Annotated in this window: 54 protein-coding genes and 1 pseudogene (1 of these 55 running past the window's edge); 13 read left to right on the top strand and 42 right to left on the bottom strand. The window is 42.6% G+C overall.

Translation table 11 applies throughout. From position 1 onward, the window contains the following. Both proB and ASC42_RS09995 read left to right on the top strand, forming a co-directional pair. Positions 1-743: the 3' portion of a glutamate 5-kinase gene (proB, locus tag ASC42_RS10000; protein ID WP_055441623.1), read on the top strand. 376 nt of this gene lie to the left of the window's left edge; the window shows 743 of its 1,119 coding nt (coding positions 377-1,119); the start codon falls outside the window, past its left edge; the stop codon is at positions 741-743. A 21-nt stretch (positions 744-764) separates the two neighbouring features. Next, a complete protein-coding gene (locus ASC42_RS09995; RefSeq protein ID WP_055441622.1) occupies positions 765-2,006 on the top strand; it encodes a glutamate-5-semialdehyde dehydrogenase in 1,242 nt (413 codons plus the stop codon). A gap of 36 nt (positions 2,007-2,042) precedes the next feature. On the opposite strand, the gene ASC42_RS09990 is transcribed toward ASC42_RS09995, so the two are convergent. The 12 genes from ASC42_RS09990 to gabT all read right to left on the bottom strand — a co-directional run bounded on the left by ASC42_RS09990 (position 2,043) and on the right by gabT (position 15,177). Beyond that, positions 2,043-2,876, bottom strand: a complete 834-nt coding sequence (locus ASC42_RS09990) for a 5'-3' exonuclease (protein ID WP_055441621.1) — start codon at positions 2,874-2,876, stop codon at positions 2,043-2,045. A 65-nt stretch (positions 2,877-2,941) separates the two neighbouring features. Further along, positions 2,942-3,142, bottom strand: coding sequence for a hypothetical protein (locus ASC42_RS09985; protein ID WP_055441620.1), 201 nt, complete (start codon positions 3,140-3,142; stop codon positions 2,942-2,944). Positions 3,143-3,147: 5 nt separating this feature from the next. Then, positions 3,148-3,435 (bottom strand): ferredoxin family protein, encoded by a 288-nt coding sequence (locus ASC42_RS09980; RefSeq protein WP_055441619.1) that lies wholly within the window; start codon positions 3,433-3,435, stop codon positions 3,148-3,150. After that, positions 3,432-4,727, bottom strand: a complete 1,296-nt coding sequence (locus ASC42_RS09975) for an FAD-dependent oxidoreductase (RefSeq protein ID WP_055441618.1) — start codon at positions 4,725-4,727, stop codon at positions 3,432-3,434. Before ASC42_RS09975 ends, ASC42_RS09980 begins: the two co-directional genes overlap by 4 nt. Beyond that, a complete protein-coding gene (locus ASC42_RS09970) occupies positions 4,720-5,769 on the bottom strand; it encodes an electron transfer flavoprotein subunit alpha/FixB family protein (protein ID WP_055441617.1) in 1,050 nt (349 codons plus the stop codon). Before ASC42_RS09970 ends, ASC42_RS09975 begins: the two co-directional genes overlap by 8 nt. Positions 5,770-5,780: 11 nt before the next feature. Further along, positions 5,781-6,593 (bottom strand): electron transfer flavoprotein subunit beta/FixA family protein, encoded by an 813-nt coding sequence (locus ASC42_RS09965; protein WP_055441616.1) that lies wholly within the window; start codon positions 6,591-6,593, stop codon positions 5,781-5,783. Between the two features lie 98 nt (positions 6,594-6,691). Beyond that, a complete protein-coding gene (locus tag ASC42_RS09960) occupies positions 6,692-7,840 on the bottom strand; it encodes a saccharopine dehydrogenase family protein (protein WP_055441615.1) in 1,149 nt (382 codons plus the stop codon). 12 nt (positions 7,841-7,852) lie between these two features. After that, positions 7,853-9,328 carry an aldehyde dehydrogenase family protein gene (locus ASC42_RS09955; protein WP_055441614.1) on the bottom strand — a complete coding sequence of 492 codons (1,476 nt, stop codon included), beginning with the start codon at positions 9,326-9,328 and terminating at the stop codon, positions 7,853-7,855. After that, positions 9,325-10,950, bottom strand: coding sequence for a thiamine pyrophosphate-binding protein (locus tag ASC42_RS09950; RefSeq protein ID WP_055441613.1), 1,626 nt, complete (start codon positions 10,948-10,950; stop codon positions 9,325-9,327). The genes ASC42_RS09955 and ASC42_RS09950 overlap by 4 nt, the downstream gene beginning before the upstream one ends. Positions 10,951-11,039: 89 nt before the next feature. After that, positions 11,040-12,419, bottom strand: coding sequence for an APC family permease (locus tag ASC42_RS09945; protein WP_055441612.1), 1,380 nt, complete (start codon positions 12,417-12,419; stop codon positions 11,040-11,042). Between the two features lie 14 nt (positions 12,420-12,433). Further along, positions 12,434-13,876 carry an aldehyde dehydrogenase family protein gene (locus ASC42_RS09940; protein WP_209424242.1) on the bottom strand — a complete coding sequence of 481 codons (1,443 nt, stop codon included), beginning with the start codon at positions 13,874-13,876 and terminating at the stop codon, positions 12,434-12,436. Further along, positions 13,876-15,177: a 4-aminobutyrate--2-oxoglutarate transaminase gene (gabT, locus tag ASC42_RS09935; RefSeq protein WP_055441610.1), complete on the bottom strand. Its 1,302-nt coding sequence runs from the start codon at positions 15,175-15,177 to the stop codon at positions 13,876-13,878. Before gabT ends, ASC42_RS09940 begins: the two co-directional genes overlap by 1 nt. A gap of 414 nt (positions 15,178-15,591) precedes the next feature. Between gabT and ASC42_RS09930 the strand changes: the two genes are divergently transcribed. Then, positions 15,592-16,749, top strand: a complete 1,158-nt coding sequence (locus tag ASC42_RS09930) for a CaiB/BaiF CoA transferase family protein (protein WP_055441609.1) — start codon at positions 15,592-15,594, stop codon at positions 16,747-16,749. Then, a complete protein-coding gene (locus ASC42_RS09925) occupies positions 16,736-17,929 on the top strand; it encodes an acyl-CoA dehydrogenase family protein (RefSeq protein ID WP_209424241.1) in 1,194 nt (397 codons plus the stop codon). Before ASC42_RS09930 ends, ASC42_RS09925 begins: the two co-directional genes overlap by 14 nt. A 19-nt stretch (positions 17,930-17,948) precedes the next feature. Here the strand turns inward: ASC42_RS09925 and ASC42_RS09920 are convergent, their stop codons facing one another. From ASC42_RS09920 to gltB, 5 genes are all read right to left on the bottom strand, one after another. Next, entirely contained in the window at positions 17,949-18,275 is a 327-nt protein-coding gene (locus ASC42_RS09920; protein ID WP_032101467.1) for a DUF3870 domain-containing protein, read from the bottom strand. 83 nt (positions 18,276-18,358) lie between these two features. Next, the gene (gene ilvD, locus ASC42_RS09915; protein WP_055441608.1) at positions 18,359-20,041 is read right to left on the bottom strand and encodes a dihydroxy-acid dehydratase; all 1,683 of its coding nucleotides are present in this window, start codon (positions 20,039-20,041) and stop codon (positions 18,359-18,361) included. 109 nt (positions 20,042-20,150) lie between these two features. Then, positions 20,151-20,510 carry an alpha-helical endospore appendage domain-containing protein gene (locus tag ASC42_RS09910; protein WP_055441607.1) on the bottom strand — a complete coding sequence of 120 codons (360 nt, stop codon included), beginning with the start codon at positions 20,508-20,510 and terminating at the stop codon, positions 20,151-20,153. A 66-nt stretch (positions 20,511-20,576) separates the two neighbouring features. Beyond that, positions 20,577-22,037, bottom strand: a complete 1,461-nt coding sequence (locus tag ASC42_RS09905) for a glutamate synthase subunit beta (protein WP_055441606.1) — start codon at positions 22,035-22,037, stop codon at positions 20,577-20,579. Between the two features lie 35 nt (positions 22,038-22,072). Further along, a complete protein-coding gene (gene gltB, locus ASC42_RS09900; protein ID WP_055441605.1) occupies positions 22,073-26,638 on the bottom strand; it encodes a glutamate synthase large subunit in 4,566 nt (1,521 codons plus the stop codon). Positions 26,639-26,740: 102 nt separating this feature from the next. On the opposite strand from gltB, the gene gltC reads away from it, so the two are divergent. Continuing rightward, positions 26,741-27,640, top strand: a complete 900-nt coding sequence (gltC, locus tag ASC42_RS09895; protein ID WP_055441604.1) for a glutamate biosynthesis transcriptional regulator GltC — start codon at positions 26,741-26,743, stop codon at positions 27,638-27,640. A gap of 32 nt (positions 27,641-27,672) precedes the next feature. On the opposite strand, the gene ASC42_RS09890 is transcribed toward gltC, so the two are convergent. Continuing rightward, positions 27,673-29,034 carry a methyl-accepting chemotaxis protein gene (locus ASC42_RS09890; protein ID WP_055441603.1) on the bottom strand — a complete coding sequence of 454 codons (1,362 nt, stop codon included), beginning with the start codon at positions 29,032-29,034 and terminating at the stop codon, positions 27,673-27,675. Between the two features lie 100 nt (positions 29,035-29,134). Beyond that, on the bottom strand, positions 29,135-29,521 hold the full coding sequence (locus ASC42_RS09885; RefSeq protein ID WP_055441602.1) for a GtrA family protein: 387 nt from the start codon (positions 29,519-29,521) through the stop codon (positions 29,135-29,137). A 114-nt stretch (positions 29,522-29,635) separates the two neighbouring features. On the opposite strand from ASC42_RS09885, the gene ASC42_RS09880 reads away from it, so the two are divergent. Next, the gene (locus tag ASC42_RS09880) at positions 29,636-30,100 is read left to right on the top strand and encodes a GyrI-like domain-containing protein (RefSeq protein ID WP_055441601.1); all 465 of its coding nucleotides are present in this window, start codon (positions 29,636-29,638) and stop codon (positions 30,098-30,100) included. 53 nt (positions 30,101-30,153) lie between these two features. Here ASC42_RS09880 and ASC42_RS09875 read toward each other — a convergent pair whose 3' ends face one another. The 3 genes from ASC42_RS09875 to ASC42_RS09865 all read right to left on the bottom strand — a co-directional run bounded on the left by ASC42_RS09875 (position 30,154) and on the right by ASC42_RS09865 (position 34,162). After that, positions 30,154-31,077, bottom strand: a complete 924-nt coding sequence (locus tag ASC42_RS09875; RefSeq protein WP_055441600.1) for an AEC family transporter — start codon at positions 31,075-31,077, stop codon at positions 30,154-30,156. Between the two features lie 58 nt (positions 31,078-31,135). Continuing rightward, on the bottom strand, positions 31,136-32,575 hold the full coding sequence (locus ASC42_RS09870; RefSeq protein WP_055441599.1) for an aldehyde dehydrogenase family protein: 1,440 nt from the start codon (positions 32,573-32,575) through the stop codon (positions 31,136-31,138). Positions 32,576-32,755: 180 nt separating this feature from the next. Then, on the bottom strand, positions 32,756-34,162 hold the full coding sequence (locus ASC42_RS09865; RefSeq protein WP_082435719.1) for a cryptochrome/photolyase family protein: 1,407 nt from the start codon (positions 34,160-34,162) through the stop codon (positions 32,756-32,758). A gap of 80 nt (positions 34,163-34,242) precedes the next feature. On the opposite strand from ASC42_RS09865, the gene ASC42_RS09860 reads away from it, so the two are divergent. Further along, on the top strand, positions 34,243-35,703 hold the full coding sequence (locus ASC42_RS09860) for a phytoene desaturase family protein (RefSeq protein WP_055441598.1): 1,461 nt from the start codon (positions 34,243-34,245) through the stop codon (positions 35,701-35,703). A 21-nt stretch (positions 35,704-35,724) separates the two neighbouring features. Here the strand turns inward: ASC42_RS09860 and ASC42_RS09855 are convergent, their stop codons facing one another. Continuing rightward, entirely contained in the window at positions 35,725-36,129 is a 405-nt protein-coding gene (locus tag ASC42_RS09855; protein ID WP_245191185.1) for a protease complex subunit PrcB family protein, read from the bottom strand. 127 nt (positions 36,130-36,256) lie between these two features. On the opposite strand from ASC42_RS09855, the gene ASC42_RS09850 reads away from it, so the two are divergent. Continuing rightward, on the top strand, positions 36,257-37,744 hold the full coding sequence (locus ASC42_RS09850) for a multicopper oxidase family protein (RefSeq protein WP_055441596.1): 1,488 nt from the start codon (positions 36,257-36,259) through the stop codon (positions 37,742-37,744). Positions 37,745-37,845: 101 nt separating this feature from the next. Here ASC42_RS09850 and ASC42_RS09845 read toward each other — a convergent pair whose 3' ends face one another. The 8 genes from ASC42_RS09845 to ASC42_RS09810 form a co-directional block, all read right to left on the bottom strand. Continuing rightward, a complete protein-coding gene (locus tag ASC42_RS09845) occupies positions 37,846-38,184 on the bottom strand; it encodes a HepT-like ribonuclease domain-containing protein (RefSeq protein ID WP_055441595.1) in 339 nt (112 codons plus the stop codon). After that, positions 38,168-38,443, bottom strand: a complete 276-nt coding sequence (locus ASC42_RS09840) for a nucleotidyltransferase family protein (protein ID WP_055441628.1) — start codon at positions 38,441-38,443, stop codon at positions 38,168-38,170. Before ASC42_RS09840 ends, ASC42_RS09845 begins: the two co-directional genes overlap by 17 nt. A gap of 213 nt (positions 38,444-38,656) precedes the next feature. Next, positions 38,657-38,860, bottom strand: coding sequence for a copper chaperone CopZ (gene copZ, locus ASC42_RS09835; protein WP_035019187.1), 204 nt, complete (start codon positions 38,858-38,860; stop codon positions 38,657-38,659). 21 nt (positions 38,861-38,881) lie between these two features. Beyond that, positions 38,882-41,263: a heavy metal translocating P-type ATPase gene (locus ASC42_RS09830; protein ID WP_055441594.1), complete on the bottom strand. Its 2,382-nt coding sequence runs from the start codon at positions 41,261-41,263 to the stop codon at positions 38,882-38,884. A gap of 14 nt (positions 41,264-41,277) precedes the next feature. After that, positions 41,278-41,583: a metal-sensing transcriptional repressor gene (locus ASC42_RS09825; protein WP_055441593.1), complete on the bottom strand. Its 306-nt coding sequence runs from the start codon at positions 41,581-41,583 to the stop codon at positions 41,278-41,280. Positions 41,584-41,631: 48 nt separating this feature from the next. Next, on the bottom strand, positions 41,632-42,180 hold the full coding sequence (locus tag ASC42_RS09820; protein WP_055441592.1) for a TVP38/TMEM64 family protein: 549 nt from the start codon (positions 42,178-42,180) through the stop codon (positions 41,632-41,634). Beyond that, positions 42,181-42,852, bottom strand: coding sequence for a response regulator transcription factor (locus tag ASC42_RS09815; protein WP_055441591.1), 672 nt, complete (start codon positions 42,850-42,852; stop codon positions 42,181-42,183). A gap of 5 nt (positions 42,853-42,857) precedes the next feature. Beyond that, positions 42,858-44,231 (bottom strand): sensor histidine kinase, encoded by a 1,374-nt coding sequence (locus tag ASC42_RS09810; protein ID WP_055441590.1) that lies wholly within the window; start codon positions 44,229-44,231, stop codon positions 42,858-42,860. Positions 44,232-44,607: 376 nt separating this feature from the next. On the opposite strand from ASC42_RS09810, the pseudogene ASC42_RS09805 reads away from it, so the two are divergent. After that, positions 44,608-44,927, top strand: a pseudogene (locus ASC42_RS09805) (IS701 family transposase); the annotation flags it as partial. A 137-nt stretch (positions 44,928-45,064) separates the two neighbouring features. On the opposite strand, the gene ASC42_RS09800 reads toward ASC42_RS09805, so the two are convergent. From ASC42_RS09800 to ASC42_RS09790, 3 genes are all read right to left on the bottom strand, one after another. After that, positions 45,065-45,331, bottom strand: a complete 267-nt coding sequence (locus ASC42_RS09800; protein WP_055441588.1) for a hypothetical protein — start codon at positions 45,329-45,331, stop codon at positions 45,065-45,067. 11 nt (positions 45,332-45,342) lie between these two features. Next, positions 45,343-45,573 (bottom strand): hypothetical protein, encoded by a 231-nt coding sequence (locus ASC42_RS09795; RefSeq protein ID WP_245191184.1) that lies wholly within the window; start codon positions 45,571-45,573, stop codon positions 45,343-45,345. Positions 45,574-45,795: 222 nt separating this feature from the next. After that, positions 45,796-46,362 carry a hypothetical protein gene (locus tag ASC42_RS09790; protein ID WP_245191183.1) on the bottom strand — a complete coding sequence of 189 codons (567 nt, stop codon included), beginning with the start codon at positions 46,360-46,362 and terminating at the stop codon, positions 45,796-45,798. 201 nt (positions 46,363-46,563) lie between these two features. Between ASC42_RS09790 and ASC42_RS09785 the strand changes: the two genes are divergently transcribed. Continuing rightward, positions 46,564-46,845, top strand: coding sequence for a hypothetical protein (locus ASC42_RS09785; protein WP_055441587.1), 282 nt, complete (start codon positions 46,564-46,566; stop codon positions 46,843-46,845). A 24-nt stretch (positions 46,846-46,869) separates the two neighbouring features. On the opposite strand, the gene ASC42_RS09780 is transcribed toward ASC42_RS09785, so the two are convergent. From ASC42_RS09780 to ASC42_RS09770, 4 genes are all read right to left on the bottom strand, one after another. Further along, positions 46,870-47,592: a TspO/MBR family protein gene (locus ASC42_RS09780; RefSeq protein ID WP_055441586.1), complete on the bottom strand. Its 723-nt coding sequence runs from the start codon at positions 47,590-47,592 to the stop codon at positions 46,870-46,872. A 100-nt stretch (positions 47,593-47,692) separates the two neighbouring features. Further along, positions 47,693-49,183, bottom strand: coding sequence for a glycoside hydrolase family 32 protein (locus ASC42_RS09775; RefSeq protein WP_055441585.1), 1,491 nt, complete (start codon positions 49,181-49,183; stop codon positions 47,693-47,695). A 63-nt stretch (positions 49,184-49,246) separates the two neighbouring features. Next, positions 49,247-49,423: a hypothetical protein gene (locus tag ASC42_RS13935; protein WP_245191182.1), complete on the bottom strand. Its 177-nt coding sequence runs from the start codon at positions 49,421-49,423 to the stop codon at positions 49,247-49,249. After that, positions 49,416-50,294 (bottom strand): hypothetical protein, encoded by an 879-nt coding sequence (locus tag ASC42_RS09770; RefSeq protein ID WP_055441584.1) that lies wholly within the window; start codon positions 50,292-50,294, stop codon positions 49,416-49,418. The genes ASC42_RS13935 and ASC42_RS09770 overlap by 8 nt, the downstream gene beginning before the upstream one ends. Positions 50,295-50,407: 113 nt before the next feature. Between ASC42_RS09770 and ASC42_RS09765 the strand changes: the two genes are divergently transcribed. Both ASC42_RS09765 and ASC42_RS09760 read left to right on the top strand, forming a co-directional pair. Further along, positions 50,408-51,112, top strand: coding sequence for a polysaccharide deacetylase family protein (locus ASC42_RS09765; protein ID WP_055441583.1), 705 nt, complete (start codon positions 50,408-50,410; stop codon positions 51,110-51,112). Positions 51,113-51,196: 84 nt separating this feature from the next. Further along, positions 51,197-52,027, top strand: coding sequence for an aldo/keto reductase (locus ASC42_RS09760; RefSeq protein WP_055441582.1), 831 nt, complete (start codon positions 51,197-51,199; stop codon positions 52,025-52,027). A 9-nt stretch (positions 52,028-52,036) separates the two neighbouring features. Here the strand turns inward: ASC42_RS09760 and ASC42_RS09755 are convergent, their stop codons facing one another. The 3 genes from ASC42_RS09755 to ASC42_RS09745 are packed head-to-tail and all read right to left on the bottom strand — an operon-like array spanning position 52,037 to position 55,943. After that, positions 52,037-53,143, bottom strand: a complete 1,107-nt coding sequence (locus ASC42_RS09755) for a GerAB/ArcD/ProY family transporter (RefSeq protein WP_055441581.1) — start codon at positions 53,141-53,143, stop codon at positions 52,037-52,039. A gap of 15 nt (positions 53,144-53,158) precedes the next feature. Further along, positions 53,159-54,355 carry a Ger(x)C family spore germination protein gene (locus ASC42_RS09750; RefSeq protein WP_055441627.1) on the bottom strand — a complete coding sequence of 399 codons (1,197 nt, stop codon included), beginning with the start codon at positions 54,353-54,355 and terminating at the stop codon, positions 53,159-53,161. Beyond that, positions 54,351-55,943: a spore germination protein gene (locus ASC42_RS09745; protein ID WP_082435717.1), complete on the bottom strand. Its 1,593-nt coding sequence runs from the start codon at positions 55,941-55,943 to the stop codon at positions 54,351-54,353. The genes ASC42_RS09750 and ASC42_RS09745 overlap by 5 nt, the downstream gene beginning before the upstream one ends. Before the next feature lie 128 nt (positions 55,944-56,071). On the opposite strand from ASC42_RS09745, the gene ASC42_RS09740 reads away from it, so the two are divergent. Then, a complete protein-coding gene (locus ASC42_RS09740) occupies positions 56,072-56,317 on the top strand; it encodes a YczF family membrane protein (protein WP_055441580.1) in 246 nt (81 codons plus the stop codon). On the opposite strand, the gene ASC42_RS09735 is transcribed toward ASC42_RS09740, so the two are convergent. Then, a complete protein-coding gene (locus ASC42_RS09735; RefSeq protein ID WP_055441579.1) occupies positions 56,314-57,456 on the bottom strand; it encodes a TIGR04053 family radical SAM/SPASM domain-containing protein in 1,143 nt (380 codons plus the stop codon). The two genes, ASC42_RS09740 and ASC42_RS09735, sit on opposite strands and share 4 nt — an antisense overlap. Positions 57,457-57,671: the final 215 nt, after the last annotated feature.

The following is a 57,671-nucleotide window of genomic DNA, read 5'->3' as shown; positions in this document are numbered from 1 at the left end:
GTGGCGTTCTTCCAATTATTAATGAAAACGACTCAATTTCAGTGGAAGAGTTGACGTTCGGAGATAACGATTTATTGTCCGCGCTTGTAGCCGGTTTTTTGCATGCTGATGCTCTTATTATTTTAACGGACATTAATGGGCTATATGACAAACATCCAAATCACCCTGAAGCAAAAAAATATCATTTTCTCTCGGAAATGACTGACGAGCTTATCGAACAAGCTGGCGGTAGCGGATCAGCGGTTGGAACGGGGGGAATGAAATCGAAGCTACTTGCCGCACAAAAAGCTCTTTCTTTTGGTGTCAGCGTCTTTATCGGGACAGGAACAGGAAAAGAAAAAATCAAACATATCTTAGAAGGAAAAGGCGACGGGACGTATATCGGCTCTCCTTTTCAAGAACAGATGCAAATGCGCAAACAATGGATTGCTTATCATTCAAAAGTGTCCGGAACAATTGAAATTGATGAAGGAGCAGAAAATGCCCTTTTACATAAAGGAAAAAGCTTGTTGCCTGCTGGCGTAATCAATGTATTCGGTTCATTTCAAGCGCTTGATGTTGTCAATATTGTGAATCAAAAAGGTGAGGTGATCGCCAGAGGGCAAGTATATTATGCTGCCGACGATTTAGCAAAAGTAAAAGGGCTTGCAAGTGAAGAAGCAAAACGATACTCCTTCCACCGCCGACCAGAAGTCGTTCATCGCGATAACTTAGTATGTTTTAAAAAAACAACAGTCCAATAAACACGAAAAGGAGCGAAAAAAATGAACGAATTACTTACAAAAGCAAAGAAACTAAAACAAGTTTCTAAACGTTTAGCATCATTATCAACGGAAGAAAAAAACAAGGCGCTTGCGATCATCGCGGAAACACTAATTGCGCGAAAATCGTACATTTTAGAAGAGAATGAAAAAGATATGGCAAGTGGAAAAGAAAACGGGCTCTCCCCTTCGTTGCTTGACCGACTACAACTGACGGAAGAACGTATTCACCAAATTGCTGACGGTGTTCGCCAAGTGATTCAGCTACCAGATCCAATCGGCGAAACGATCGAACAATGGACGCGACCAAACGGACTACGATTGAAACAAATTCGCGTACCGCTTGGTGTTGTCGGTATGGTATATGAAGCCCGTCCAAATGTAACAGTCGATGCAGCTAGTCTTTGTTTAAAAACGGGAAATGCCGTCTTGTTGCGCGGTAGCTCGTCCGCCATTCACTCGAATAAAGCGCTCGTATCCGTCATGCAAGAAGCGTTAAAACAATCGTCAGTTCCATCCGATGCGATTCAATTATTAGAAGATACGAGCCGTGAAACAGCACAACACATGTTTCGTTTAAAAGAATATGTGGATGTTCTCATTCCGCGGGGAGGTGCTGGACTTATCCAATCGGTCGTCGAACACGCCACAATTCCTGTGTTAGAAACAGGCGTCGGCAATTGTCATATTTTTATTGACGACTCCGCCGAAAAAGAAATGGCGCTCGATATCGTCATAAACGCTAAACTACAACGTCCGTCTGTCTGCAATGCGGTTGAAACGGTCATCGTTCACGACCAATGGCCATATATAAGTGCGTTGCTTGAAACGCTGCATGAAAAAGGGGTCGAGCTGCGCGGCGACAAGCGGCTCTCGTCTACATATCCGTTCGTCCGTGAAGCGACAGAGGCCGACTGGGCGACTGAATTTTTGGCCCCGATTTTAGCGGTGAAGCTCGTCGAAACGGTCGATGAAGCCATTGAACACATTGAACGCTATGGTACAAAACATTCCGAAGCGATTATTTCTGAAACCGATGAACATGTAGAGCAGTTTTTTGCTCATGTCGATGCCGCTGTATTGTACCATAACGCCTCCACTCGCTTCACCGACGGCGAACAGTTCGGATACGGTGCGGAAATCGGCATTAGCACGCAAAAACTGCACGCCCGCGGTCCAATGGGTTTGTGCGCCATCACGACAACAAAAACGCTCGTGTATGGAAATGGGCAAGTGCGAACATAAACACCAGCCTCTATGTGGGGCTGGTTTTCTCATCCCTTACCGAATCGCTTCTAACACTTCCCTAAATCGCCTAGGCTCGCCATCCCACTTTGCTTCTTCCAATCGCAAAGAAATTGGGATATCGCAATGGATAGTCGCAAGTTTTCGCGACAAATGAAGCAAGTCGAGATGTTCGGTTATTTTTTGTTGCTGTGCTTTCGTTAAATTCGCTACGTTTGCCAAAATTCCTTCAATCGAGCCGTATTGTTGAATGAGTTTAAACGCTTGCTTTTCCCCGATGCCGCGCACACCTGGGTAATTGTCGCTTGCATCACCCATAAGCGCCTTCACATCAATCAGCTGCTGTGGTTGAATCGCTTTTTCTTCGATAAAACGGTTGAATGTATACGCCTCATAGTTGCCGATGCCTTTTCTCAACAAATAGACGGTGACATGCTCGGAAAGCAACTGAAATAAATCACGGTCTCCGGTCATAATCGAAATGCGCATCTCATCACGATATTGCTTCACAAGCGAACCGATGCAATCGTCCGCCTCGGCACCGAGCACACCGATATTCGGAATGCCAAGCATCGCAACCACTTCTTTCGCTAAATCAAACTGCGGCATTAATTCATGCGGCGGCTCGCCACGATTCGCTTTATAGTCTGGAAACCATTCCGTGCGAAACGTCGTACTTCCCATATCCCAACAACAAACGACATGCGTTGGTTGAAGTACATTTGTCGCCGCTTCGATTTGTTTCACTACCCCATATACCGCATTCGTCGGCACCCCACGGCTATTCATCATCCAACGTGGTGCTGTCGCATAAAACGACCGAAACAATAACGCCATTCCATCAATTAATAACAAATGTCCTCGTTCCATCTTCGTTGTCCTTCCTCTATGTATGCACGAAACATAGTATAACATACCCTATAAACAAAACCACCCTATGATAAAGGGTGGCTCACATGAGAAGAAACACGAATCGTTTGTTTTTTTGTTAGCTCTTCATCAACGGTTAACAGCTCTTTTTTCTCCCAGCTGACGAAGTAGTCTTCCCATAAGACGTGGCAACGATCATCCGTCACCTCTAACACAACTCCTCTCGTTCCATCCGTATAGACGACGCAGTCTCCGATATGAAACATGGCGATCACCCTAAACGGAAGACGATGCCGTAGCCGCCGCGTGGATATTCCCATTGAATGTTTTCGTACGGGCAGCCGATGCGACAGCTTCCGCATTCGTGGCATCCTTCATAGCCGACGTGCATCCGAACTTCTTCCCATTTATAGACAGACGCCGGGCAAAAAATTGTACAAATTTTATCGGGGCATTTCGTTAAACAAATGTTGTCATCAAGCACGTGAAGATGCGATTTCGTATCCGCGTTAAAACGGACTAAATATTGCTTTTCTTCAATCGTTTGCGCCTTCATCATTTCATCACCTTCCACGCTTTCATCATATCGCGTGCCAGCTTAAACTTCTGTTTCGTCGAGCCGAGATCACGCCAAATTTTTTGCTGTTTTTCCCATTTTGATGAACCGTCGACCGTAAACATTTGGCTTGCTGCGCGGTTCATCATCGGAATATATTGCTCAAAATATTGCGGGAATCTCTCAAAATGATGCGTCGCGTCTTTATATTTTTTCAAATCTTGCCCGATAAAGCTTTCCATGAGCTTCATTCGGTATTGGTCAAGCATGCTTTCGGAAAAGTCGTCTTGCTCTTTTGCCATAATGATTGTTTCTGCCGCTAACCGACCGGACGTCATCGCCATATTCGACCCTTCGCGATGAATTGCGTTGACGAGTTGCGCCGCATCGCCAACAACGAGCACCCCATTGCCTGCAACTTTCGGAATCGAATGATAGCCTCCTTCTGGAATTAAATGCGCTAAATATTCCACCGGTTCACTACCTTGAATGTACGGGCGAATCATTGGGTGGTTTTTTACATATTCAAGCAGTTCATAAGGCTTGATTTTATGCTTAATTAATCCGGATAAAAGTGTACCAACGCCGATACTAAGCGTGTCTTTATTCGTATATAAAAATCCCGTTCCTAAAATCCCTTTTGTTGCATCGCCGAAAATTTCGATCGTACAGCCTTGATTCGCTTCAAGATTAAACCGATCTTCAATGATGTCTTTATCTAATTTTAAAATTTCCATCGTCGCTAAAGCGACTTCATCTGGCCGCCATTCGCGATGAAAGCCGAGCTGCTTCGCAAGCAACGAGTTGACGCCGTCCGCTAATACGACGACATCCGCATAAATGTCGCCATCTGGTCGATCCGTCCGGACGCCAACCACGCGGCCGTTTTCGACAATACATTCGACCGCTACTGTCTCACATACAAGAAGCGCTCCTTGTTCGACTGCTTTTTCCGCAAACCATTGGTCAAACTTCGCCCGCAATACGGTAAAATTATTGTACGGTTCACGCCCCCATTCTAACCCTTTATAGCTAAACGTGACAGCCGATTCTTTATCCATCATCATAAACCGTTGTTCAACAATCGGGCGTTCTAACGGCGCTTCTTTATAAAACTCTGGAATAATATCTTCCATCATTTTGCGGTACAATACGCCGCCCATAACGTTTTTCGCGCCTGGATATTCGCCGCGTTCTAGAAGCAGCACGTTTACTCCTGCTTTTGCTAGTTCATAGGCACAAGCCGTCCCGGCCGGACCTGCACCAACGACGATACAATCAAATTTTTCAGGCATGGCGGATCTCCTCCTTCACATCGGCAGCTGCTTTTAGCTTCGGAATTTCTTCTTTGAATCGTTCGATTAACAGCGGAACGATTTCAAACGCATCGCCAACAATGCCGTAATGACATGATTGGAAAATCGGTGCGTTCGGGTCTTTATTGATGGCGATAATGAGGTCGGAATTTTGCATACCGACGACGTGTTGAATGGCACCCGAAATGCCGATCGCAAAATAAATTTTCGGCGTCACTGTTACGCCGGTTTGCCCGACTTGGTGATGATGGTCAATCCACCCTGCCTCGACGACATCACGGCTCGCCCCAACTGCACCGCCAAGCACTTCGGCTAGTTGGTGAATGAGTTGGAATCCTTCTTTGCTGCCCATGCCTTTTCCGCCAGCAACAATAATATCCGCTTCATCAATTCTCGCTTTTTTCGTTGCCTCTCTTACAATCTCTAATACTTTCGTCCGCATCTCTTCTTCGCGTAATTCAATGTGTTCTTCCACTATTTTTCCTGTTCTCGACGGATCTTGTGGTAGCGCTTTCATTACTTTTGGACGAACGGTTGCCATTTGCGGACGATATTTTTTACATAAAATCGTCGCCATAATGTTTCCTCCAAATGCCGGACGGCTCGCCAATAATAGCCCGGTGTCTTCCTCAATATCGAGTATCGTTGTGTCGGCCGTTAAGCCCGTCGGTAAATCGGTAGCGATGGCGCTTGCTAAATCTTTTCCAGATGGTGTTGCCCCATATAAAATAACTTCAGGTTTATGTTTATGACAGCAATCTAGTAATGCGCGCATATATGGTTCTGTTCGGTAATGCTCAAAAATCGGATCGTCATATACGTATACAACATCCGCACCGTATTGAAAAAGCGTTGGTGCAATTGTTTTTACACCACTACCAATTAAAACACCAGCGAGTTCTGTTTTCCGTTTATCTGCAAGCGCACGTCCCGCCCCTAATAGTTCTAGCGATACAGGTGCAACGTGTCCATCTTTCACTTCAATGTATATCCATATCCCCCGATAATCATCAAAATTCATCGCTACTCCCCCTATGAAAAAAGCTCTTTTTTCTCAAGTACAATAGATAGAAGTTCGCTCACTTGTTGTTCTTTTGTTCCTGTTAATATTTTTCCACCTTCCGGTTTTGGCGGTGCCCATACTTTTGAAACAATCGTTGGAGACCCTTTTAGTCCTAGTTGTTTGCGGTCAACATTTTCTAAGTCGTCTGCTGTCCAAATCGTTGGTTGGTATCGTGCGGCTTTAATCATGTTTGGCAAAGGTGCAAAGGAGATGTCGTTGATGTCTTTTTCTACGGTAAACAAACAAGGTAACTGCGATTTCACCACTTCATATCCATCTTCTAGTTTGCGATGAACGATCGCATACCCTTTTTCTTTATTTACTTCAACAACTTTGTTTACGCCAGTGAGAGGAGGAATATTTAAACGACGTGCAATGCCTGGCCCGACTTGTCCTGTATCCCCGTCAATCGTCATTTTCCCGCAAATAATAAGGTCAATCGGGCGTTGTTTCGCAATTTTCTCAAGCGCTTTTGTCAATGCATAGCTTGTTGCAAGCGTATCAGCCCCAGCGAATGCTCGATCTGAAATCATATACCCTTCATCTGCCCCAAACTCAATACATTTTTTGATCGCTTTTACTGCTGGTGGAGGACCCATCGTTAAAACAGATACTATTCCACCATATTTCTTTTTTAAACGAACAGCCTCTTCTACCGCATGAGCATCATACGGATTTAAAATTGCAGGTGCGCTTGCACGGTCCATCGTGTTCGTTTTCGGATTCATTTTAATGATTTTCGTATCTGGCACTTGCTTAATACAAGCTACAATATGTAGCATATATTCACCTCCAAATCCATTTAATGTATAAATATTCTAACATAATCAACAAATTCCTCGTAACAACTATCAGAAAATTTACGATTTTGTTCACAAATTTATCGTACCGTTGCACGAATGACGACACCACGACGAACCATTTCTTCAATATAGCGATCGCCCGGAACAATTTGTTCAGGTGGGTATGCTCCGCGCTTTTGAATCGTTCCATCGCCAATCATTTGGGCAACGACAGAAATGGTATATGCAGTGGAACGTGCCATGGCCGTCACATGTTTTTGGCGATCTTTTTCTGTCACCATTTCGTACTCATACACCCTTTCTTTCCCGTCTTTTTCCCCTGCTACAACGACACGCAATAAAACAACATCGTCTTTTTCTTTTAACTCCAAAAGTGGTGTGAGCACTTTCAATAATACATCGCGTGGACGTACGACTATCCCGTCTACCTCCACTTCATAATCGCGACGTGTTAGTTGTAAATCAACAAGGAGTTGAAATTTTTCCGCATGACCTGGATAGCGAATGGTTTTATATTCTAAACATTTTACATTCGGGTAGGAACGCGGCAACGTTGATGTTCCTCCTGATGTATGAAACGCTTCAAGTGGTCCGAAACGTTCAAAATAAATCGTTTCGATTTCTGATAAAGACGGTACTTGTTGTTTTTGTCCATCACGAATAATTAAGGATGGATCGGTGTAATGATCGAGTAAACCTTCAAGCGAAAAGACGTGATTGTATCCAAGCGGTGGCTCTGGTCGAAGCGGAATGCCACCAACATATAATTTAATGGTATGAACGCGATCAAGTTTACTTGCTCCATATCCTGTTAAAATATTAATCATTCCTGGAGCAACGCCTAAATCGGGAATTAACGTGACTCCTGCTCGTTTTGCTTGCTCATGTAAAGCGAGAACCCGGTCGGTCACATGTCCGATATGGCCACCTAAGTCTACGGCGTGTACACCCGTTTTAATAGCTGCTTTCGCTACGTTTTCATTAAACGTATAAAAGAGCGCATTAATAGCTACATCATGTCCTTGCATAGCAGCTTGCAATTCTTGGTCATTTGCTGCGTTCACTCGCTTTACTTTTACTTTTGTTGATGACAACGAATGTTGGATCTCTTTTGCTTTTTCTTCATCGACATCAGCAAGCGTCACCGATGACACCGCTTGCTGTTCAATTAAATCGCGTACAGCTTCTTTCCCCATTAAACCTGCCCCAAGAACAATGACATTCATCTTTCAACCTCCTCACACATCAATTTGTGCACGTTGTAATTTACCACTATAGTCAACGTAAATGCTTTTCCACTCCGTAAACACATCAAGTGCAGCTACACCTGAATCACGATGCCCATTCCCTGTTCCTTTCGTTCCACCGAACGGCAAGTGGATTTCTGCCCCTGTCGTTCCCGCGTTAACGTACACAATTCCTGTATCGAAATCGCGCATCGCTGTAAAAGCTCGGTGAATATCACGTGTAAAAATGGCACTCGAAAGTCCATAATCAACGCTGTTATTGACTTCAATCGCTTCTTCTAAACTGCGAACACATATGATCGATGCGACTGGACCGAAAATTTCTTCACGTGCAATAGTCATTGTTGGTGTGACGTTTGTAAACAATGTTGGGGCATAATAAAACCCGCCTTTATACTGATCACCTTGCATGATATAGCCTCCTGCAAGCAACGTTGCTCCTTCGTTTTTCCCGATTTGAACGTAATGATGAATTTTTTGCAATGCCTCTTGATTAATAACTGGTCCAACTTTCACTCCTTCCTCTAGGCCGTTTCCAACCGTTAATGTGTTCATCGCCGCGAGTAAACGTTCTTCCAATTGTTGTTTCACACGTTCATGAACGATAATTCGACTGCATGCAGTACAGCGTTGCCCAGACGTACCAAAAGCGCTCCATATGATCGCCTCCACAGCAAGTGAGATATCAGCATCGTCCATGACGATAATGGCGTTTTTCCCACCCATTTCAAGCGATACTTTTTTCAACTGACGGCCGCACGTTTCGGCAATTCGTTTCCCGACTTCATTGGATCCTGTAAACGAAATCACTTTGACATTTGGATGTTTAACAACCGCTTCGCCAACAATAGAACCGCGTCCATGTACAACATTGAATACACCATTTGGTAATCCGGCCTGCTCGAATATTTGCGCAAGTTGCTGTGCCATCATTGGTGTTTCAAGCGCGGGTTTCCAAACGACTGCATTTCCGGTAACGATTGCAGGAAACGACTTCCACGTTGCGATCGCAATTGGAAAGTTCCACGGAGTAATTAAACCGACGACGCCAATCGGGGCGCGAACGCTCATCGCAAACTTATTCGGCAACTCTGACGGAGTTGTATCACCAAATAACCGTCTACCTTCTCCTGCCATGTAAAACGCCATATCAATCCCTTCCTGCACTTCACCACGCGCTTCTTCAATGACCTTTCCCATTTCCATCGTTAATAGGCGAGCAATTTGTTCTTTCCGTTCCTGTAGCAACATACCGACTTTATAAAGCACTTCAGCACGCTTCGGTGCAGGAACGAATGCCCATGTTTTCTGTGCCCGTTTCGCCGCCAACACCGCCTGTTCCACATCTTGCTCATTTGAGATCGTCACTTCTCCAATACTTTCACCGTTAGCTGGATTAATAATTGGAACAAACTGCTCACTTATAGACGGCATCCATCGTCCATCAATATAGTTTAATACTTTCATTGTTTTCCTCCTCTCACTTGTTCAACTGTTAAAAATGGAGATAATACGTGCCGATCTGTTATCACTTCGATGACAGTCGGCTTATTGCTTTGAAGTGCCTTGGTGAGCGCATGTGAAAATTGTTCTCCGCTTTCTACACGTATACCATCAGCTCCGAGGCTATGTGCTACGTTTGCGAACGATATATTGCTTAAGTCTGTTCCGATGACGCGGTTTGGATAACGGAGCTCTTGGTACATACGAATCGTTCCATACATTTGATTGTTAAATACGATACTAATGATAGGAATGTTGTATCGAACGGCCGTTTCTAGTTCTTGCATCGTCATCATAAACCCACCATCCCCACTCAACGAAATGACCGAACGATGCGGATGAGCTAATTTTGCACCAATGGCTGCGGGTAGTCCATAACCCATCGCTCCTGACGTTGGTCCAATATATGTATGTTGCTGAAATTGAAAAAATAAATGAAGCCAACTTGCGAAATTGCCAGCATCATTTGTAATAATCGAGTTTGAGGGGAGAAGGTGTTGGATGTCATCAATGACACTCTCATTTATGTTACGTTTAACGGGTGAAAGCGATGATGCTTGTTCATACGCTTTTCGTCGTTCTTTTGTCCACGCCGCCCAGGTTGGTTGAAGCTTAATGGTAAGCAATCGCTGTAAAACTTCTTTCGCATCAGAAACAATTCCAATGTGTGGGGAATATGTCACACCGATAACATCGTAATCAATGTCGATATGGATGAGTTGTTGCGTTGATAATAACTTATAATCTTGTGTCGTCACTTCTGACAACCGTGTACCGATTGCTAAAACAACATCGGCTTGTTCAACTGTTTCAATAATCACTCGATGCGTTCCTAAACCGAGATGACCAACATACAGCGAATGATCGTTTGGAAATACATCATGCCGACGAAAAGACGCCATAACTGGAAGCGACCATTTTTCAGCGAACAAACGAAGAACATCGGTAGCTTTTGAACGTATAACCCCTCCACCGGCAATGACAACTGGACGCTGTGCTGACTGTAGCAATTGCTCGATACGCCCAACGTCTTCTTCGTTTGGTGCTGGTTTTGGAACAAATGTTTTAGAAAATTTGACATCATGAATTTGTTCATGAAGAATATCTTCAGGAAGCGAAACGACAACTGGACCAGGTCTCCCTGTTTGTGCGATTCGAAACGCCCTTGTTAGCAATTCTGGTAATCTTTTTGCGTCGTCAATTTCTACCGCCCATTTTGCTAGCGGGCGAAAAAACGCTTCAACATCTACCTCTTGAAATCCTTCACGTCCCCGAAACGATCGTGCAACTTGTCCTAATAATACAACCATCGGCGTTGAATCTTGCTTCGCTGTATGAATACCGATGGCAGCATTCGTCGCCCCTACCGCTCTCGTTGCCATGACGACACCAACTTTTCCGCTTGCCTTCGCATATCCTTCTGCCATAAAGGCAGCTCCGCCTTCATGACGAGCAGAAATGAGCTCGATCATCTGTTCAGAAAAAAGGGCATCAAGAATCGGCAAATAACTTTCCCCTGGCACGCAAAAAACGTGAGAAATGTCCTCGCTTTTCAAACATTGAACGATCACCTCAGCTACATTCACCACAATCCCTCCTTTCTTTTTGTATCATGTATACACAAATGAATTTGTTTTATGACCTTGCAAACAAAAAGAGGCGCATATTCGCTCCTCTACATTCGATGTACATGTTCTGTTCGTTCCATCACTTTTTTCTTTATTCGTTCGATAAAAAATGCACCAATGACCCACCATCCAATAAATATGAGCCACTCATATGGCCAGACGAGCTGCGATGGCATACCTGGCATGTATAAAACAATAAATCCGATCGACAACACGAGTGCAATCCAACCAACAGCTGGCGATTTCCCCACTTGGAATGGCCGTGGCATATTTGGTTCTTTTTTACGCAATGCGATAAATGACCAAGCAACAAGGAAATAAGCGATGATGATCGAAAAACCTCCCGCATCTACAAGCCAAACGAGCATTGGTCTGCCAAGTAGAGGAGCAAACGTGGCGAGCGTTCCAATGAATAAAACAGCGTTTGATGGTGTTTTGTATATTGGGTGAATGTGGGCAAACCATTGTGGAAGAAATCCTTCTTTTGCTATTGCATAAAGCACGCGACTACCACCGATAATAAATGCGTTCCAACTTGTCAAAATACCAGCTAATCCACCAATAATAAGTACTTTTGAAAAAAACGAACTACCTAATGCAGCTGCCATTGCATCCGCTGTTGGAAGAGATGAATTTGTTAACACATCGTCTGGTAAAATGTAAGATACCGCAAACACAACGGCGACATAAAACAAAACAGCTAGAGCGACGGACAAAATAAGAAGTTTCCCAATAGACCGTTGTGGGATTTTCATTTCCTCCGCTGTTTGAGGAATAACGTCAAAGCCGACAAACATAAATGGTGTCATCACCAACACAGCGAGCAAGCCAGCGGAACCGTCTTTAAATAACGGCTGCAAATTTGCTGTTTCTCCGTTTACAAGCGAACCACCTAAAAGCGCCATGCCGACAAGAAAAATGACAAACGTTAATACAACTTGTAAGAAAGCGGCACTTTTTACGCCACGATAGTTGATCCACGTAATAATGACGGAACCGAGCATACCAACCATCACCCACGAGGCGTTTACCTCCCACCCCGCAATCGTCCAAAGGTAACCAAATTTAAATGTTGGAAATAAATATTCAATAACGGTTGGAAGCGCAACGGCTTCAAACGCTACAACCGATAAATAACCAAGGGCAATGGCCCAGGCAGCGATAAACGAAGCTTTAGGACCGAGAGCACGCAAAACGAAATAATGTTCCCCCCCTACTTTCGGCATAGCTGATGACAACTCCGCATACGTTAAACCGACAAAAATAACGAGAATTCCCCCAATTAAAAAGGCGATGATAGCCCCGAGTGCACCTGCACTCGTGATCCACGTACCTGAGAGTACAACCCATCCCCAACCGATCATCGCACCAAATGCCAATAACAACACATCGAGTTTCGTTAGTACTTTGTGAAACTGTTGATCCATCACATGTCCCCCTTTCACATTTTTGGATGCGGTCGAATAGAAATCGTTTGATACGCTGTAAAAAACTCCATGGCCGCTTGCCCTTGTTCACGCGTACCTGAGCTTGATTGCTTCATCCCGCCAAACGGGGCTTGCGGTTCTGCACCTCCTGTTTCACCGTTCACTTGCACCATGCCCGCTTCGATATGTTCAATAAAGTAAAGCGCTTTCGATAAGTTATTTGTAAATAATGAAGCGCTTAAACCGTAAATGCTGTCGTTTGCCATGTCAATTGCTTCATCAATAGATGCTGCTTCTACAATTGACAACACAGGCCCAAATATTTCTTCTCTCGCGATGGTAGCGTGATGAGAAACAGAGTCAAATACAGTTGGCTCAATATACCAACCTATATCATCGCTAGCACCTCCTCCAACAAGCAACCGCCCTTCTTGTTTTCCGATATGGATATAGCGCTGAACGGTTTCAAATTGTCCTTTCGAAACAACCGGTCCCATCGTCACTTGATCATTCATCCCATTGCCGACACGAATGCGTTTCACATGTTCAATCACACGTTCTCGAAATACGTCCATGACTTCTTTTTCAACAAATACCCGACTCGTTGCTGTACAACGTTGTCCAGTTTGTTTCATTGCTCCTTCCACGACAAGTCGAGCAGCAAAATCGACATCTGCATCACTTAAAACGATGGCTGGATTTTTTCCACCGAGCTCAAGTTGATATTTCGCCCCACGAGCTGCCGCTTTTTTCGCAATTTCACTACCAATCGCATTCGAACCAGTAAACGTAATCGCATCAACCCCATCATGCTCAACAATCGCATCGCCGATGGAACTACCGCGACCAACAACGAAGTTTAAAACACCTGGAGGTAGCCCTGCTTCTGCAAACAATTCAACAATGCGAGCGCCAGTCGCACTTGCTTCTAGCGCAGGCTTAAATACGACCGTATTACCGTAAACGAGAGCAGGAGCGATTTTCCAGACCGGAATGGCGAGCGGAAAATTCCACGGAGCAATGACTGCGACAACACCGACAGGAACACGCTTTGTAAAAAATAAGTTTTTAGCATCAAACGATGGTAGAACTTCACCAATTTTCCGCAATCCTTCCCCGGCATAATAACGTAAAATAGCCGCGCTGCGATACACTTCTCCTTTCGTTTCAGCAAAACGTTTCCCCATTTCTTTTGTAGCCAATTGTGCCAATTCATTTGCATGTTGCTCAAATAAATAGGCGACTTTTTGTAAGTACGCGCCACGTTCTGGCGCCGCTGTTTGCGCCCATGTTTTCTTTGCTTTCACCGCAGCCAACACTGCCTCATCTACATCATGAATAGATGAACCAGCGACAACGGCAATAAGCTCTTTTTTGTCTGCTGGATTGTAGCGTTCAATCATTTCATTTCTTCCTTCGATCCATTGTCCATCGATACAATTTTTCACTTCACGCATCATTTCACCACCTTTTGTTGCACGTCTGCTAGTAAGTCGCGCAAAACCGAAAAGCCACGCTCTAACTGTTCATCCGTCATGACGAGCGGTGGTAAAAAGCGAACGACGTTACTATACAATCCAGCACTTAAAAAAATCGCCCCACGCTTCCACGCTTGAGAAACAATATATGCCGTTTGTTCTTTCGCCGGCGTTTTTTGATTACGATCAGTCACAAGTTCAATCGCGCACATCGCTCCAAGTCCACGTACGTCCCCAATAATGTCAAACTGTTGCTTCATTTCTGTTAAAAGCGTCATCATTTTTTCACCCAAATGACGGGCACGCTCAATGAGCTGTTCTTCTTCGATCACATCTAAAACGGCTAATGCAGCGGCACATGCAAGCGGACTTCCAGAAAACGTACCGCCAAGCTGACCAACTTCTGGTGCATCCATTATTTCGCTTCGGCCAACGACCGCACTAATCGGTACACCCGCCCCCATCGACTTTGACAACGTCATTAAATCAGGCGCTACTCCAAAGTGCTCCATCGCAAACATGCGACCTGTTCGCGCAAAACCCGTTTGGATTTCATCCGCAATCATGACAATGCCATGTTCATCACAAATACGACGAATGGCTTGCATAAATGTTGCGGATGGAACGACAAATCCTCCTTCTCCTTGAACAGGTTCAATAATGATTGCTGCCACGTGATCAGGTGCCACTTCAGCGACGAAAAATTGTTGCAATGCTTCAATGAGTCGTTCATCCACTTCATCTGCCGTTTGACCGTTTGCACGGTAATAGTATGGATATGGAAATTTATAAACTTCTGGTGCGAACGGACCGAACCCTTTTTTATACGGCATGACTTTACTTGTCAGCGACATCGTCAGTAGCGTCCGACCATGGTATCCCCCTGTAAACGACACAATCGCAGGACGACCCGTATATTTCCTTGCAATTTTCACTGCATTTTCAACAGCTTCTGCTCCACTATTTAAAAAGATCGTTTTTTTCGGGAAATCGCCCGGTGTTAACTGATTCAATTTTTCTGCTAATAACACATACGATTCATAAGGTGTCACGTGAAAACAAGGGTGAATAAACGCTGCTGCTTGTTGCTGAATGGCAGCGACGACTTTCGGGTGACAATGTCCGACATTTTGTACCCCAATTCCTCCAGCAAAGTCAATGTATTCGCGACCGTCTATGTCGCGAATGACCGCCCCCTTCGCTTCTTTAATAAAAATTTCTGCCACATTATACGGGGCTCGCGCAACTGCCTCTTTTCTTCGTTCCATCCAATTCGACATCATCTCTCCTCCTTCGACAAATAAAAAGCCAGTTTAATCATCGTAATGACACAATGACTAAACTGGCTGGTGCTTATGTGCTTCTCGTCGATGAGACGAGTAAAATAAGCTCCACAGTTTTTTTGCTTATTTGCCTCTATTTTAAGACAATCTTTTTCTTTTTGTCAAACTATTTTTAAAATAAAAAATATTTACAAAATAAACATGTTGTTTTATACTGAAAGTAGCTAACCCCACCAAACAACGAACCGTTTGGCTTCGGGTAGCACAACGTCACTATTTCTTAAAGAACTGTTCCGATTCGACCGACTTTTCTTTTCGAAAGGCACGCTCGAATCGTTCATGCCAGTTCCTTTCCTATATGTTTTTAGGAAGGAACTGGTTTTTTTATTATAAAAGTATGGAGGTGAACAAATGACGGGGGCTCTAGATGGCATTCGTATTCTTGATTTAACGCGCGTTCTTGCAGGTCCATATGCCACGATGATTTTAGGTGATCTTGGGGCAGATGTCATTAAAGTTGAAGCACCCGGTGGATCGGATGATACACGATTTTGGGGACCACCGTTCCAAAACGGCATGAGCGCTTACTATGCAGCTGTCAATCGAAATAAGCAAAGCATGACTGTCAATTTAAAAGAAGAAAGCGGGAAAGAAACGATTCGTCAACTCGCACAAACAGCCGATGTCATCATTCACAATTTTAAAACCGGAACGATGGAACGGCTCGGACTTGGATATGATGATTTATCCTCCATCAATCCGAAACTCATTTACTGTTCCATTACCGGATTTGGTGAAACAGGTCCATATCGCCATTTAGCTGGCTACGATTATATCATTCAAGCGATGAGCGGTTGGATGAGTATTAACGGTACAGAACAATCCGGTCCGTTAAAAGTCGGTGTCGCTGTTACAGATATTTTTACAGGTTTATATGCCGCCATTGCCGTACAAGCAGCGCTCATCGCTCGGGAAAAAACAGGGAATGGACAAAAAATTGATTTAAGTTTATTTGACTGTGCCATTAGCGCACTTGTCAACGTCGCATCGAACTATTTAATGTCGGGTGAAGTACCAAAGCCGTTAGGAAACGATCATCCGAATATCGTGCCGTATTCAACGTATGAAGCAAAAGATGGTTTGCTTGTTGTCGCTGTCGGAAACGACCGACAATTTCAAGCATTATGTGAATTATTAGAAGATCAAGCAATTGGCGCAGATGAACGGTTTCGAACAAATGCCGGTCGAGTCGCCCATCGTCATGAATTAAATCATCGCCTAAACAATGAGTTAAAAAAGAAAACACGCGCAGAATGGCAACGATTATTTGAACAAAAAAGCATTCCTTGTGGTCCTGTGCATACGCTCGATCAAGTGTTCCAACATCCGCAGACGCTCGCACGCAATATGATTATTCGCATGGATCACCCAGATGTCGGTGAGTTAAAACTTGTCGGAACACCGCTAAAGTTTTCACATACACCGGTCACATATCGATTAGCACCACCGCTCGCAGGAGAACATAACCATTTATTTATTGAAGGAGGAAGCAAACATGATGAACTTTGATTTCACACAAGAACAAGAAATGTTAAGACAAACCGTAAGAAAATTTGTTGATAAAGAAATTTTACCTCATATGAAGGAATGGGATGAACGAGGCTATTTTGATCCAAACATTTTGAAGCGTTTAGCGGAATTAAACTTAATGGGTGTATGTATCCCTGAACAATATGGTGGAATGGGGATGGATTACAATTCGTTAGCTATTGTTTGTGAAGAGCTAGAACGTGGGGATACAGCATTTCGCACCGCTGTTTCTGTCCATATCGGGCTCAATAGTTTAACGTTACTTCAATGGGGAACAGAGGAGCAAAAACAAAAGTATCTCGTCCCACAAGCAAAAGGAGAAAAAATTGGTGCGTTCGGATTAACCGAGCCGAACGCTGGTTCAGATGTTGCAGCTATTTCGACAACAGCTGTGCGTGATGGAGATGACTACATTTTAAACGGTCAAAAAACGTGGATTTCGCTTTGTGACATCGCTGACCATTTTATCGTTTTTGCTTACACAGACAAATCGAAAAAACATCGTGGCATTTCTGCTTTTATTGTTGAACGTACAATGCCTGGTTTTTCATCGCGTGCCATTAAAGGAAAGCTCGGCATTCGCGCAGGCAATACAGGCGAGTTATTTTTCGACAACGTACGCGTCCCGAAAGAAAATTTGCTTGGAGAAGAAGGAGAAGGATTTAAAATTGCCATGTCCGCGCTCGATAATGGACGATTTACTGTTGCCGCCGGAGCGTGCGGCTTAATTATGGCTTGTTTAGAGGCAAGCGTGAAATATTGTCACGAACGAAAAACGTTCGGAAAAGAAATTGGTCGTCATCAACTCGTACAACAAATGATCGCAAATATGGAAGCAGGCTTACAAATGAGCCGCTTGCTCGTGTATAAAGCAGGGTTTTTAAAAAATAAAGGAAGACGAAATACGCGCGAAACGTCGCTAGCGAAATGGATAGCGTGCGACTTTGCCAACAAAGCGGCTGACGATGCCGTACAAATTCACGGAGCGTACGGCTATTCAAATGAATATCCAGTCGAACGATATTTACGCAATTCCAAAGCTCCAGTCATTTACGAAGGAACGCGCGAAATTCATACGATTATGCAAGCAGAGTACGTCCTTGGCTATCGTCAAGACAAACCGCTCCGAAACATGCTTCCAGCTTGGGAAGAAAAATAGAAGGTGCCCAACGCACCTTCTATTTTTCTGTATGCATCTTTTCTTCTAGTTTACAATATTGTTTATACAAATCTTTTAATGCTGCACATAGCGCCTGGTTTGCCTTTCCTAAATATCCTTCGTGCAATTGAGCAAGTGGCTCGTCGATTCCATCTTTTAACGAATGACCTTTTAATAACCGTGCCACATAATCACGACCGTGCTCTGTCGCTAACGTACAAGAAGCATCAACGATGACGCCATACTTTTTATCTACTTCAGCCGTAATCGTAAGCGTATCAAACACGCTTTTTGCTGCCATTCCTGAAGGCAATCGAGCATGACCGGCAATAAATTGCGTATTCATTCCTTCCCCCCCATCATCCCTTTACTTCCTAATTATAATGGAGGCTTGTGTGATTGTTATAAACAACTTTTCGACAAAATCAGCTAAATTTTCATAATTCCGCCTGTGCTTGCGGATGTTACGAGTTTTGAATAACGTGCTAAGTAACCTGTTTTCACTTTTGGTTCAAACTCTTTCCAGCTTGCTTTTCGCTTTTCCCACTCCTCTTCTGGAACGAGGACGTCAATTGTTCGCTTCACAATATCAATGACAATATGATCCCCATTTTGTACAAAAGCGATTGGACCACCTTCAGCTGCTTCAGGGGATACGTGTCCGATGGATAAGCCTCGAGATGCGCCAGAGAAACGACCGTCCGTAATGAGTGCTACTTTCGTGCCTAATCCCATACCGACGATTTGCGATGTCGGCGCTAACATTTCTGGCATGCCCGGTCCGCCTTTTGGTCCTTCGTAACGAATGATGACGACATGGCCCGGTTGTACTTTTCCTGCCGCAATGCCTTCCAGTGCTTCCTCTTGAGAATCAAATACGATCGCTGGTCCTTCGTGGCGTGTAATGCCACCTTGAATGCCGCCGGTTTTAATAATCGCACCATCTGGGGCTAAATTGCCAAACAATACAGCTAGTCCACCTGTTTCTGAATACGGATTGTCAATTGGACGAATGACTTCATAGTTTTTCACTTCACACCCTGCAATGTTTTCACCGAGCGTTTTTCCCGACACCGTCAATGCATCTAAATGAAGTGTACCTTCTTTTTTCGACAATTCATGTAATACAGCAGACACTCCACCTGCTTCATGTAAGTCTTCAATATGCATATCGGATGCTGGTGCGAGTTTTGCTAAATGTGGTACGCGGGCCGCAACTTCATTAATGCGCTCAAGCGGATAATGAATGCCTGCTTCATTCGCGATCGCTAACGTATGTAGCACCGTATTTGTTGAACCACCGAGAGCCATGTCGAGCGCAAACGCGTTATCAATCGCTTTTTCAGTTACAATATCGCGCGGTTTAATATCATGCTCGATTAAATACATTAACTGTTGAGCAGAGCGGCGAACGAATTCTTTTCGCGCCGGATCAATCGCTAAAATCGTTCCGTTGCCAGGGAGTGCTAAACCGAGCGCTTCAGCTAAACAGTTCATTGAATTGGCTGTAAACATTCCTGAACAAGAACCGCACGTTGGACAGCCATACTGTTCCAACTCTTGTAATCCTTTTTCATCAATTTTCCCTGCTTGATATGCGCCAACGCCTTCAAATACAGACGAGAGAGAAATTTTTTTGCCATCGCTCGTGACTCCAGCCTTCATCGGTCCTCCGCTCACGAAAATGGTCGGAATGTTTAAACGCATTGCTGCCATCATCATACCGGGCGTAATTTTATCACAGTTCGGAATGCAGACCATGCCATCAAACCAATGAGCAGAGACGACTGTTTCAACGGAATCAGCAATAATTTCACGGCTCGGCAACGAATAGCGCATGCCGATATGCCCCATCGCGATGCCATCATCGACTCCGATCGTATTCATTTCAAACGGTACCCCACCTGCCTCACGAATCGCTTCTTTAACGATTTTCCCAAACTCTTGTAAATGAACATGTCCTGGAATAATATCAATATACGAATTGACGACGGCAATAAACGGTTTATGAAAATCTTCTTCTTTCACTCCTGCTGCGCGCAATAAACTACGATGTGGTGCGCGATCGAATCCCTTTTTAATCATATCGCTACGCAAAACAAATCCCTCCATTTTTTCTGAACTTGTTAAACATTGTAACACTTTTTTAAATAAAATGACAATTCAAAAAATAAAAAGTCCCTTTTTCTACAAAAATGCAGAAAAAGAGACGACGAGAACATTAATGTTCGCAATTGTCCTTTTCTTTATGCTTTTTTCGCTTTTGGTCATGAAGAAGCTGAATTAAATCACTGACATCTTCCAATTTAAACTGAAGCAACATTTGGTTTTTCAGCACCGTCCGTAACGTACGCTCTACTGAACGATTGACCTTCAACAAATCGTGAAGCGATTGTGCTTTCGTTCCACTTGCGCTTGTCGTCAACGTGCCTAATACTGCTTGTAACTTTTCTGCTTCTGCATTCATAATGTGAGCCAAACTCAGTTCTTCTAACGCAATTGATGCAAGCAATAACGACAGCACATCTTCTTCATCTAAGTCAATGTCCGGTTTAATATTTGGGATGTTTGGAAAAGACAAGTAGATCATCTCCTTTTTTTCATGATACCTCAATATATGCACAAAAAAAGGAGATGATTCATTCTCTTAATGCTTCCTTAGGAAATCGTTCACCGCTCTCGCCGCTTCTCGTCCTTCGTGAATCGCCCAAACAACAAGACTTTGTCCACGTCTTGCATCACCTGCTACAAATACCCCTTCGATATTCGTCTTATATCCCTGCGCCTTCACTTTTTTGTTTACTGTTTCTATTCCGAATTGCTGTAAAATTGGCTGGTCCGGTCCTTCAAAACCGATCGCGATCAACACAAGATCACACGGCCATACTTTTTCTGTACCAGGAATTTCTTTAAATATAACACGCCCATGTTCATCTACTATTTTTTCCATTTGAATCGTATGCAACTCTTTTACTTTTCCACTTTCATCACCGACAATTTTTTTCGTTTGAATGCAATATTGACGTGAATCGGTCCCGAACTTCGCTTCCGCCTCTTCATATGCATAGTCGATAGTAAAAACGAGCGGGTATTGCGGCCAAGGGTTATCATCCGTACGCTCTTTTGGCAACGCAGGATGTTTACCAAACTGCACCACGCTTTTACATTGTTGACGAAGTGCAGTTGCCACGCAGTCTGCTCCTGTATCACCGCCACCAATAACGATGACATGCTTATGTTTTGCGTCAATAAACGTCTCATCCTTTTCACCCGTCAATAACCATTTTGTCGTTACCGTTAAATAGTCCATCGCCAAATGAATGCCCGCTAATTCTCGTCCTTCGATGACGAGATCGCGTTGTTTTTGCGCTCCGATGCAAAGCACAACAGCGTCGTATCGTTTCCGTAGTTCATCGACGGTAATATGCTTGCCAACTTCCGTGTTGGTTATAAACGTAATCCCTTCTTCTTCAAGTAAACGCACACGTCGTTCAACGACATCTTTTCCAAGTTTCACATTTGGAATGCCATATGTTAACAAACCACCTATGCGATCCGCACGCTCATACACAGTCACAAAATGACCTGCTTGATTTAATTCGTCTGCACATGCTAAGCCGGAAGGTCCTGATCCGATCACCGCTACCTTTTTTCCTGTGCGCTTTGTCGGTATGCGTGGTTGAACCCACCCTTCTGCGAATGCTTTGTCGATGATTGCTCGCTCGATTCCTTTAATGGCTACCGGGGAATCAAAAATAGCTACAGTGCACGATCCTTCACACGGTGCTGGGCAGACACGTCCCGTAAACTCGGGAAAGTTATTCGTTTTTACTAACCGTTCAAACGCTTCTTTCCAACGTCCACGGTATACAAGATCGTTCCATTCTGGAATGAGATTGTGAATCGGGCATCCTGACGTTAAGCCATTTAGCTCCATTCCCATATGGCAAAATGGCGTACCGCAATCCATACATCGTGCGCCTTGACGAGCTAACGTATCGTTTGAAAACGGAAACGCGTATTCTTCCCAATCATGTAAACGGGAAAGCGGATCACGCTTTTGTTCTTCTTCCCGTACATATTCCATAAAACCCGTTGCTTTTCCCATTGTTCTCCCCTTCCTGTTTTTTCGAAAGCGATCGCTTATTTCACGATCGCTTCAATCATTTTTTCTGTTATAACACCTTTTTTGTTTACGACTGCTTCAAACGCCTCAAATATTGCTTCGTCATGCGACATTCCATTTTTTTTCATAGCTTCAATTGTTTCAATCATGAGTTTGTAATTTTTCGGGATCACTTTGACGATGTCTCGCACAATACACTCCCAATTTGCAAGCACGTACGCTGCTTTCGGGCTTTCCGTATATTCGTAATGCTTTACAATCATTTGCTGTACGTTGCGTATTTCTTTTTCATCGACTAATGATTCAAATAAAACAAGTTCACGGTTGGCACGTTTTTGCCACGTATCATCGTCAGCAAGTACATATACAACGCCACCGGACATACCTGCAGCGAAATTTTTCCCAACAGACCCGAGGATGACGACACGTCCGCCTGTCATATACTCACAGCCGTGATCACCAACACCTTCAACAACTGCGTGAACGCCGCTATTTCGAACGCAAAAACGTTCGCCAGCCCGGCCACGAATGTACGCTTCACCGCTCGTTGCACCGTAAAACGCTACATTTCCAATAATAACTTGATCGCTGCACGCAAACGTCGCTTCATGCGGCGGTCGAATGATTACTTTTCCACCTGATAAACCTTTACCGACATAATCGTTCGCATCACCGACTAATGTCATCGTCATCCCTTTTGGCACGAACGCCGCAAAACTTTGTCCTGCTGAACCGTAAAAACTTAGCTGAATCGTATCTGCTGGGAGACCCTCTTCCCCATATCGTTTCGATACTTCGCTCCCAACGATCGCACCGACTGTTCGCTGCACGTTGTTAATTCGTACGTGCAATTGCACAGGCTTTTTCTCCTCTATTGCTTTCTGTACAGCTGGCAAAATCGTTTGATAATCTAACGTTTGCTCAAGACAGTGATCGTACGGTTTAGAAAACGTGCGCGGTCCTTGCACTTGATACAACAATCTCGACAAATCAAGATGTTTCGCTTTCCAATGCCGCTTTGCCCGCTCGCTTACTTTTAACACATCTACCCGTCCAACCATTTCGTCGATCGTACGGAACCCGAGTTGCGCCATCATCTCACGCACTTCTTGAGCGATAAAATACATAAAGTTTACAATATGTTCTGGGTTACCTGTGAATTTTTTTCTAAGTTCTGGATTTTGCGTCGCTACACCGACTGGGCATGTATCTAAATGACAAACGCGCATCATGACACATCCTAAAACGACAAGCGGAGCTGTTGCAAAACCAAACTCTTCAGCGCCAAATAACGCTGCCATGACAACATCGCGACCAGTCATTAATTTTCCATCTGTTTCTAATACGACGCGATCGCGCAGTCCGTTTAACATGAGCGTCTGGTGCGTCTCAGCTAAACCAAGCTCCCAAGGAACCCCTGCATGTTTAATGCTCGTTTTCGGTGAAGCACCTGTACCGCCATCATATCCGCTAATGACGATGACGTCTGCACCACCTTTAGCCACTCCCGCAGCAATCGTGCCAACACCAGATTTTGCAACAAGCTTCACGCTAATGCGCGCATGACGATTCGCATTTTTCAAGTCGTAAATGAGTTGCGCTAAATCTTCGATAGAGTATATGTCATGGTGCGGCGGCGGTGAAATAAGTTCCACACCCGGCGTAGATCCACGCACTTTTCCAATCCACGGATATACTTTATTCGCAGGAAGTTGTCCCCCTTCTCCCGGTTTCGCCCCTTGCGCCATTTTAATTTGCAGCTCATCGGCATGAACTAAATAATGACTTTTCACACCAAAACGTCCCGATGCAACTTGCTTAATCGCACTGCGACGAAGATCGCCATTTTCATCTCGTACATAGCGACGCGGATCTTCGCCGCCTTCTCCACTATTGCTTTTTCCACCGATGCGATTCATCGCAATCGCAAGCGCTTCATGAGCTTCTTCACTCAAAGAACCGTATGACATCGCTCCTGTTTTAAAGCGACGTACGATCGCTTCTACCGGTTCAACTTCTTCAATCGGAATAGGCGTACGCGTTTCGTCAAACTCAAACAAATTCCGCAAAAACGTTAGTTGTTCTTCATTGGCCATATTTGAGTATTGCTTAAATAACTCATAGTCATTTTTTCGACACGCCCATTGTAGTGTATGAATCGTTTTCGGATTGAACGCATGATGTTCGCCGTTTTTGCGCCATTGCAACTCGCTGCCAGAATCCAATGTATGATCGTAAGTTGTTTGGAATGCTTGCATATGGCGCATCTTTGCCTCTTGAGCAATCTCATTCAAACCGATTCCACCAATTTGTGATGCTGTGCCAGTAAAATATTGATCAATGACATCATTCCCAATGCCGATTGCCTCGAAAATTTGTGCTCCGCGATAACTTTGCACCGTGGAAATCCCCATTTTAGACATCACTTTGACAACGCCGTCTGTCGCTGCTTTTTTGTACGTTTCAACTGCTTTTTCGTATGTGGAAGCAATAACTCCTTTTTCGACTGCTTCTCGAATAGTCGCAAATGCCAAATATGGATTGACCGCATCTGCCCCATAGCCGATCAATGCCGCAAAGTGATGCACTTCACGCGCTTCTCCACTTTCCACGATTAAGCTGACTCTTGTGCGCGTTCCTGTTCGAACAAGATGTTGATGTACCGCACTTACCGCAAGGAGCGCTGGAATCGCAACGCGGTGTTCATCCATCGAGCAATCGGATAAAATAAGCAACGTTACGCCAGAAGCAATCGCTTCATCCGCCGCTTGACATAATTCGTCCAGCGCTTCTTTTAAGTTATGTGTAAACACTGTTGACAATGTCACACTAGCGAATTCACGATACGGGCTCATTCGGATCGCTTCTAATTGTTTGTTCGTAATGATTGGTGACTCTAATCGAATGCGACGGGCAGAAGATGCGTCTGGATTTAACAAATCTCCTTCTTTTCCAAGCAACGTAACTGTAGATGTGACGATATATTCGCGTATCGCATCGATTGGTGGGTTTGTCACTTGGGCAAACAGTTGCTTAAAATAGTTAAATAAACTTTGCGGTCGATCGGATAAAACCGCTAACGGCGTATCATTTCCCATCGCCCCAGTCGGATCTTTTCCTTCCGTCGCCATCGGAATGATTGTTTTTTCGACATCTTCATACGTATATCCGAACGCTTTTTGCCATGTCAAAAGGTTGTCAAACGGTTGTTCCTGCTCGTCTTCTGCACATTCATCAATAGAAATCATCTGTTCATTTACCCATTGACGATATGGTCGTTCATTCGCAATTTGTCTTTTTATTTCTTCATCAGAAATGATGCGGCCTTGTTCGAAATCAATAAAAAGCATTTTTCCAGGGCTTAATCGTTCTTTGTATAAAATGTTTTCTGGAGCCACATCAATTACTCCGACTTCCGATGAAAAAATAATATAGCCATCGTTTGTCACATAGTAACGAGCTGGACGAAGACCGTTTCGATCTAAAATGCCGCCAATTTGTTTTCCGTTTGTGAACACAATAGCCGTCGGACCGTCCCACGGCTCCATGAGACAGCTATAATATTCATAAAATGCTTTTTTATCATCGTCCATCTCTTCATCCCAATACCACGGCTCCGGAATGAGCATCATCGCTGTTTCAGCGAGCGATTTTCCAGCTAACACAAAAAACTCAAACGCATTATCGAGCATGGAAGAATCGCTCCCATTCGTATCTAAAATCGGAAGTGCTTTTTGTAAATCTTCACCAAAAACAGGTGATGAAAATTGTTTTTCTCGCGCCATCATCCAATGAATGTTGCCACGTAGCGTATTAATTTCTCCGTTATGAATTAAATAGCGGTTTGGGTGCGCCCGTTCCCAACTCGGAAACGTATTCGTGCTAAAGCGCGAGTGAACGAGCGCAAACGCCGAACGAAATCGCTCGTCTTGTAAATCGATATAAAAAGCATCCAATTGTTCAGGGGTGACTAGCCCTTTATAAACGATCGTTCGACTTGATAAGCTAGCAAAATAATATTCATTGTTTTTCACTAACTTTTCCGCTCGTTTACGAATGACGTATAATTTACGTTCAAAATGTTGCTCATCTGTTACGTTATTGCCCGCTGCCACAAAAAGCTGTCGAATAAATGGACGACTTTGTTTCGCTAATGTTCCGAGTTTTTCGACATCTATTGGCACATCACGCCATCCAAGCACCGTCTGTCCTTCTTCACAGACGATATCATTCATTTGCCGTTCCAAAACGGCTCTCTTCTGCTCATCATGTTCAAAAAAGAAAACCATCCCGACCCCGTAACGTCCTTTTGCAGGGAGAGAAAATGAACAAACGGATCGAAAATAATCATCAGGAATTTGCACCATTATCCCTGCGCCATCGCCTGTTTGCGGGTCGCTTCCTTGACCTCCTCGATGCTCTAGTTGGCGCAACATATGAAGTCCTTGTTTTACAATATGATGAGATGCTTCTCCTTTTAAATGAGCGTATAGCCCGATCCCGCATGCATCATGCTCAAATTGTGGACAGTACAGTCCTTGTGCCTTTGGTAGTCCTCTCACGTAAATCCCCCATTCCGTCATCGTGTATGTATGTATAATTGTAGGTTTCAATAATCATACAAACAATATATAATTTAGATAATATTCATCTCATTTTGAGAACGATGGCAAGAGGTGGAGAAAATGGAGTTAAGACAATTGGTCTATTTTACAGAAGTTGCTAAAAGGGAACATGTATCAGAAGCCGCCGAAGCGTTACATGTCGCTCAATCCGCTGTCAGCCGCCAAATTGCAAACTTAGAGGATGAACTTGGGGTCAAGTTATTTGAACGAGAAGGAAGGAATGTGAAATTAACACCGATCGGACGCCACTTTTTACAACATATTGAATCAGCGTTAAAAGCGATTGACTATGCGAAACAACAAATTGAAGAATATTTAGATCCCGAACGAGGAACGATTAAAATCGGCTTTCCAACAAGTCTTGCAAGTTACACGATGCCGATGGTCATTTCAACATTTAAGCAACAACACCCGCACATTTCTTTCCATTTACGCCAAGGTTCTTATAAGTTTTTAATCGAGGCAGTAAAAAAACGAGAAATTGATTTAGCTTTTTTAGGTCCTGTACCAACAGAAGAAAAAGGCATTCAAGGCGATATTTTATTTACCGAGTCGTTCGCCGCACTCATTCCGACAGATCATCCACTTAATCAAAAACGAAGCATTGCTTTAAGCGAATTACGACATGAGCCGTTTGTCATGTTTCCAGAAGGATTTATTTTGCGTAAAATTGTTGAAGATGCTTGCAAACAAGCCGGCTTTTCTCCAATCATTTCGTCAGAAGGAGAAGATTTAGATGCAATTAAAGGACTTGTCTCGGCAGGGATTGGCGTTACTTTGTTGCCAGAAAGCACATTTTACGAAACAACACCGCGTTATACAGTCAAAGTACCGATTGAACTTCCACTCGTCCGCCGTAATGTCGGCATTATTTTACCTAAATATGAACTTGCACCGTCTGTCAACGTATTTTATCAATTTGTAAAACAATTTTTCACCATGTTAGATCGATACCAGTAAGCCAGCTGGTATACTAGCCGGCTTACTGCCTCTTACACAGATAAATCGATCCCGACAACTCCAATGACGTCACCTTCTTGCACAATCGGTGCTGAAATCGTTAAACATGGACGTTTTGTCAATGCTGACGTATATACGGAAGAAACGTAAACGTTCCCTTTCACCGCCTCAATGAACCACGGTCTCGCTTTTGCGTTCACAAGACCTGCCGGAGGGTTCGAGTAAATAAACGTCCCGTCGATTCGATTGGACCAAACAGCTTCGACATTTTCGTTTACGTGTAAAAATTCATCTAAATATACTTCATGCTCACTCACGTCCAAACGATTAAACGGGTAAGAGCGAACAAACGATGTAAGCTTTTCTTTCATCTGTTCAATGACACGTAAGTCCGTTGAAAACGTTCGTTCATGTTCATTTTGTTTCACCATTGTTTGTAACTCATTTGATATTTTTTCAATCGCTTCATTGACTTTTAACATTCGCCCGATGTTTTCATACTGTATATCCATATGTTTCGCTACCTTATGCGAATGGTTTTTATTTTCCGATACTACCCCTGAAATATATTCAAGTAACGCTGAAATTTCTTGTACACTTGCTGTCTGTCCCTCAACAGATTGTGACGATTCGTGTGCCAATGCGGTCATATCATGCAACCGTTCTTTAAACCTAACCATAAGAGATAATACACGGTTCATTTCACTCGATCCGCTCTCGATTTGCCCATTCTCCACTTCTACCATCCTCATCGTACAATGGATTCCCGATTGAATGGAAGACAAAATATTTCTTGTTTGTTCTACAGCCATTGATGTTTGGTTTGCTAATTTCCCCACTTCGTTCGCAACAACTGAAAATCCTCTACCATGCTCACCTGCACGTGCCGATTCAATATTTGCATTTAGAGCTAAAATACTCGTTTTTTGCGAAATCGCGGCAATCGTTGACAAAATGTGATGAATTTCTTGCGACTGTTTGACTAACAACTCCATTTGCTGAATCAAGGCGTGATGACTCGTTCGCAAATCGTTCATGTCATACTGAAGTTTTTGTAATGAATTCCAAGCGTCAAGAAGCTCATTATAGGAAGCTTCACTGTACTCATGAATGCGACGAGAAACATCGGAAACCTTCAATGCTGACTCCTCAATCACTTTCGTCTTTTCTTCCACTTGCAACGCATAACCTACCGTTCTTTCCAAATGATCAACAAGTTGTCCTGTACTTTGCTGAGTGGCATGAGATGTGTGATGAAGTGAACTAGCAGCTAATTTCATTTGTTCAACAACGGCTTTTAATTGATCAACCGCCACTTCAATTTGACTTAACGTCTCATTTTGCTTCTCCTCTTTTCCCTCTTCTCCTTTCAACCTCTTACTTAATAAGAACATACACCTAACCTCCCATGTCATATTTACTAACATAAATATAACATATTAATGTAAAAAAACAAACAATTTTCTTAATAATCAAAAAGTATGTCATTTATCTTTACGACACACTTTTTGTAGAAAATACCCACATACGGATACCGAACCAATTGATTGCTATTCCACTCATTGTTGCTATCATTTTACCCCAAAAAATGGGCAAGCCTTCTTTACACACATGTAAAATAGCGATTGTAACCATAAGAGAGCAGACATTTACAACTAAAAAGCGAAAAAATGGTTCCATAATCGCTCCTTTTGCTCGAAACGTCCACGAACGATTCCAAATATAGCTATTCATTACACCTACACTATATCCAAATATTTGAGCCCACATATACGGCATACCAAGTGTTACAAGGGAAAAAAATACAAAAAAGTCCACAAGTGTATTACTCACTCCAACAACAATAAAACGAAAGAACGTAACGATGTTATTCAATGTCATGCAACACCTTCTTAAAAATTTACAAATGTATATTGGATTTTTATGTTAATATAAAAAGGTGAGGAATTTCAACTCATACAAAAATATCCATATCAATAAAAGGGGCTATCAAACATGGAGCAGCACAAAATTGAGACGATTCCATTTGAATTAACCATTGTAGGAAAAGGATACCGCGTGAAAACAAATGAAGCATTCCAAACGATTTCTTCGCTTTGGGATCATGCCAAAAAGGATGGGTTTATGCAAAAACTGATCGATCTCTCATGGGAGCGTCCAAAATGCACGCTTGAAGGGCTTTTAGGTGTTTGTGGGAAAGAAGCGAAAATTACAGATGAGGAGTTTATTTATTTTATGGGGATACGCTATGACGGAGAAGCTCCGAACGATATGCAATGTATGACGATCTCTCACGACACGTGGGCAGTGATTTCAAACGTAACCGAAGCGTGGAAGCAATTATATGAATGGCTCCCTTCTTCTCAATATGAACTTGCTGATGCTCCATGTATTGAATGTTACTACGCACCAAATCACCTTCCAGAAAGTGAATTATGGGTTCCGGTTATACGTAAATAATCGAACAAACATTGCCAAAGGAGCGAGGTCAGAGCACTCCTTTGGCATGCAAGTTAAAAATAAACACGGGCAAGCCCGATGACACCCGATACCGTCAACGGACTAAGCAAGGTAGATAAAAATACAGCTTGAGCAGCATATTCTGGATGATGGTTGTATTGCAATGCATACAACGCCGTGTTTCGGGAACAAGGATATGCACTAGCAATAAGCAGCGCTTGTGCTGTCGTCCCTTTGATATGTAAAATCAAAATGATCAAAAAAGCAATCATAGGAGATAAAATAAGGCGACTGCCAATCGTTACAAACATAAGACGTGGAATCTGTTTGATGTTCATATAAGCAAGTTGAGCACCTAACGTCAGCAAAGCAATTGTCAGAAAGGCATCAGCGACATGTGTAAGCGGTTGCCAAATAAATGTCGGTACTGAAATATGAAAAAGTCGACAAATGACACCAAGGATTAGCGCATAAATAATTGGATTTTTAAAAAATTCACGACTCATTTTCCCTTTATTTTCACTGGCAGAAATAAATTGAAACAATCCATACGTGTTCGTTAAAAAGTTTTGAAAAATCGTTACGACAATTTGGATCGACAAACCTAACGGCTCATCGCGAAACACAAGTTGACTTACTGGAATGCCAAAATTGCCGGAATTGTTAAGGACAATCGTATTTTGAAACGTAGCTCCTAAGCTGCGGTCAAGCCTTAGCCATTTTGCCATCATCGCACTAAGAACGATGAGCGTCCCAGCTTGTAAAACAAGAAAGAAAAAAACATCGAACAATACATCGCTTTTCATGTCACTTTCATAGACATTCACAAACCCCACCGCTGGAAGTAAAAAGTACGTCGTGATTTTCGACAACGTATTCATGTCAAAATGAAACAATCGATGCAAATACGCCCCTGCGCCAATCAACAAAAATAACGGCAACATGACATCAACAACTATGCGGACGAAAATGGTCAAGAAAAACACCTCTCTTCGACGTAAAACCCCGTACTACCATTTGATAGTACGGTAAGCATTACCGATTCCGATTAAAAATAATCAACTTTAATTCTGTCATTTCTTCTATTGCATATCGAATGCCTTCACGTCCGAAGCCACTTTCTTTTACCCCACCATACGGCATATGATCAACACGAAACGTTGGAATGTCATTAATCAACACTCCACCAACATGCAGTTTCTCGGCTACGTCCCATGCGGTATGAACGTTGTCTGTATATATACCGGCTTGCAACCCGTAGCGCGAGTCATTAACTCGTTCAATTGCTTCATCGATGGAAGACACTTGATTAATTAATACAATTGGCGCAAACACTTCTTGGCACGATACTTTCATCGTTGGCGCCGCATCTAAAATGACAGTCGGCAACAAAATATTTCCCTGCCGTTCTCCACCGATCGCTACGGTCGCACCGTTTTGTTTTGCTTCCTCAATCCATTGTAACGAACGCTCAACGTCTTTTTCAGAAATAAGAGCCGAAACGTCTGTGCTTGGGTCAAGCGGATCACCGACTTTCAACTGCTTCACCGCTTCAATAAACTTTTCAACGAACTCTTTATACCGATTTTTATGCACATAAATGCGTTGCAACGAAATACACACTTGTCCTTGGAACGAGAAAGCACCCACAATGCACCGCGGAATGATCCGATCAACGTCCACTTGTTCATCAATAATAACAGCTGAGTTTGATCCTAATTCTAGCGTCACGCGTTTTAAGCCAGCTTTGTTGCGAATGCCGATGCCTACTTTTGGGCTTCCAGTAAACGTCACCATACTCACACGAGGATCGGTAACAATTTGGTCGCCGACTGTTTTTCCACTTCCAGTTACGACATTAAGCGCCCCTTTCGGCAGTCCCGCCTGTTCAAACAACTCCGCAATAAAATACGCAGAAAGCGGCGTTTGGCTGGCTGGTTTCAATACAACGGTGTTTCCCGCTGCAATCGCGGGACCTAGTTTATGTGCTACTAAATTCATCGGAAAATTAAACGGGGTAATCGCTCCAATGACTCCAATTGGCTCTCGCATCGTAAATGCGACGCGATGTTCTCCGCCTGGTGCGGCATCGAGCGGAATTGTTTCTCCGTGAATCCGTTTCGCCTCTTCCGCCGCAAATTTGTACGTTTGAATCGTGCGTGCGACTTCTGTTTTAGCGGTCGTGATTGGTTTTGCTGCTTCTTTTGCGATAATCGTAGCCGCTTCTTCTGCGCGTTGTTGTAGGAACGAAACGACTCGTTCTAAAATCGCCGCCCGCTCATGCGCTGGCATTTTTTTTATCTTTTTCCGTGCTTCGTACGCAGCCGCAATCGCCCGCTTCACATCTTGTTCTGACGCGAGCGGAATCTCCGCTAACACTTCGCTAGAATACGGGGAGAAAAGCTTGGTATACGACTGTGCTTCGACCCATTCACCATTAATATAGAACTTCTTTCTTTCGATTGCTGTTCTCATCTCGTTTTCCTTCCCTTCTTCGTTTATTCCTTACTTGGTGATGAATAGTGCTATACAATCGGTCTAACATAGATGATATTTATTCCTATTCTTTTTTCTTTGTTTATAATCCTTCACAAACTTTTACGTCTTAGTCGCAACAAAAATGAAAAGCCCACTTCATCAAGCGGGCTTTTATACTCACTCTTTCATCTGAAATAACGCAATCGCACGTTGGCGTTGCAGGCGATGATCGACTGTCGGCGCAGGATAGTTGATGTTGAAGTTGCTTTTCCACGGTTCATGAATATGTGGCGAAGGGAAAAAAGCAAGTTCATGAACATATGTGCGAATATACGTGCCGTCTGGGTCGAATTTTTTCGACTGTTCAATCGGGTTAAACACACGAAAATACGGCACAGCATCCGTCCCAACAGAAGCAGCCCATTGCCACCCTCCAATATTTGATGCTTCATCATAGTCGATTAACATGTGCTGAAAATATTGCTCGCCCATGCGCCAATCGATCAAATAATCTTTTGTTAAAAATGATGCAACAATCATGCGAACACGATTGTGCATCCACCCTTCTTCTTTTAATTGGCGCATCCCTGCATCAACGATTGGAAACCCTGTTTTTCCTTCTTTCCAAGCTTGAAACCGTTCATCATCACGTGACCATGGAAGATGACGATACTTTTCTATAAATGCTTCTGTTTTTGTAAATGGAAAATGCGCGTAAATCATATGGTAAAAATCACGCCATGCTAATTCTTTTATATATGTTTCTACCGCTTCGTCATAGCCATTGCCAAATTGTTGAACAACCGCATGAAAAACCGTCCGAATCGAAATCGTTCCTGTTTTTAAATGTGGGGATAAGCGACTCGTTCCCGCAACGCTTGGAATATCTCGCTTTTTATCATAATTCGGAAGAGCTGATTCGATAAAATGTTGTAGAGTGATCAGCGCATCTTGTTCACTCGTACGTTCCCAACGCTTCGTACACTGTGAAAGCCAGCGCGTAAAAGCGCGTTCGTCATCTTCTGACAGCGGTGTGATATGCAACATATGTGCACTCAATAGATCCATATCAATAGAAAGTGGGAAACGTTTCGGACGTTTCCGCCAGGCACGGTAATACGGTGTATATACTTTATAAGGAGTTCCATCTGCTTTCAGCACATCAAATGCCCCGTGCATATGGGCATCATCATATGTATACACTTCCACCCCATGTTTTTGTAACAACGCCTGAACGTAATCGTCCCGCTCTTTTCCATGCCCAACTTCGTCTTTATTAAAAAATATGGCATTCATACGTGTACAACGAATTAGTCGAACAAATACATCATCCACATCTCCATGCAAAATGTGTACATGTATCCCGTATTGTTGACGCAACGTTTGTCGAAACTGCTCTACTGTTTGAAAAAAATATTCATGGTGATACGTTCGTTCGTTTGAAAAATAAGGGTCAAAGTGAAAGAAAAAAAGAAGTTTCCCTTGTCTTTCTTTCGCCCAATGAAGTGCGTGCACGAGCGCTGTATGATCGTGCAGACGAAAATCTCGGCGAAACCAAACAACTGCTGTATGCATATATCCCATCCTTTCATCTTTTACACGCTCTTATTGTACAATATTTGTTCAATAATTGTATAATAAAAAGAAAAAAGAAGGTGACTATATTGTACGATGTCATAATCGTTGGAACAGGATTTGGAGGAGTAACAACAAGCGCCCTTCTTGCGAAAAAGGGATATCGCACATTGACGCTTGAAGCCGCAAACGAACTCGGTGGATGCGCAGGAAAATTTGAACGGCAGTCGTTTCGCTTTCAAGCAGGAGCGACGCTTGGGATGGGATTTGAAGAAGATGGTGTATTTTCACAACTTTTTCATGAGCTCGGCATGTCCTCTCCTCCCGTTCATTTATTACACACCGTAATGGATGTACACTTTTCTGAGCGGACGATTCGCTATTACCAACAAAAAGAGCGTTGGTTCGAAGAAATTGCCCTACAGTTTCCAAAAGATAGCGGAGCCATCGTCCGTTTTTTTGAAGAAATGTTTTCTCTTGCAGATGCACTCCTTTCTTTTATATATAAACGACCGATGATTCCACCAAAAACGATGAAACATATATTCGAAGCGATACAAAAAGCAGATCGAAAATTATTGAGCGCAGCACCATTTTTATTTCAATCGATCGCAAAACGCCTGCAACATTATGGCATTCGCGACGAGACGTTTATCGCTTTTTTGAACGGCCAACTCGTTGATAGTGTGCAAACAACGATTGAACGTTGTCCTGCTTTACTTGGCGCCGTTGCCTTAAGCATCTTCCATCGCGGTGCATTTTACGTTGAGGGCGGGCTCGCAACCGTTGTTCATGCACTTGCAGAACGTTACAAACAACTTGGCGGAGCACTACGGATGCGTGAGAAAGTCATTTCCATTCGCAAAGAGCACCATTGGCTTGTGACGACAAACCGAAAACAAACATACGAAGCGAAACATGTTGTATTTAATGGCTCTGTCCATAGTATTTTTGCCGTTTTAGATGATTCTATTAAACGTACATTTTCTATTCGCGAAGAAAAAGAAAAAAAGCGCCCGGCTTGGGGAGCGTTTACGATTTACATGGGAGTGGACGACAACTTCCAAACAGATAGCTTATACCATCAATTTATCATTGACAAAACAAAGCCGATGAGTGAAGGAAATCAATTTTTATTGTCCACTTCCGCACCGTTCGATCGACAAATGGCACCTTTAGGAAAGCGTTCCATTACGATTTCGACACATACTGACCCGCTCCGTTGGTGGGAGCGCGATGCGTACGACAACAAGAAAAACATGCTTACACAACGTATATTACAGCGCATTCACGAAACATTCCCTTTAACGAATGTACATGTCGAACTGATCGGTACCCCTGTAACATTTGCTCGCTTTACGCACCGTGCGTTCGGAAAAGTAGGTGGCTATATTCCAAATGATCCCTTCAGTTTGTTGTCCACGTATGCACCACAAACGAATGTCGAAGGGCTTTGGCTTTGCGGAGATACTGTATTTCCTGGTGCAGGCTCGCTCAGTTGCGCATTATCAGGATGGATCGTGGCGAATGCGATTACTATGGACAAATAGCTCTATGCACGAAACATAGAGCTATTTTTTCTCTATTTCGATCGGAATCGCTGCTTTTATTTTTATAGCGACTTTCGGATACGTTAACGCTTGTGTAACGATTGCATCTGGTGCTGGCTTTTGTTCTTTATAATAGACGATTGCTTTGCCATTTTTATATCGGACCTCGGTAACTTCAACCCCATATCCCCCTGTTTTTCTTTCCCCGAGATGAATGATCGCATACGTGGCGTCATCTTGTTGAACCGTGTACGTTTGAAATTGTTTATGTTGTTTATCATATAACTTTTTTACATATAGTGGAAGCTGTTCACCTGTTACAACTTCGTACGCAATCGTTTCTCCCTCTTTATATCGTTCATCCGCTTTTGATACACCGCAAGCAAAGAGAAGCAAAATGCTAAATACAAGAAACGATTTTTTCATACACATTCTCCTTTTTTCTTTTTCTATCTTCATCTTATGCTGAAACGACAACCGTCATCCACATTCATAAATTCTCCATATTTTTATTTTACAATAGTGGCAATAAGATTTAGAAAGGGGATATAACATGTTACGACAACTGTTTATGTTAACTGCGCTCGTTACGTTCACTGCTGCATGCACAAATCATTCTCCACATCATTCAACAGAGCATAAAGAAAAAACGAAACGATCGGACGTATTATCTGGACAAGAAATTCATCTCGTTGCAAAAGAGGGGCAATTGCAAATAAATGACAACATAACCGTTCCTGTTTATACGTATAACGGTTCCGTTCCCGGAGCGCAAATTCGCGTAAAGCAAGGAGAGCGCGTAAAAATTGTCTTTAAAAATGAATTACCAGAACCGACGGCCATTCATTGGCACGGCTATCCTGTTCCAATTAACCAAGATGGCGTACCTGGCGTCACAATGGACGCAGTCAAACCTGGCGAAACATTTACGTATGAATTTACAGCAACGATCCCTGGGACATATTGGTATCATTCGCATCAAAAAAGCGCCGAGCAAGTGGATAAAGGGTTATACGGCACTCTGATCGTCGAACCGAAAAAGGAAGAAAAAGTCGATCGAGACTATACGCTAGTGCTAGACGAATGGATGAGTCAACCAGAAACATCGTCAACAAACGGACATGCTCAGCATACAAATATGCACCACGGTGGCAATGGGATGATGCATGATATGAGCATGTACGATATTTTCACCATAAACGGAAAAAGCGGAACGGCCATTGAACCGTTAAAGGTGAAAAAAGGGGAAAAAGTACGGCTTCGTCTGATTAACGCAGGGTACATGTCCCACAAGCTTCATTTGCACGGACATAAGTTTCAAATTGTCGCAACGGATGGTCAGCCGATCAACAGCCCACAACCAATCAAAGACGAATTGTTGAATATTGCTCCAGGGGAGCGCTACGACATTGAGTTTATCGCCGATAACCCAGGCGAATGGTTATTAGAATGTCACGGGAATATGAAAGGTACTGATGGCATGAAAGTGAAAATTCAATACGAAGGACAAACAAGCCATGCGGACAAAGCGAACGCAAAAGAAACCCTCCCTGTTGTAGATATAACGACATACGGAAAACAAAAACCGACTCAATTTACATTAGACCAAACATATGACGTTGAATACACAATGAATTTAGAAACGGCGATGGGGAAAAATGGGATGGTTTTCACGATTAATGGAAAAACGTATCCTGACACAGCTCCAGTTAACGTGAAAAAAGGCGACTTCGTCAAAGTAAAATTTGTGAACCATTCACCGATGGACGTCCACCCGATGCATTTACACGGACATTTCTTCCAAGTATTAAGCAAAAACGGGAAGCCTATTACAGGCTCTCCATTTATTAAAGATACGTTAAATGTAAATCCGGGTGAAGAATATGTTGTCGCGTTTCAAGCGGATAATCCAGGAAATTGGATGTTCCATTGCCACGACTTGCATCACGCTTCAGCGGGAATGGTCACCGAACTAAAATACAAAGACTACAAATCAAGCTATACGCCAGATCCGAATGATACAACGAATAAAGGGGAATAAAAAAGCTGAAGGGGCTGACCAAAAACGCGAATGCGTCTTTGGATCAGCACCTTTTGAATAACAAGCTATCCCCAAACAGCGCATATGGTTTGAATTGAAATCTAACTTTCATTTAGCAATCGTTCAACGTGCTGTTTTAATACAGGAATCTTATTTCGAACAACATCCCAAACAATTCGGTAATTAATGGAGAAATAACCGTGGATCATCATATCCCTCATGCCAGCCATCTTTCTCCACTCGATATGTGGGGATGCCTGTCTAATTTCGTCTGGAATGTTTTTTGCTGCTTCTCCGATTACTAATATGTTTTTAATGATCGCATCTGATATTAAATCATTATCTAGAAAGTCATCATAAGAAAGCCCTTGGGTGTACTTCTCAATTTTTTCTGCAGCGACCAAAATATCTTGCAAAAAGACGCTAGGATCCCTCTGCATACTTAGCACCTCTTAAAATAATTGGCTTTAATGCCGGCTTAATATCATCTACAATCACTAAATCCACTGTTTTTTGAAAATGATCTTCCAAACTCAGTTTCAACTCCATATAATGATCAAACGTCACTGCATCATCCATAAATTCTACTAACACATCAATGTCACTCGATTCCCTTTGTTCTCCCCGACTGTACGAGCCAAATAACCCGATTCGCTTCACACCATACTTTTTCTTCCATAAATCTAAACATTTCGACATTTCATTAAGGATGTCTTGTTGCGATAGCAAATAAATCCCCTCCTTTTTTCTTTTCCGCTCCTGTTATTTCCATTATAACATCCCGCTTTCCCGATATTCTTCAAAAAGAGAAAAAAACTTTCCCCAGCCGAGAACTCGTTTAGGCGATGACAATGTCCCGCTACGTTCTAGATAAAAAGTGCCCCGTCATCACTTCAGGGCACCTTCCGTATGTCATTTCACATCATATCCTTGCTCTTCAATCGCTTCTTTCAGTTTTTCTACGCTGACCTTTGTTTCATCATAATCTACATCGACCGTACCTTCTTGCAAATGCACCTCTACACGGCTGACGCCATCTAACGTTTGAAGTGCATTTGTCACCGCCGCTTTGCAATGTCCGCATGTCATCCCTTGTACTTGTAATGTAATCGTCATCATCCATTCCTCCTCGAATGTTTATAGTTTCACGCGTTTCAAACGAAGCGCGTTTGTCACAACGGATACAGAGCTAAACGCCATCGCTGCCCCAGCGATCCACGGTTGTAACAATCCAGCTGCAGCGACGGGAATGCCAACGCTATTATAAAATAATGCCCAAAACAAGTTTTGACGAATATTGCGCATCGTTTGCCGACTCAGTTCAATCGCTTTTGGAATGTGCAGCAAATCGCCGCCAACGAGCGTCACATCTGCCGTTTCGATCGCGACATCCGCTCCTGTGCCAATCGCCATCCCAATGTCCGCTTTCGCAAGAGCTGGGGCGTCATTAATTCCATCACCGACCATCGCCACTCGTTTCCCTTGCTTTTGCAGCTGTTCAACGATCGTCGCTTTCTGTTCTGGAAGCACTTCCGAATACACATGTTCTATGCCGACTTGTTTGGCGATCGCTTCGGCTGTTCGTTTGTTATCGCCTGTCACCATATACACATCGATACCCATTTGTTTTAATGTTTGAATCGCTTCTTTGGAGCTTTCTTTTACTGTATCCGCGACAGCAATGATGCCGGCAAGCTGTCCATCGATGGCAACGAGCATGACGGTTTTCCCTTGTTTTTCAAGTTTTACCATTTTATCTTCATGCACAGAAATCTCTACAGAGCGCTCCTTCATCAATTTTCGCGTCCCAATAAGGATGCTTTTTCCGTCAATGACAGCTTCAATTCCGTGACCGGTAATGGCGGAGAAGTGCTCCAATGGCTTCATCGAAATCGCTTGTTTCTTCCCGTATTCGACAATCGCATGAGCCAACGGATGTTCCGAAGCGCTCTCGGCTGAAACGGCATAGTTAAGCATGTTTTCTTGGAATTGTAACACATCGGTCACTTCTGGTTTTCCTTTTGTCACTGTTCCTGTTTTATCGAGTAACACCGCGTTAATTTTATGTGTTCCTTCTAAATACTCACCCCCTTTAAAGAGAATCCCTTGTTCTGCCCCTTTGCCTGTACCGACCATAATCGATGTCGGCGTGGCAAGACCGAGCGCACAAGGACACGCAATGACAAGAACAGCAATCGCCACTTCCAGCGCAGTCGGTAAATCATTTGGCGCCACAATGAAATACCAAATGAGAAAGGATAACACAGCAATGCTAACAACGATTGGAACGAAAATGCCGGAAATCGTATCCGCCATCCGCTGAATCGGCGCTTTCGACCCTTGCGCCTCTTCGACTATTTTAATAATATTGGCGAGTGCGGTATCTTTCCCGACTTTTTCTGCGCGAATCGTTAGTATTCCGTTCGTGTTCATTGTTGCCCCGATCACGAAGTCCCCTTCTTTTTTATCTACCGGAATTGATTCACCAGTAATCATCGATTCGTCAACCGAAGAAGAGCCAGCAATCACCGTACCGTCTACCGGGATTTTTTCTCCTGGCTTGACAAGGATCGTATCTCCGATCATCACTTCTTCGAGCGGAACTTTTCTTTCTTCTCCATGTCGGATAACCGTCGCTTCTTTTGCCTGCAAGCTAAGTAGCTTTGAAATCGCTTCTGTTGTCCGCCCTTTCGCAAGCGCTTCAAAGTATTTGCCGACAAGCACAAGCGTAATCAAGACGGCGCTCGTTTCAAAATATAAGCGCGGTTCATGATTCGTGAGCGCCCGCAACGTTTCAAATAAACTATAAAAATAAGCAGCTGATGTGCCAAGTGCGACAAGAACGTCCATATTCGCGCTCTTGTTTCGTAACGCTCGGTACGCCCCGACATAAAACGGAGCACCGATATAAAACTGAACCGGTGTAGCTAAAAGAAGCTGGAACCACGGATTCATTAACAGATGTGGCATCGGCAAGCCGATATGAAACGGCATATGGGCAACCATCGTATAAAGCAAAGGTAAGGATAAAAGGGTAGAAATAACAAGTTGCCTTTGTTTTTGTTTAAGCCTCTCTTCTTTCCGGCCAGCATCGTCTTGTTCTTCGCTTCGAATCTGCCCTTTGTACCCAAGTTTTTTGATTTTCTCTAAAATGTCTTCGACAGATGTAACGCCTTCTTTATATTCGACAACCGCACTGTTTGTCGCTAAGTTTACCGTAGCGCTTGTAACACCTTCCATCCGATTTAACCCTTTTTCAATCCGTGTCGCACATGCTGCACATGTCATGCCTTCAATATCGAGCGTCACTTTTTCAGCCGCCACGCCATACCCTAACTTTTCAATTTTCGCTTCAATATCGGCAAGGCTATATTTATTCGGGTCGTATTGAACGGTCGCTTTTTCCATCGCTAAATTGACGGTCGCTTCTACCCCGTCCATTTTATTCAACACTTTTTCAATGCGGGCAGAGCAGGCAGCACATGTCATGCCGGTCACCTTTAGTGTCACCGTTCGCATCCATTTTCCCTCCCTTACTTTGAAAATTGCTTAATGACATCCATCAGCTCACGAATGGACGTTTCGCCATTTCCTTCGCGAATCGCTTTCGATACACAATGGCTGACGTGACGTTCTAACAAATTCAATCCGACTTTATTTAACGCGGCCGTGATTGCAGAGATTTGCACTAAAATATCGATGCAATACCGATTGTCCTCGACCATTTTTTGCACACCACGCACTTGTCCTTCAATACGCTTCAAACGTTTAATAATGTTTTCAATTTCTTCTTCCGTGCGCGGAACCATTCGTTGTTCATGAGGCTCACAATGAGACATTTATTTCACCACCTTCACCATACATTATACCGGTAGTGGGTATAAAACTCAACGTGCAAACATACGTCGTACAACAACTATAAATATCCCTAACGCAACGAACGTGAAAATGACTTTCCCTTGCCATGTCCAATTCATCACTTGGTACACCGAATATGCCTCTAACAACAGTGCGGGCAGTTTTCCAAGCGAACTGGCGGCTGTAAAAAGAAGGAGCGACATGCGCCCAATAGCGGCAACGAACGTGACCATTCCTGACGGAACAAAAGGAAGAAGACGCAAAGACAAAACAAGAGAAAAGGCTTCTATCCCTTCTGCCGCAAGCAAACGTCTGACTTTCGGATAGGAAAACCATTTCGTTTCCGAAAGCTGTCGAAACCCTTTTCGATATAAAACGAAAGATACAATCGCCCCAGCCGCTTCCCCGACAAACGATACAAAAGTGCCTTTCCAAAAGCCAAATACCGCCAAGTTAGCGGCAGTGAGAAAGACGCTCGGGACAACGCCCAAAATACTAATGATGACATTCGTTGCTATACTGATTACAAAGGCAAATGGTTCATATGTTCGGAGTAACGCAATCATCTGTTGTTCCATTTATACCCCCCATTTATATCCTACCCCCCAAACGGTTTGCAGAAACTGATCAATCGGAAAACCAGCTTGGCGAAGTTTTTCGCGAATATTTTTCACGTGCGAATCGACGGTTCGTTCTTCTGTATTGGCGTTATACCCCCATAATGTGATGATGAGTTGCTCGCGGCTAAATACTCGATTTGGATGTTTGAGAAAAATCCCTAAAATAGCAAACTCCTTTGGCGTAAGGGAAATATCGCGCTCGGCATATTGAACTTTATGCTGAGCTTCATCCCAAACTAAGCCGTTAAACTCGAGTTTCGTTTGTTTTCCTACAGAACGGCGCAATACCGCCTCGATCCGAGCGAGCAATTCGAATTCGTCAAACGGTTTTGTAATATAATCATCTGCACCTATTTTTAGCCCTTGGACAACGTCTGTCGTCGCATCCCGTGCGGTAACCATAATGATTGGGACATTCGAAAACTCTCGTATTTTTTTACACGTTTCCCATCCGTCCATCTCTGGCATCATGATATCAAGCAATACAAGGTCTGCTTTATTATTTTCTAAATAGCGAATCGCCGCTACTCCTGATTCACATTTCACACAACGGTACCCATTTGGGGTAAGATACAATTCGAATAAATCTAACATTCGTTTTTCGTCATCAACCAATAAAACCGTGTACACCTTCATCACCCCCTCGGCAATGTAATAAGCATAGTTGTTCCTTTTCCGAATTGGCTTGTGGCGGAAATCGAACCGCCGTGCGCTTCGACAATTTCTTTTACAATCGCCAATCCAAGCCCCGTCCCTCCGCCTATTCGCGATCTAGATTTATCCACCCTATGAAATCGTTCAAAAATATGTGGCAAGTCTGCTTCAGGGATCCCTATTCCTTCGTCGGAAATCATGATGATTACGTTCTTTTTCTCTCGTTTGACATGCATTGAAACGGTAGAGCATTCATGGGAATATTTTAACGCATTGTCTAAAAGGTTGGTCATCACTTGTTCAAATCGCTGTCGGTCAATATAGACGGTAACGTTTTCCTCGCAACGATAAATAAGCACCATTTGTTTCGCCTGAAACGCAGGAGCCATTTTCTCGTATATTTTTTTCAAAAAAAGGCACAGTGGGGTCGGCTCTTTCTCAATTTGAAACGAATGTCGGTCCATTTTCGCAAGCTCAAACAAATCTTTCACTAACTTTTGCATACGCTCGGCTTCTTCATAAATAATGGACAAATAGTTCGCTCGTTCTTCCTCGGCGATGTTCGGTCTACGCGCAATATCCGCATATCCTTTCACATATGTAAGCGGAGTGCGCAACTCATGTGAGATGCTCGCTAAAAATTCGTTTCGTTCTTTTTTCAAATATTCCAAATCGGCCGCAAGGGTTTGAATCGCTTTTCCGAGTTGCGCTAACTCGTCTTCCCCTTTTACTTGCAGGCGAACAGAAAAATCCCCCTTGCTTAGTTTCTCGGTCGCTTGTTTCATCCGAATGAGCGGAATCGTAATGACTCTTGATAAGAAAAAAATCGTCATAATCGTCAAAAAGACAGAAACAACTCCAACGACGAGAAAATGATGTTTTAATTTAGAAATCATATTTTGAATGGAAGCCGTCCGCTGAAACATATACACATATCCTTTTGTCTTTCCTTCCATCCGAATCGGGCTGGCGGTAGCGATATACGGTTGTTTTTTCCAGTTGTTTTGCACCACCATCCCGCTATGAGAAATGTGGCGAACATCGGCATGTGGAATGAGTTTTTTCGCAAACGGCAAAATGCGATCAGAAAAATATAAAATATTCCCGTTCGCATCGGTAATGACGACATCCGTTTCTGCTTCCGACTCCATCATCACGACATGTTCTAACGTGGAAAGATGATAGCTTTTTTCCAATACATCCCGATGATTATTCCCTCTTGCCAACAACTGCTCAAATTCCTCATTAATTCTCGCGTTCACAAGCGTCACATACAACGACGCAAATAACACCGTTTCGATTCCTAGCACAAAAACAAAAAACAATAGCCCTAATTTAAATGAAAGTTTTCGCACGAAGATTCCTTCCTTACAGGCGTTTTTCTTTATTATAGCAGAAAAAATATGGAGAAAATGTGGAGGAACGACATGCGCCTGTGAGGTTGAGGCAGGGGACTGCACGATATCTAAACAGATTAGAGATTAGCAAAAAGAAGTAACCAGCTTCATCCGTTAGTTTTAGGGAAGTGGTTACTTCTTTTGGTTTAGTTTATATAGTGACAATCAATGTCCACATTCCAATGATGCCTATTCCTTAAGTAACTTAATTTAGCTTCTGTAGATGAGCAAATTCACTAACATAAATTTACATTGAAACAAAAAGGAAACATGAACCCGATTCCTTGTTTAGAATAGATGTATCCACAACTATCGACAAGGAGGTTCATGTCTCATGAATCGATTAGCACATCATCAAGGAATTCACAAGTTTTTGACGATGCTGAGGTTACCACTTTATTTTTCAAAACCGGTCATGAAGCATCTCGCACACATTGTGGATGCGATGATGACAAAGGGCTTTTCAGGAACGCTGACCGATCTTCATCATGGGAGCTTTTATCCGAACCATCGCACAACACTGAGCCATTTTTTCACGAAAAGTCCGTGTGATGAAGAAACATTGTTTCGCCAACTCCAGAAGTGGGTGCTTCATCGTGTCGAAAGCATAGCTAAACAGAACAATCACCCCTTTTTGTTTCGATCGATGATACGGGTAGCGGCTCGCTTAGGTGTCGATGACTCCAATAAAAAAGGAGCTGTCCAATCAGTAGATTGTTACACTATTGGACGCCCCGTTCGACATGTGCCTAGCACTTAATTATTATTACTCGTACAAAATCCATGCTTTTTCACTTTCTACTTCGCAATTTACCTTTAATTTCTTTGATCTGCAGTCTAACGAAAATGGCAAAACATAATATAGCCACAACCACAATTACTAAGATAGCTATATAAGGTTCGATAAAGTCAGAAATAGGTGTATAACCAAGCATAAATCCCAGTAATGTGGGGATGATTGCATAAACATAATCGGTGTCTTTCGTCTTGATGATGCGAAACAGTAGAAAATAGATAAAGACCACGAGGAAAATTCCGTTTATTTCGTAAGCTCCCACTATAAGCCCTCCTAGTTGCCTGCAGCTGAGTACCCTTTTCTAAAACCATTCGCAAATATGGCTATGTCAGGTATGAAGCCCCATATTCCTATCGCTTTAATCGCTCCTTTAGCTACTCCTTTGGCTACCATTTGTGTTGCTGCTTTTTCGATCCTTCCAACTTCTAATCGTGTTTCTGCTTTAGAAATACGCATTTCTACTTCTGCTCGTGCATTTTTAGCTCCCTTAATCCCTCCCCCCAACAGCCGGACCTACCTTACTAGCAGTATTAGCAGCACCACTCCAATTAAATCCATACGAAGCTGCTACATCCTTTAACCCTTGTTTTGTTTAATTCCTGATTCAATTCTATTCCATGTAGACATTGCTAACCATCCTTTCCACTAGAAATAAAATGTAGTGATAAGTAATGAATATCTGTACATTTATTTATCTTGAATTAAGAAAAATCCAAACAGTATCTCTTATGTTTTTTGATCAAAATGATAGCTATAAGAATTAAAATATTTCTTACCATATGAAAGCTTTTCCCGTCTTATACGAAAAGCACCCTCAGCCAGCTTCCTACCATTTAACAAATACACGAAAAATTTATATTCATTCGCTTTTTGAACATGCTCTAAGAGCTGATTGTGTTCAAATAAAATCACGTGTGCAAAAGTTCTGTGATAACCTCCGCCCTTTCCAGCCGGTATAACGTCTATATTACCGTATACCATTGTATTGTTTTGCTCAATAACGATGACAACAGGCATATCTTTTTTTATATAAAGAAATTCTGTAAACACACATAATTCCCGATCATAAACGCTAAAATCACTTGTTGGCTGTAATGGAAAAAGCACTCCTTGATGATTTTTTTCCACCCCCATGCATGTTAAGCATTTCACTAGGCGAGTATCCTGAAAATACTCATTCATTTTTGCTAATAGGTTGGTACTTATTTCAAGAATTTTTTGCTTCCTAAAGGAAATACTTAATACTTCTTCCTCCCCCTTTTCTACTATATGGCTGAAATCAAAAAAAACCATTAGTCGACTCGATACGACAAGAAATTTCCTTGAACTTCACCTCAATCTCCCTTAAAAAAGGTAAATACAATTTCACAATAAACACATCCAATCGTCGCAATATTCACAATAAAATTTTATCCTTTTTTTGTCAATATGTTACGATGAAAAAAGGCAAAATTTAAGTGATATATCAAAAATAACAAAGGGACGGAGGAGGAAATGGAAACACTAGTCACGATATGTTTTGAATTTGTAGGAGGATTGTTAAATTTTTTGCTTCTAGGTCAGTTTGATTACCTCATAGCAAAACGAAGATTGAAACATATGCAAACAACAAGAGTGATTGAAACACAAAAACCGTTCGACAAAAACACTGTAAATCGTTTGTTAAAAGATCCGAGCATTTCTACATATTTACTTTCAACAACAAACTACAAAAAACTGTTGCATGATAAAGATATACAAAAACAGTTCAACAAAGCGATCAGCAAATATGTATAAATCGCCCATGACAAAGGTGGGCGATTATATTTTTTCTTTGTATAAAGATGCTGTGCTAATTAATATGACTCCTGCCAACAAAAATGAAACGTATGCGACAAGTGGCGCAGCGCCTTGATTTTTCACGCCAATTCCAACAAACGCCCAAACAAATACAATTGGATATATGTAATCGTGTTGTCGGATCATGAACAGAAGAGCTAAAGCTGTTGCAACAAGTAACATCGCAATCGCCCAAAATACTTCAGGTAACCCGAGTCCGTCCCAACCATTGTATTTTAAAAAAAAGGAAATGTTTGCAATTGTCGCAACGCTAATCCAACTGAGATACACAGAAAATGGGAGCAAATCAAGACTTGTTGAATTCGTACGCTTAACAGCCATATATAACGAAATAAGGGTTAAAAGAAGAGAAACCATTACAATAACAGAAAAAAGAAAATATTCATAATGCCATACGACAATCCATAACGCATTAAACATACAGCTAGCTATAAAAGGAATAAACGCTTGGCGGTACATAGGTAAATGGCGACGAGAAGTTGGGATTTGTCTAAAAATCCAAATCGCTAATAGCACATAAATAAAGCCCCAAATCGAAAATACGTACCCTGCAGGTGTAAACAAGACGTTAACTTTACGCGATATGTCTCCTGTCGTCTGACCATTTAACGGAAGCCACTCAGCCATCACATTCACAAACACCATCCCGACATACGCTATAACATAACCAATAAGTCGCCCCATCGCTATCCTCCAACTCTTTTCTTTATCATTTATATTATTCCTTTTATATGGACACGATAACCGTTTATAACAAAAAGAGACGGTTTCTGTCCCGCCTCTTTTACACTCGCTCACCCCATATATCTTTCAACGTCCACGCTTCAACAGCAAGCACGGTCAATTTTCCACCTTCTGCAAACAATTCAATCCCTTGGCTCGTTTCAGATGGATATATTCTCCCTGTCATCACAAGCCGACCATCGTTGACGAATAACTCAACAGAAGAACGGTCAATAAAAACATGGAACGTGACAACGTCTTCTTGCTTATCCAATATGGCACGACGAATGCCTCCCTCTCCTTTTCCGGATCGGTTTCGGTCAAATGTAACGAAAGCGTCTTTTACGTCATAGCGGAAAACCGTTTCTTCACTTCCGTCTTCCGCACAGCGCACCTTTACACCAAATGCATTCCCACGAAAATCGGCTAATGAAAAACGAACGAGCAATTCTAGTCGATCGCCTTGAACTGGAAGTGTGTGCGTTCCGTCGTTTACTGAAATCGATTCCAGCCTCACGTGCTCTTGGCGCAATAATTGCAATTCCGGCACCGGCTTCATCAATAGCTTCTCATCATCTGCTAATTCCAAAAGACGCGGAATCGTCAACGCTCCTGCCCAACCGTGCGCTTGCGTCGGCATTGGTGACTCCCACATATCCATCCAGCCGAACAAAATACGCCGACCTTTTTCATCTTCAAACGTTTGCGCAGCGTAAAAATCAAATCCTTTATCCAACTCTTCAAACGCTCCGTGCGCTAGTTTTCCCGTTTCATAATCGAGCGTTCCGACAAGGTAACCAGTTTGATGAAGGTTTTGAAAACGATGGTCGTCTGGTTCGATTCCTTGTGGGGAAAACAGCAATATATCTTTGCCGTTCAAATGAAAGACGTCTGGGCACTCCCACATATATCCTAAGCTACCATCGCTTTCAGCCATGATATTTACATATTCCCAATGACGCAGATCTTTCGATTTATATAAAACAACTTTTCCGTTATTCCCCTCTCTTGTCCCGAGTACCATATACCAGTCGTCTCCATGTTTCCACACTTTTGGATCGCGAATATGGCCTTGGCAGTCAAACGGAGGCTCAGCTAAAACAGGGTTCGCTTCGTCCTTTTCAAAATGAATGCCGTCTTTGCTTGTCGCAATGCATTGGTATTGCTTCAACTCCGTTTGTTCCTCGTTCATCCAGACATTTCCGGTGTAAATGAGCGTGAGCACGCCATTGTCATTGACTGCACTTCCTGAAAAACAGCCGCCTTCGTCGTACCATTCGCTCGGCGCAAGCGCAATCGGTACACGTTCCCAATGTACAAGGTCGTTACTTTTCACATGCCCCCAGTGCATCGGCCCCCATGTTGGATTGTCGGGATGAAATTGATAAAATACGTGGTACTCCCCATTCCATTGAATCAATCCGTTTGGATCATTCATCCAGTGTACCGGAGCCATAATATGATATGCTAGCCGGTATGTGCCGCCCATGTTTTGTTTGGCAAGCTGTACTCGTGTTTCTACCTCGTGAATGTGCTTCGTATGTTTCGACATAAATTTGCCCCTTTCTCTTTGTTTATATATCAAGAAATGAAAAAATATGATGTGTAGAGAACTTTATGTTCGGAAATAAAGTGGAACGTCATTTCTCCAATTACACCTTCCCCCTCCATGCTCGTACGAAGCCGGGGGCATGAGCACAGGAGTGCCTTCGTACAACTCCATTCGTCGTTCTCCGAAAAGCTCAAAAAACTCGGCAAACGTATATAGTCGTTTTTCTTCACGCTCACTCATCCATCCCACCTTCGCCTGTTTTTTCATTCCTATTCATCCATTGTTCTAAATGATGCACCGCAATGCCGGAAAAACTTTTTGTACGAGCATAATGTTGCTGAACGATCGCTAATTGTTCATTCATATACGTTTCGCTCTCTTCAACAAATGAAACGTGATCTCCTTCCTCAACTTGTCCTGTTTCCACACCGATAACAATCGATTTGTTGTACTTTTTCGCAAAGTTCATTTCTTTTTTTACAATGTTAATGATTGCCTTTGCTTCATCGCGATACGCCATGATCGCCACACCGTCTGTATGTGCAATCACCCATTCCGCTAAGTTGCCGTTCACGTATTGTACTTCATCAAACCAAAACGGGATGTCGACTTCAAAACGTAGCGATCGTTCGCTTGAGAGCTGACGTGTGCGCTGTAAAAGTGTTTGATACGAAACGATCGCTTCTTCTCGGTTCGTACGCCAACGTTCATGCAAGTACGGTTCAACGTCTAAGTGTACACCGCTAAACTTTTCATTTTGTTCGGCAGCGCTTTCATATCGGTCAATCCATCGGAATAAACGTTCAATTCCTTCGTTCGTTTCAATCCAATGCGGTGCTCCATCTAGTACATAAACACGAATCCCTTTTTCGGTTGCATGCCGAACAAATTGACGGTACGTATCAATAGGGATTTCTTCGTCGATTTGTACGTATACATCGCTTATTTGCTTCTTTTCTAAAAATGAAAAGATGCGTTCTTCATTTTTCACAAGCAGCCACGGATTCCAAAGCCATGTGGCGCGCATGAGCTGTCTTTCTTGCGCAAACAAATATACTCCTCCCACAACAAGGACGAATAAAAATGCGATGATGCCAACAATTTTTTTCATCTATATCCCTTCCCACACATATCGATTATCTTTATTTTACTATGTTTTGCATAGAAAAGAGAATGACAAAACGACTTTTTTCACATGATATATAAAAAAAGTGGGGATGAAAAATGAATGCATTTTTCTTATTTTTGTCTTTATTCGTTATGGCGACCACACCTGTTCAGCGAATGAATGACGATATTGTTTGGAACGTTCCGACCGATGAAAAAATGGTCGCTATTACGTTTGATGACGGACCGGATATGTTATATACGCCTGACATTTTAACAATTTTAAAGCAGTATGACGCAAAAGCGACTTTTTTCGTCGTTGGATTTCGAGCGGAAAAATACCCTGACATTATAAAACGCCAAATGAACGAAGGACATGAAATTGCCAATCATACGTATAAACATCTCGATTTTCGCGGCAAGTCAAAACAAACGATTGAAGAGGAAATAAAAAAAAGCGAAGATGTCATATATCAAATAACAGGAAAACGACCGACTTTGTTTCGTCCCCCGCTCGGTTACTACAATAAACGTATCATTGACATTGCTAAGCAACGAGGATATACCGTCGTGATGTGGTCAAAACATCAAGACACGTATGACTGGAAAAACCCTGGAACAAGCCGCATCGTGCGCCGTGTCATTAGCCATATTCAACCTGGGCAAATTATTTTATTTCACGACCATGGAAGCGGCAGTCGAAAACAAACGGTTCAAGCATTAAAAGAAATTTTGCCGATTTTAAAAGAAAAAGGGTATACGTTTGTCACTGTCTCGGAGCTGTTAAAACACCATCCAAACTATCGCGATTTGAACTTGTAGCACCTTTCATGTAAGCATATATTTTGATTTTTCAGCCCATCCATCTCATAATAAAAGGGACAAATATTGGAAAGGGGCAAAGTGATGAAAAGTTTACAAGATGGTGCCACGTTACATAATGGAGTTCGCATGCCATGGCTTGGATTAGGCGTTTATAAAGTACAAGCAGGAGACGAAGTAAACAGAGCTGTTCGCACAGCGCTTGAAGTTGGCTATCGTCACATTGATACAGCTGCATTTTACCAAAATGAAGAAGGTGTCGGTCAGGCGATTCGTGAATCAGGCATTCCACGCGATCAAATTTTTGTTACAACAAAAGTATGGAACAGTGACCAAGGATATGAAGCGACATTAAAAGCATTTGACACAAGCCTAAAAAAACTCGGCTTTGATTATATTGATTTGTACTTAGTACATTGGCCTGTCAAAGAAAAATATAAAGAAACGTACAAGGCGCTTGAAAAGTTATATAAAGACGGTTTTGTGCGCGCGATCGGTGTTAGTAACTTCCAAATCCATCATTTAGAAGACATTCTTGCTGATTGTGAGATTAAACCGATGGTCAACCAAGTCGAGTTTCATCCGCGTTTTACACAAAAACCGCTTCTTGCCTTTTGTAAACAACACGACATTCAATTTGAAGCATGGTCACCACTCATGCGTGGCGGTGAACTGCTAAACGAGCCAACGCTTGTAAACATTGCACAAAAATATAATAAAACTCCAGCCCAAGTCATTTTGCGCTGGGACTTGCAACATGAAATCGTTACTATTCCAAAATCTGTAACACCTCAACGAATCGCGCAAAACGCAAACATTTTTGACTTTGCATTAACGAAAGAAGAGATGGATGCGATTGATGCGCTAAACGAAAACCACCGCATCGGTCCAGATCCAGATCATTTTGATTTCTAAAGGGGCAATTCATCGCCCCTTTCTTTCTTTTTTTTGATGCCTAACCATTGCGATCAAAAGAAGGAAGATAGGAATGATCATTTGAAGAGGAACGTGCATATAAATTGTAACAATTCGAAGCCCTTCTTTAATATGCTCAGCAAAATTGCTTGCAATGGCAAGAGACAAAAACAAGACTGAAATGCCTAGCGGATAAACAAGACGTTGATATTGTTTAAGCGCAAATAAGTCAGCCACGCCGATAACTCCTGCGTAAAAAAAGACGCCGACTTTGAAAAATCCGCCGACAATTAATGCAATCATAAATAGTACATCTAACCGTTCTAAAAAATTTGCCACGCGAATTTCTTGAATCGTATTTAGTAGTGGAAAAGTTGAACGTGAAACAATATCTGCGCCTAATACAGCTACATTCATCCCCATAATCATTGCTAAATTTATGCCACTTAACAATAATGCAAGAAACCCTGCCTTCCACACTTTTTCTTCCTTTTGTAAATAAGGAAAAATCATTGTAAAAACAACAAGTTCTCCAAACGGAACATATAATGTTTGCGTAAATACAACATGAAAAATGCGCGGCCATCCCTCTTCTAATATTGGTTGTAAGCGACGAACATCTATCTCTCCTGCGATAATAATCAGCACGAAACCTAACATAAGTATCCAATAAAGGGAAAAGAAAAATAATTGACTCGCTCGTGCGATCACTTCAATCCCTTTATATACAGCATACATCACAGTCAACATCATGACCGCATTTAAAATAAACAAAGGTGTCTCAGGGTATGCAAACGTTAATAACAGCTCTCCAAAATCACGCAATACACGAGCAGAAATATATAAAAAATAAAGCACATATATGAGCGCAAGTACTTTTCCAAAGAAGGGACCAACAATGCGCTGACTATACGATGTAAAAGGGAGATTCGGATAGTACGTGAAAAGGCGATAATAGACAAACAACAATCCGACACCGAAAACCATGCCGCATAAAATGGCAAGCCAAACATCTTGTTTCGCATCCACCCCAAGTGGAATAACCATCGCGCTACCATGTTCAAATAAAATGGCAAGCATAAATAGCTGTCGCGCACTTATACGCGCTCGCTCCACTTTCTCACCGCCTTTTCACTGAATATATGAACGAGTTCGCAATCCTGTTCTTCGAATAAATGATTCCACCTTTACTTGAACATCTAATTTCGGGAAATATTTATCATTCCACATTTTTTTCATCTTCTTCCATTCTTTTGGATATGTACGATGAACAACTTCTCCGAATCCGAAAATATCGCTTTTTTTCTTTTGAGCAACATGTACCGCTTTTTCAATTTCTGATTTAATCTCTTGTTGCATCACTTTTTCGAGTGCAACGATTTGTTTTGGATCGGTAAAGTCAATCGCAACAAATGTTTCACCAATATCTCCTTCTGTTGCAACTGTAACAAATATGATAGGCTTCCCATTTCTTAATTGTGCTGTCACTTTTGTTTTTGCCCGCACTACTTTATAAGACAATGCTTCTTTTTCTCCTTTCCAATCAACTGTGACGGCTGTCTGTTTTATTTTATCGAGAATCCATAATACTCCTCGCGCGTCTTCTTTTCCAATCCATCCGACAAGCTTTCCTCTTTTAAAAATGGCTAATTCACTAGCTCGAAGACGTGCAGTAGGCTCCATCGTACGAACATTTTCTTGATCGTCGCTATGCTTTCGATTTCCGTCTACATGAAAGCTGCTCATGATGACTTCCTTTCCAGCAAGCGAAAAACTTTCAATTACTTCCCGTAAACGAGTGCCAACATTTTCTCCCCACATCATTTCTGTTAATTCTAACGTTTTAATCATTTGATTTGCTGGGATTTTATCGACTGGCGTGAGCACAGATAACAATTGCTTTGCTGTTTGCTTACGAGCAATCACAATATTTGCTGTTGGGCGAAATTGCGGATTACGCTCAACAACATCAAAAATTTGCTGAATTCCTTCCTTCGCAAGTTCTTCCCCAACCACAACAAGATTCGTATGAGCGTAGTATGGAATGCGGGATATTTGCTTCGACGCTTTCCGACTCGCCTCCACTAACGTATCGCCTGTTGAGGTATATAAAGCTACAGGAAGCCCCGTACTTCCCCCTCCTCTTTGCGTCGCCCCTGCTACGTTCCCAGGATTGACGACTTGAAACGTCGATATATACTTTCCATCCTTTTTATCTATACCAACTGCAATAATTAATGCTAAATCCCTTAACTCCTTTTTACTCCAACATCCGAAAAGTAGCGTACATATGAACAACATAAAAATAAGAAAAGGATATCGTTTAATTTTCATCCCCTTCTCTCCTCATTTCCTGATTAGGCTTCGGACGTTGTTCGTCCCCTTGACGAACGATATTTGTTTCTTCTGCAATACCATGTGGTCGATCAGTTAATGCCCATAAAGGAAAACGTACGAACGTATCACGTAAATTCATTGGAATAAGCGGAGCGAGCGGTGTCATATACGGTACACCAAACGAACGAAGACTACATAAATGAATAGTCATCCAAATTAATCCAATTAAAATACCATAAAAACCAAATAATGCAGCTAACACCATTAACAGAAAACGAATGAGACGCGCGGAAACTGCAATGGCAAATGATGGTGTAGCAAAACTAGCGATCGCTGTAATCGATACAACAATAACCATGACGGAAGAAACAAATCCCGCTTCGACCGCTGCTTGTCCAATGACTAGTGCACCAACAATCGATACAGCTTGTCCCACAGTTCGGGGCAACCGCACTCCAGCCTCGCGTAAAATTTCAAACGTTACTTCCATAATAACGGCCTCTACAAACGCAGGGAACGGAACAGATTCACGTTGTGCGGCAATCGCAATAACGAGAGAAGTCGGGATCATTTCTTGATGAAATGTCGTCGCTGCAATATACAGAGACGGCGCAACAAGTGAGATGAAAAATACGAGTATGCGTAAAAAACGAAGGGCTGTTGCAATATCAAAACGTGCATAATAATCTTCAACCGCTTGAAAAAATTGAATAAACACCGCTGGTGCAATAAGAACAAAAGGCGTCCCTTCTACAAAAATAGCAACACGTCCTTCTAATAAGTTTGCTGCAACACTATCCGGACGTTCTGTATGATAAATGGTTGGAAACGTCGTAAACGTTTCATCTTCAATGAATTGTTCAATATAACCGGATTCTAGTACACCGTCCATACAGATGCGTTGCAGTCTGCTACGTACTTCTTCGACAATGTTGTCATCCGCAATTCCTTTCATATACATTATACGTACGTTTGTGTGTGTCACCTCACCAACTGTAATGGCTTCTACCCATACATGTGGATGTTGAATGCGTCGTCGCACCATGGCTACATTTGTTGTTAGTGATTCTGTAAACCCTTCGCGTGGTCCACGGATAGATAATTGTGTGCTCGGTTCTGTAATAGCACGGTACTCTCCACCTTTTACCGCTATACTAATTGCCTCTTGCATACCGTGAATAAATAAAATGCTTTCCCCAGACATGAGCAAGGAAAATACGTCATTCCATTGTTTCACACGTCTCGTTGTATTGGCTGTAGCGATCTTTTTCTCAATATATTCTAATTGATCACAACACATTGAAGGAAAAGACAGTTGTACACTGGCTTCAATGAACAATTGCTGAACCATATTTTCATCAACCATTCCACTAACAAAACAGAGCGCTGACGAAAGATTGTCTTCCTTCCCAAGCCAAAAACGGCGAATGACAATATCTGCACTATTCCCCGTTATATTACGTACCTTTTCTATATTTGCGTGTAAATCTCGCTCAATCGTCCCATATATTCCTTCTTGCGCTACTTTATCACATGGATATGCTTGCTTTTTGTTCTGATTTCTCAACCGCAACCACATTCGCCTCTCTCCATTCACTATCGCTTATGGTTAGAATAAGCAATAAATACATATGTTATGCAAAAAGGAATAAAACACGTCAAAAAGTTGCACGCTAGTCCAAAAAAGATATTCATGGAGATGAACAAATGAAACTTGTCGTCATTTCTGTTCTTATCCCTATGTTGTTAGGTGGCCTAGCCATCAGTATGAATGTATTGTTAGGGATGAGCATGTACCAAGCGTTTATTGATATTTTTAATCCATTTAAAGTGATGGAGCCCATCGAACTAGGCGTGTTGTTTTTTCTGATCGTCCCATGGATACTTGATACATCCCTCCATCTGTTTCGAAAAAAAAGTCAAAACAAAAAAACCGAACAGCGCTCGCGTTAAGCGAACACCGTTCGGTTTTTTTGTTTTCTCATGCCTAAAGGAACATATACGCAAAACGGTTCACTTTCCATATAATCGCCTGTGACTGCATATGCACGAGCACGTGATCCGCCACAAACGTAGCGAAATTCACAAATGCCACATTTCCCTTTATATAAATCTGGTTGGCGTAATTGTTTCATCACTTCCGATTCACGATAAATGCGCGCTAAAGGTTGTTCACGTACGTTGCCGCATACGATCGGAAGTAAGCCACTTGGCATGACATCTCCTGTGTGGGAAACGAAAACGAAGCCGTTACCATCATTCACGCCTTTTGGCGCTCGTTTTAATCCGTCAATGATTGAAGCACGGTCAGTCGTCATCGCATGTTCATAACGAATATCCCCTGCTTCAATTTGTTTTTCTCGCATTTTTTGTTGAATGACAACACGACGATAATGTTGCGCTGCTGTCGTTTTAATATCATATGGTGCTGTTTTACTTAATTCATATAACCAACGAAACACTTCTTCATGTTCAGCTGGAGTAATGCAGTCATTCATTTGCCCACGACCTGTTGGAACGAGTAAAAAAATGTACCACATCACTGCATTTAAATCGCCAACTAATTTCGCCATCTGTTCTAAATGATTGTAGTTATAGCGCGAAATGACGGTATTCACTTGCAACGGCATATGCAGTTCGTTTAAATAGCGGATGTTTTCAATCGTTAAATCAAATGATCCTGGTGTACCGCGAAATCGATCATGAATGTCAGCCGTCGGCCCATCTAAGCTAAATGCCCAGCGCGACAATCCAATCTCTTTTGCTTTTTTCATTTTTTCTTTCGTCACATTGGGCGTTGCACTCGGTGTAATCGAAACACGCATTCCTTTTTTCATCGCATACTCAGCAAGATCAAACAGATCTTCACGCATCATACAGTCTCCGCCCGTAAATACAAGCATTGGATTGTTCATTTCATATATCTCATCAATTAATCGAAGACCTTCTTCATATGTTAGTTCACGCGGATCAGGGAGAGGCTGGGCGTCCGCACGACAATGTACACATTTTAACTGACACGCTCTCGTCACTTCCCAAATGACGATAAACGGATTTTCATTATAATCTACCACATGCGCATGTTTATGCATATTCCATCACCAGCTTCTTGTGTTGTTTTTCACATTCATTATAGGCTCATTTTTTAATGACACACGCGCATGTTTTTGACGATTTTTTAAACATCGTTATGCTAAAATGGAACAAGGAAAAGGTAGCGTCAAAAAATCTATGAAAAGTCATCACGGGCTACCTTTTGAAGGGAAATAAAGGGGATGGTGGAATCGGATTCGCCCTTGACCAACAC

This window comes from Anoxybacillus suryakundensis, from assembly GCF_001418025.1.
Taxonomy (GTDB): domain Bacteria; phylum Bacillota; class Bacilli; order Bacillales; family Anoxybacillaceae; genus Anoxybacillus; species Anoxybacillus tengchongensis.
Note: the sequence above shows the minus strand (reverse complement) of the source record. Positions and strands in the feature narration are given on the sequence as shown.

Coding starts and splice junctions, on each gene's coding strand:
- ASC42_RS09995 (WP_055441622.1), top strand. CDS start 765: ATGAACGAATTACTTACAAAAGCAAAGAAACTAAAACAAGTTTCTAAA.
- ASC42_RS09990 (WP_055441621.1), bottom strand. CDS start 2,876: ATGGAACGAGGACATTTGTTATTAATTGATGGAATGGCGTTATTGTTT.
- ASC42_RS09985 (WP_055441620.1), bottom strand. CDS start 3,142: ATGTTTCATATCGGAGACTGCGTCGTCTATACGGATGGAACGAGAGGA.
- ASC42_RS09980 (WP_055441619.1), bottom strand. CDS start 3,435: ATGATGAAGGCGCAAACGATTGAAGAAAAGCAATATTTAGTCCGTTTT.
- ASC42_RS09975 (WP_055441618.1), bottom strand. CDS start 4,727: ATGCCTGAAAAATTTGATTGTATCGTCGTTGGTGCAGGTCCGGCCGGG.
- ASC42_RS09970 (WP_055441617.1), bottom strand. CDS start 5,769: ATGAATTTTGATGATTATCGGGGGATATGGATATACATTGAAGTGAAA.
- ASC42_RS09965 (WP_055441616.1), bottom strand. CDS start 6,593: ATGCTACATATTGTAGCTTGTATTAAGCAAGTGCCAGATACGAAAATC.
- ASC42_RS09960 (WP_055441615.1), bottom strand. CDS start 7,840: ATGAATGTCATTGTTCTTGGGGCAGGTTTAATGGGGAAAGAAGCTGTA.
- ASC42_RS09955 (WP_055441614.1), bottom strand. CDS start 9,328: ATGAAAGTATTAAACTATATTGATGGACGATGGATGCCGTCTATAAGT.
- ASC42_RS09945 (WP_055441612.1), bottom strand. CDS start 12,419: ATGGATCAACAGTTTCACAAAGTACTAACGAAACTCGATGTGTTGTTA.
- ASC42_RS09940 (WP_209424242.1), bottom strand. CDS start 13,876: ATGCGTGAAGTGAAAAATTGTATCGATGGACAATGGATCGAAGGAAGA.
- gabT (WP_055441610.1), bottom strand. CDS start 15,177: ATGTCGAATTGGATGGAACGAAGAAAAGAGGCAGTTGCGCGAGCCCCG.
- ASC42_RS09930 (WP_055441609.1), top strand. CDS start 15,592: ATGACGGGGGCTCTAGATGGCATTCGTATTCTTGATTTAACGCGCGTT.
- ASC42_RS09925 (WP_209424241.1), top strand. CDS start 16,736: ATGATGAACTTTGATTTCACACAAGAACAAGAAATGTTAAGACAAACC.
- ASC42_RS09920 (WP_032101467.1), bottom strand. CDS start 18,275: ATGAATACGCAATTTATTGCCGGTCATGCTCGATTGCCTTCAGGAATG.
- ilvD (WP_055441608.1), bottom strand. CDS start 20,041: ATGGAGGGATTTGTTTTGCGTAGCGATATGATTAAAAAGGGATTCGAT.
- ASC42_RS09905 (WP_055441606.1), bottom strand. CDS start 22,037: ATGGGAAAAGCAACGGGTTTTATGGAATATGTACGGGAAGAAGAACAA.
- gltB (WP_055441605.1), bottom strand. CDS start 26,638: ATGACGGAATGGGGGATTTACGTGAGAGGACTACCAAAGGCACAAGGA.
- gltC (WP_055441604.1), top strand. CDS start 26,741: ATGGAGTTAAGACAATTGGTCTATTTTACAGAAGTTGCTAAAAGGGAA.
- ASC42_RS09890 (WP_055441603.1), bottom strand. CDS start 29,034: ATGTTCTTATTAAGTAAGAGGTTGAAAGGAGAAGAGGGAAAAGAGGAG.
- ASC42_RS09885 (WP_055441602.1), bottom strand. CDS start 29,521: ATGACATTGAATAACATCGTTACGTTCTTTCGTTTTATTGTTGTTGGA.
- ASC42_RS09880 (WP_055441601.1), top strand. CDS start 29,636: ATGGAGCAGCACAAAATTGAGACGATTCCATTTGAATTAACCATTGTA.
- ASC42_RS09870 (WP_055441599.1), bottom strand. CDS start 32,575: ATGAGAACAGCAATCGAAAGAAAGAAGTTCTATATTAATGGTGAATGG.
- ASC42_RS09865 (WP_082435719.1), bottom strand. CDS start 34,162: ATGGGATATATGCATACAGCAGTTGTTTGGTTTCGCCGAGATTTTCGT.
- ASC42_RS09855 (WP_245191185.1), bottom strand. CDS start 36,129: ATGAAAAAATCGTTTCTTGTATTTAGCATTTTGCTTCTCTTTGCTTGC.
- ASC42_RS09850 (WP_055441596.1), top strand. CDS start 36,257: ATGTTACGACAACTGTTTATGTTAACTGCGCTCGTTACGTTCACTGCT.
- ASC42_RS09845 (WP_055441595.1), bottom strand. CDS start 38,184: ATGCAGAGGGATCCTAGCGTCTTTTTGCAAGATATTTTGGTCGCTGCA.
- ASC42_RS09840 (WP_055441628.1), bottom strand. CDS start 38,443: ATGTCGAAATGTTTAGATTTATGGAAGAAAAAGTATGGTGTGAAGCGA.
- copZ (WP_035019187.1), bottom strand. CDS start 38,860: ATGACGATTACATTACAAGTACAAGGGATGACATGCGGACATTGCAAA.
- ASC42_RS09830 (WP_055441594.1), bottom strand. CDS start 41,263: ATGCGAACGGTGACACTAAAGGTGACCGGCATGACATGTGCTGCCTGC.
- ASC42_RS09825 (WP_055441593.1), bottom strand. CDS start 41,583: ATGTCTCATTGTGAGCCTCATGAACAACGAATGGTTCCGCGCACGGAA.
- ASC42_RS09820 (WP_055441592.1), bottom strand. CDS start 42,180: ATGGAACAACAGATGATTGCGTTACTCCGAACATATGAACCATTTGCC.
- ASC42_RS09790 (WP_245191183.1), bottom strand. CDS start 46,362: ATGGTTTTTTTTGATTTCAGCCATATAGTAGAAAAGGGGGAGGAAGAA.
- ASC42_RS09785 (WP_055441587.1), top strand. CDS start 46,564: ATGGAAACACTAGTCACGATATGTTTTGAATTTGTAGGAGGATTGTTA.
- ASC42_RS09780 (WP_055441586.1), bottom strand. CDS start 47,592: ATGGGGCGACTTATTGGTTATGTTATAGCGTATGTCGGGATGGTGTTT.
- ASC42_RS09775 (WP_055441585.1), bottom strand. CDS start 49,183: ATGTCGAAACATACGAAGCACATTCACGAGGTAGAAACACGAGTACAG.
- ASC42_RS13935 (WP_245191182.1), bottom strand. CDS start 49,423: ATGAGTGAGCGTGAAGAAAAACGACTATATACGTTTGCCGAGTTTTTT.
- ASC42_RS09770 (WP_055441584.1), bottom strand. CDS start 50,294: ATGAAAAAAATTGTTGGCATCATCGCATTTTTATTCGTCCTTGTTGTG.
- ASC42_RS09765 (WP_055441583.1), top strand. CDS start 50,408: ATGAATGCATTTTTCTTATTTTTGTCTTTATTCGTTATGGCGACCACA.
- ASC42_RS09760 (WP_055441582.1), top strand. CDS start 51,197: ATGAAAAGTTTACAAGATGGTGCCACGTTACATAATGGAGTTCGCATG.
- ASC42_RS09745 (WP_082435717.1), bottom strand. CDS start 55,943: ATGTGGTTGCGGTTGAGAAATCAGAACAAAAAGCAAGCATATCCATGT.
- ASC42_RS09740 (WP_055441580.1), top strand. CDS start 56,072: ATGAAACTTGTCGTCATTTCTGTTCTTATCCCTATGTTGTTAGGTGGC.
- ASC42_RS09735 (WP_055441579.1), bottom strand. CDS start 57,456: ATGCATAAACATGCGCATGTGGTAGATTATAATGAAAATCCGTTTATC.